This window comes from Micromonospora sp. S-DT3-3-22 (assembly GCF_015354745.1).
Lineage (GTDB): Bacteria > Actinomycetota > Actinomycetes > Mycobacteriales > Micromonosporaceae > Micromonospora > Micromonospora wenchangensis.
On sequence record NZ_JACGMO010000018.1, the window covers coordinates 1 to 55,433 of the forward strand.

At 73.5% G+C, this 55,433-nt stretch carries 61 protein-coding genes (1 of these 61 running past the window's edge); 36 read left to right on the forward strand and 25 right to left on the reverse strand.

Annotated features, from left to right (window positions below; all coding sequences use genetic code 11):
• Positions 1-251: 251 nt before the first annotated feature.
• Positions 252-722 (reverse strand): DUF4291 family protein, encoded by a 471-nt coding sequence (locus tag H1A17_RS07575; protein ID WP_145920596.1) that lies wholly within the window; start codon positions 720-722, stop codon positions 252-254.
• Between the two features lie 134 nt (positions 723-856).
• Here H1A17_RS07575 and H1A17_RS07580 point away from each other — a divergent pair, with 134 nt between their 5' ends.
• On the forward strand, positions 857-1,531 hold the full coding sequence (locus H1A17_RS07580) for a hypothetical protein (protein ID WP_194821485.1): 675 nt from the start codon (positions 857-859) through the stop codon (positions 1,529-1,531).
• A gap of 51 nt (positions 1,532-1,582) precedes the next feature.
• Here the strand turns inward: H1A17_RS07580 and H1A17_RS07585 are convergent, their stop codons facing one another.
• From H1A17_RS07585 to H1A17_RS07610, 6 genes are all read right to left on the reverse strand, one after another.
• Positions 1,583-1,945 carry a hypothetical protein gene (locus H1A17_RS07585; protein WP_145920594.1) on the reverse strand — a complete coding sequence of 121 codons (363 nt, stop codon included), beginning with the start codon at positions 1,943-1,945 and terminating at the stop codon, positions 1,583-1,585.
• Positions 1,946-2,025: 80 nt separating this feature from the next.
• Positions 2,026-2,793, reverse strand: a complete 768-nt coding sequence (locus H1A17_RS07590; protein ID WP_194821486.1) for a hypothetical protein — start codon at positions 2,791-2,793, stop codon at positions 2,026-2,028.
• Between the two features lie 51 nt (positions 2,794-2,844).
• A complete protein-coding gene (locus tag H1A17_RS07595; protein WP_194821487.1) occupies positions 2,845-3,423 on the reverse strand; it encodes a transcriptional regulator in 579 nt (192 codons plus the stop codon).
• Positions 3,420-4,565 carry a PEP/pyruvate-binding domain-containing protein gene (locus tag H1A17_RS07600; protein WP_194821488.1) on the reverse strand — a complete coding sequence of 382 codons (1,146 nt, stop codon included), beginning with the start codon at positions 4,563-4,565 and terminating at the stop codon, positions 3,420-3,422. The genes H1A17_RS07595 and H1A17_RS07600 overlap by 4 nt, the downstream gene beginning before the upstream one ends.
• Entirely contained in the window at positions 4,562-4,957 is a 396-nt protein-coding gene (locus tag H1A17_RS07605; protein WP_145920590.1) for a hypothetical protein, read from the reverse strand. The genes H1A17_RS07600 and H1A17_RS07605 overlap by 4 nt, the downstream gene beginning before the upstream one ends.
• 196 nt (positions 4,958-5,153) lie before the next feature.
• The gene (locus tag H1A17_RS07610; protein ID WP_194821489.1) at positions 5,154-5,456 is read right to left on the reverse strand and encodes an antibiotic biosynthesis monooxygenase; all 303 of its coding nucleotides are present in this window, start codon (positions 5,454-5,456) and stop codon (positions 5,154-5,156) included.
• Positions 5,457-5,673: 217 nt separating this feature from the next.
• On the opposite strand from H1A17_RS07610, the gene sigJ reads away from it, so the two are divergent.
• The gene (gene sigJ, locus H1A17_RS07615; protein ID WP_309236726.1) at positions 5,674-6,618 is read left to right on the forward strand and encodes an RNA polymerase sigma factor SigJ; all 945 of its coding nucleotides are present in this window, start codon (positions 5,674-5,676) and stop codon (positions 6,616-6,618) included.
• 107 nt (positions 6,619-6,725) lie between these two features.
• On the opposite strand, the gene H1A17_RS07620 is transcribed toward sigJ, so the two are convergent.
• The 3 genes from H1A17_RS07620 to H1A17_RS07630 form a co-directional block, all read right to left on the reverse strand.
• Positions 6,726-6,896 carry a hypothetical protein gene (locus H1A17_RS07620; RefSeq protein ID WP_168222526.1) on the reverse strand — a complete coding sequence of 57 codons (171 nt, stop codon included), beginning with the start codon at positions 6,894-6,896 and terminating at the stop codon, positions 6,726-6,728.
• Between the two features lie 135 nt (positions 6,897-7,031).
• Positions 7,032-7,253: a hypothetical protein gene (locus H1A17_RS07625; protein ID WP_145920588.1), complete on the reverse strand. Its 222-nt coding sequence runs from the start codon at positions 7,251-7,253 to the stop codon at positions 7,032-7,034.
• 105 nt (positions 7,254-7,358) lie between these two features.
• Entirely contained in the window at positions 7,359-8,444 is a 1,086-nt protein-coding gene (locus H1A17_RS07630; RefSeq protein ID WP_194821490.1) for a sporulation protein, read from the reverse strand.
• A gap of 363 nt (positions 8,445-8,807) precedes the next feature.
• On the opposite strand from H1A17_RS07630, the gene H1A17_RS07635 reads away from it, so the two are divergent.
• From H1A17_RS07635 to H1A17_RS07665, 7 genes are all read left to right on the forward strand, one after another.
• On the forward strand, positions 8,808-9,614 hold the full coding sequence (locus tag H1A17_RS07635) for an SAM-dependent methyltransferase (RefSeq protein ID WP_145920586.1): 807 nt from the start codon (positions 8,808-8,810) through the stop codon (positions 9,612-9,614).
• Positions 9,611-11,461 (forward strand): bifunctional diguanylate cyclase/phosphodiesterase, encoded by a 1,851-nt coding sequence (locus H1A17_RS07640; RefSeq protein WP_309236727.1) that lies wholly within the window; start codon positions 9,611-9,613, stop codon positions 11,459-11,461. Before H1A17_RS07635 ends, H1A17_RS07640 begins: the two co-directional genes overlap by 4 nt.
• 163 nt (positions 11,462-11,624) lie before the next feature.
• Entirely contained in the window at positions 11,625-12,182 is a 558-nt protein-coding gene (locus H1A17_RS07645) for an RNA polymerase sigma factor (RefSeq protein ID WP_145920585.1), read from the forward strand.
• Entirely contained in the window at positions 12,179-12,982 is an 804-nt protein-coding gene (locus tag H1A17_RS07650; RefSeq protein WP_145920584.1) for a hypothetical protein, read from the forward strand. The genes H1A17_RS07645 and H1A17_RS07650 overlap by 4 nt, the downstream gene beginning before the upstream one ends.
• Positions 12,983-13,062: 80 nt before the next feature.
• Positions 13,063-13,863 (forward strand): ABC transporter ATP-binding protein, encoded by an 801-nt coding sequence (locus H1A17_RS07655; RefSeq protein WP_145920583.1) that lies wholly within the window; start codon positions 13,063-13,065, stop codon positions 13,861-13,863.
• The gene (locus H1A17_RS07660; RefSeq protein WP_228543097.1) at positions 13,860-15,266 is read left to right on the forward strand and encodes a hypothetical protein; all 1,407 of its coding nucleotides are present in this window, start codon (positions 13,860-13,862) and stop codon (positions 15,264-15,266) included. Before H1A17_RS07655 ends, H1A17_RS07660 begins: the two co-directional genes overlap by 4 nt.
• Positions 15,263-15,853 carry a hypothetical protein gene (locus H1A17_RS07665; protein ID WP_145920582.1) on the forward strand — a complete coding sequence of 197 codons (591 nt, stop codon included), beginning with the start codon at positions 15,263-15,265 and terminating at the stop codon, positions 15,851-15,853. Before H1A17_RS07660 ends, H1A17_RS07665 begins: the two co-directional genes overlap by 4 nt.
• Positions 15,854-15,937: 84 nt before the next feature.
• On the opposite strand, the gene H1A17_RS07670 is transcribed toward H1A17_RS07665, so the two are convergent.
• A complete protein-coding gene (locus H1A17_RS07670; protein WP_145920581.1) occupies positions 15,938-17,638 on the reverse strand; it encodes an aminotransferase class V-fold PLP-dependent enzyme in 1,701 nt (566 codons plus the stop codon).
• Positions 17,639-17,828: 190 nt separating this feature from the next.
• Here H1A17_RS07670 and H1A17_RS07675 point away from each other — a divergent pair, with 190 nt between their 5' ends.
• The gene (locus H1A17_RS07675; RefSeq protein ID WP_168222525.1) at positions 17,829-18,611 is read left to right on the forward strand and encodes an inositol monophosphatase family protein; all 783 of its coding nucleotides are present in this window, start codon (positions 17,829-17,831) and stop codon (positions 18,609-18,611) included.
• An 18-nt stretch (positions 18,612-18,629) separates the two neighbouring features.
• Here H1A17_RS07675 and H1A17_RS07680 read toward each other — a convergent pair whose 3' ends face one another.
• On the reverse strand, positions 18,630-21,242 hold the full coding sequence (locus H1A17_RS07680) for a CHAT domain-containing protein (RefSeq protein ID WP_194821491.1): 2,613 nt from the start codon (positions 21,240-21,242) through the stop codon (positions 18,630-18,632).
• A 188-nt stretch (positions 21,243-21,430) separates the two neighbouring features.
• Between H1A17_RS07680 and H1A17_RS07685 the strand changes: the two genes are divergently transcribed.
• The 3 genes from H1A17_RS07685 to H1A17_RS07695 are packed head-to-tail and all read left to right on the forward strand — an operon-like array spanning position 21,431 to position 23,854.
• Positions 21,431-22,744, forward strand: a complete 1,314-nt coding sequence (locus H1A17_RS07685; protein WP_240762213.1) for a S8/S53 family peptidase — start codon at positions 21,431-21,433, stop codon at positions 22,742-22,744.
• Between the two features lie 28 nt (positions 22,745-22,772).
• Positions 22,773-23,384 (forward strand): RNA polymerase sigma factor, encoded by a 612-nt coding sequence (locus H1A17_RS07690; protein WP_194821492.1) that lies wholly within the window; start codon positions 22,773-22,775, stop codon positions 23,382-23,384.
• A gap of 5 nt (positions 23,385-23,389) precedes the next feature.
• Positions 23,390-23,854: a hypothetical protein gene (locus H1A17_RS07695; protein WP_145920578.1), complete on the forward strand. Its 465-nt coding sequence runs from the start codon at positions 23,390-23,392 to the stop codon at positions 23,852-23,854.
• A gap of 98 nt (positions 23,855-23,952) precedes the next feature.
• On the opposite strand, the gene H1A17_RS07700 is transcribed toward H1A17_RS07695, so the two are convergent.
• The gene (locus H1A17_RS07700) at positions 23,953-24,981 is read right to left on the reverse strand and encodes a hypothetical protein (protein ID WP_145920577.1); all 1,029 of its coding nucleotides are present in this window, start codon (positions 24,979-24,981) and stop codon (positions 23,953-23,955) included.
• 306 nt (positions 24,982-25,287) lie between these two features.
• On the opposite strand from H1A17_RS07700, the gene H1A17_RS07705 reads away from it, so the two are divergent.
• Complete coding sequence (locus H1A17_RS07705; RefSeq protein WP_145920576.1) at positions 25,288-25,755, forward strand: cellulose binding domain-containing protein; 468 nt, start codon at positions 25,288-25,290, stop codon at positions 25,753-25,755.
• Positions 25,756-25,766: 11 nt separating this feature from the next.
• On the opposite strand, the gene H1A17_RS07710 is transcribed toward H1A17_RS07705, so the two are convergent.
• From H1A17_RS07710 to H1A17_RS07725, 4 genes are all read right to left on the reverse strand, one after another.
• Positions 25,767-26,303: an ATP-binding protein gene (locus H1A17_RS07710; protein WP_145920575.1), complete on the reverse strand. Its 537-nt coding sequence runs from the start codon at positions 26,301-26,303 to the stop codon at positions 25,767-25,769.
• 82 nt (positions 26,304-26,385) lie between these two features.
• Positions 26,386-26,781: an Imm7 family immunity protein gene (locus H1A17_RS07715; RefSeq protein WP_145920574.1), complete on the reverse strand. Its 396-nt coding sequence runs from the start codon at positions 26,779-26,781 to the stop codon at positions 26,386-26,388.
• Between the two features lie 23 nt (positions 26,782-26,804).
• Positions 26,805-27,353, reverse strand: a complete 549-nt coding sequence (locus H1A17_RS07720; RefSeq protein ID WP_194821493.1) for a hypothetical protein — start codon at positions 27,351-27,353, stop codon at positions 26,805-26,807.
• Between the two features lie 129 nt (positions 27,354-27,482).
• Positions 27,483-28,217 (reverse strand): DUF2470 domain-containing protein, encoded by a 735-nt coding sequence (locus H1A17_RS07725; protein WP_145920572.1) that lies wholly within the window; start codon positions 28,215-28,217, stop codon positions 27,483-27,485.
• Positions 28,218-28,290: 73 nt separating this feature from the next.
• On the opposite strand from H1A17_RS07725, the gene rpsD reads away from it, so the two are divergent.
• Positions 28,291-28,899 (forward strand): 30S ribosomal protein S4, encoded by a 609-nt coding sequence (gene rpsD / locus H1A17_RS07730; RefSeq protein WP_194821516.1) that lies wholly within the window; start codon positions 28,291-28,293, stop codon positions 28,897-28,899.
• Here rpsD and H1A17_RS07735 read toward each other — a convergent pair.
• Positions 28,887-30,722: an ABC transporter ATP-binding protein gene (locus H1A17_RS07735; protein WP_194821494.1), complete on the reverse strand. Its 1,836-nt coding sequence runs from the start codon at positions 30,720-30,722 to the stop codon at positions 28,887-28,889. The genes rpsD and H1A17_RS07735 overlap by 13 nt on opposite strands.
• Positions 30,719-32,407, reverse strand: coding sequence for an ABC transporter ATP-binding protein (locus H1A17_RS07740; RefSeq protein ID WP_194821495.1), 1,689 nt, complete (start codon positions 32,405-32,407; stop codon positions 30,719-30,721). Before H1A17_RS07740 ends, H1A17_RS07735 begins: the two co-directional genes overlap by 4 nt.
• 99 nt (positions 32,408-32,506) lie before the next feature.
• Here H1A17_RS07740 and H1A17_RS07745 point away from each other — a divergent pair, with 99 nt between their 5' ends.
• The 4 genes from H1A17_RS07745 to H1A17_RS07760 are packed head-to-tail and all read left to right on the forward strand — an operon-like array spanning position 32,507 to position 36,424.
• Positions 32,507-33,544, forward strand: a complete 1,038-nt coding sequence (locus tag H1A17_RS07745) for an iron-siderophore ABC transporter substrate-binding protein (RefSeq protein WP_145920569.1) — start codon at positions 32,507-32,509, stop codon at positions 33,542-33,544.
• Positions 33,544-34,584, forward strand: a complete 1,041-nt coding sequence (locus H1A17_RS07750) for an iron ABC transporter permease (protein WP_145920568.1) — start codon at positions 33,544-33,546, stop codon at positions 34,582-34,584. Before H1A17_RS07745 ends, H1A17_RS07750 begins: the two co-directional genes overlap by 1 nt.
• Positions 34,581-35,615, forward strand: a complete 1,035-nt coding sequence (locus H1A17_RS07755; RefSeq protein ID WP_145920567.1) for an iron chelate uptake ABC transporter family permease subunit — start codon at positions 34,581-34,583, stop codon at positions 35,613-35,615. The genes H1A17_RS07750 and H1A17_RS07755 overlap by 4 nt, the downstream gene beginning before the upstream one ends.
• Positions 35,612-36,424, forward strand: a complete 813-nt coding sequence (locus tag H1A17_RS07760; RefSeq protein WP_145920566.1) for an ABC transporter ATP-binding protein — start codon at positions 35,612-35,614, stop codon at positions 36,422-36,424. The genes H1A17_RS07755 and H1A17_RS07760 overlap by 4 nt, the downstream gene beginning before the upstream one ends.
• A gap of 36 nt (positions 36,425-36,460) precedes the next feature.
• Here the strand turns inward: H1A17_RS07760 and H1A17_RS07765 are convergent, their stop codons facing one another.
• Positions 36,461-37,261 carry an ABC transporter ATP-binding protein gene (locus H1A17_RS07765; protein WP_194821496.1) on the reverse strand — a complete coding sequence of 267 codons (801 nt, stop codon included), beginning with the start codon at positions 37,259-37,261 and terminating at the stop codon, positions 36,461-36,463.
• A 164-nt stretch (positions 37,262-37,425) separates the two neighbouring features.
• On the opposite strand from H1A17_RS07765, the gene H1A17_RS07770 reads away from it, so the two are divergent.
• Both H1A17_RS07770 and H1A17_RS07775 read left to right on the forward strand, forming a co-directional pair.
• On the forward strand, positions 37,426-37,749 hold the full coding sequence (locus H1A17_RS07770) for a PadR family transcriptional regulator (RefSeq protein ID WP_205789095.1): 324 nt from the start codon (positions 37,426-37,428) through the stop codon (positions 37,747-37,749).
• Positions 37,746-38,279, forward strand: a complete 534-nt coding sequence (locus H1A17_RS07775; RefSeq protein ID WP_194821497.1) for a PspC domain-containing protein — start codon at positions 37,746-37,748, stop codon at positions 38,277-38,279. Before H1A17_RS07770 ends, H1A17_RS07775 begins: the two co-directional genes overlap by 4 nt.
• Before the next feature lie 101 nt (positions 38,280-38,380).
• Here H1A17_RS07775 and H1A17_RS07780 read toward each other — a convergent pair whose 3' ends face one another.
• Positions 38,381-39,064, reverse strand: coding sequence for a lytic polysaccharide monooxygenase (locus H1A17_RS07780; protein ID WP_205789086.1), 684 nt, complete (start codon positions 39,062-39,064; stop codon positions 38,381-38,383).
• Positions 39,065-39,309: 245 nt separating this feature from the next.
• The gene (locus tag H1A17_RS07785; protein WP_194821498.1) at positions 39,310-39,885 is read right to left on the reverse strand and encodes a hypothetical protein; all 576 of its coding nucleotides are present in this window, start codon (positions 39,883-39,885) and stop codon (positions 39,310-39,312) included.
• Positions 39,886-40,512: 627 nt separating this feature from the next.
• Here H1A17_RS07785 and H1A17_RS07790 point away from each other — a divergent pair.
• The 6 genes from H1A17_RS07790 (at position 40,513) to H1A17_RS07815 (ending at position 46,747) form a co-directional block, all read left to right on the forward strand.
• A complete protein-coding gene (locus H1A17_RS07790) occupies positions 40,513-41,847 on the forward strand; it encodes a peptide ligase PGM1-related protein (RefSeq protein WP_194821517.1) in 1,335 nt (444 codons plus the stop codon).
• A gap of 100 nt (positions 41,848-41,947) precedes the next feature.
• The gene (locus H1A17_RS07795; protein WP_194821518.1) at positions 41,948-42,952 is read left to right on the forward strand and encodes a zinc-binding dehydrogenase; all 1,005 of its coding nucleotides are present in this window, start codon (positions 41,948-41,950) and stop codon (positions 42,950-42,952) included.
• Positions 42,952-43,794 (forward strand): CoA ester lyase, encoded by an 843-nt coding sequence (locus H1A17_RS07800; protein ID WP_145922906.1) that lies wholly within the window; start codon positions 42,952-42,954, stop codon positions 43,792-43,794. Before H1A17_RS07795 ends, H1A17_RS07800 begins: the two co-directional genes overlap by 1 nt.
• Before the next feature lie 46 nt (positions 43,795-43,840).
• Positions 43,841-45,082 carry an aminotransferase class I/II-fold pyridoxal phosphate-dependent enzyme gene (locus H1A17_RS07805; RefSeq protein WP_145920561.1) on the forward strand — a complete coding sequence of 414 codons (1,242 nt, stop codon included), beginning with the start codon at positions 43,841-43,843 and terminating at the stop codon, positions 45,080-45,082.
• Positions 45,072-45,632, forward strand: a complete 561-nt coding sequence (locus H1A17_RS07810; RefSeq protein ID WP_145920560.1) for a MaoC family dehydratase — start codon at positions 45,072-45,074, stop codon at positions 45,630-45,632. Before H1A17_RS07805 ends, H1A17_RS07810 begins: the two co-directional genes overlap by 11 nt.
• A 2-nt stretch (positions 45,633-45,634) precedes the next feature.
• Entirely contained in the window at positions 45,635-46,747 is a 1,113-nt protein-coding gene (locus H1A17_RS07815) for a scyllo-inosamine-4-phosphate amidinotransferase (RefSeq protein WP_145920559.1), read from the forward strand.
• Positions 46,748-46,856: 109 nt separating this feature from the next.
• On the opposite strand, the gene H1A17_RS07820 is transcribed toward H1A17_RS07815, so the two are convergent.
• Complete coding sequence (locus tag H1A17_RS07820) at positions 46,857-47,153, reverse strand: YkvA family protein (protein WP_255541982.1); 297 nt, start codon at positions 47,151-47,153, stop codon at positions 46,857-46,859.
• 30 nt (positions 47,154-47,183) lie between these two features.
• Here H1A17_RS07820 and H1A17_RS07825 point away from each other — a divergent pair, with 30 nt between their 5' ends.
• From H1A17_RS07825 to H1A17_RS07840, 4 genes are all read left to right on the forward strand, one after another.
• Positions 47,184-47,771 (forward strand): nucleotidyltransferase family protein, encoded by a 588-nt coding sequence (locus tag H1A17_RS07825; protein ID WP_194821499.1) that lies wholly within the window; start codon positions 47,184-47,186, stop codon positions 47,769-47,771.
• An 87-nt stretch (positions 47,772-47,858) separates the two neighbouring features.
• Positions 47,859-49,097 carry a hypothetical protein gene (locus H1A17_RS07830; RefSeq protein ID WP_194821500.1) on the forward strand — a complete coding sequence of 413 codons (1,239 nt, stop codon included), beginning with the start codon at positions 47,859-47,861 and terminating at the stop codon, positions 49,095-49,097.
• Positions 49,098-49,252: 155 nt separating this feature from the next.
• Positions 49,253-49,897, forward strand: coding sequence for a hypothetical protein (locus tag H1A17_RS07835; protein WP_194821501.1), 645 nt, complete (start codon positions 49,253-49,255; stop codon positions 49,895-49,897).
• A complete protein-coding gene (locus H1A17_RS07840; protein WP_194821502.1) occupies positions 49,894-50,778 on the forward strand; it encodes a fructosamine kinase family protein in 885 nt (294 codons plus the stop codon). Before H1A17_RS07835 ends, H1A17_RS07840 begins: the two co-directional genes overlap by 4 nt.
• A 25-nt stretch (positions 50,779-50,803) precedes the next feature.
• On the opposite strand, the gene H1A17_RS07845 is transcribed toward H1A17_RS07840, so the two are convergent.
• The gene (locus H1A17_RS07845; protein WP_145920554.1) at positions 50,804-51,193 is read right to left on the reverse strand and encodes a nuclear transport factor 2 family protein; all 390 of its coding nucleotides are present in this window, start codon (positions 51,191-51,193) and stop codon (positions 50,804-50,806) included.
• 117 nt (positions 51,194-51,310) lie between these two features.
• Between H1A17_RS07845 and H1A17_RS07850 the strand changes: the two genes are divergently transcribed.
• The 5 genes from H1A17_RS07850 to H1A17_RS07870 all read left to right on the forward strand — a co-directional run bounded on the left by H1A17_RS07850 (position 51,311) and on the right by H1A17_RS07870 (position 55,186).
• A complete protein-coding gene (locus H1A17_RS07850) occupies positions 51,311-52,819 on the forward strand; it encodes an MFS transporter (protein ID WP_194821503.1) in 1,509 nt (502 codons plus the stop codon).
• A gap of 13 nt (positions 52,820-52,832) precedes the next feature.
• Entirely contained in the window at positions 52,833-53,414 is a 582-nt protein-coding gene (locus H1A17_RS07855) for a TetR/AcrR family transcriptional regulator (RefSeq protein ID WP_145920552.1), read from the forward strand.
• A 136-nt stretch (positions 53,415-53,550) separates the two neighbouring features.
• Entirely contained in the window at positions 53,551-54,225 is a 675-nt protein-coding gene (locus H1A17_RS07860; RefSeq protein ID WP_194821504.1) for a hypothetical protein, read from the forward strand.
• Between the two features lie 159 nt (positions 54,226-54,384).
• Positions 54,385-54,795, forward strand: a complete 411-nt coding sequence (locus tag H1A17_RS07865) for a hypothetical protein (protein ID WP_145920551.1) — start codon at positions 54,385-54,387, stop codon at positions 54,793-54,795.
• Between the two features lie 130 nt (positions 54,796-54,925).
• A complete protein-coding gene (locus tag H1A17_RS07870) occupies positions 54,926-55,186 on the forward strand; it encodes a hypothetical protein (RefSeq protein ID WP_194821505.1) in 261 nt (86 codons plus the stop codon).
• Here H1A17_RS07870 and H1A17_RS35295 read toward each other — a convergent pair.
• Positions 55,123-55,433, reverse strand: partial view of a hypothetical protein gene (locus tag H1A17_RS35295; protein ID WP_194821506.1) — the end only. It continues 574 nt past the right edge of the window; only the last 311 of its 885 coding nucleotides appear in the window; its start codon lies beyond the right edge, outside the window — the gene reads right to left on this strand; the stop codon is at positions 55,123-55,125. The two genes, H1A17_RS07870 and H1A17_RS35295, sit on opposite strands and share 64 nt — an antisense overlap.

A 55,433-nucleotide genomic window follows, 5' to 3' on the forward strand; every position in this document is an offset into this window, starting at 1 on the left:
GTCCGGGCGCGCCCGCAGCGCCACCGGCCCCGGAGCGCCCGCCCACCGGGCAACCCCCACCGGGCTACCGGCCCGACCCGGAGGCGGAACAGTGGCCCCGGCCGCCGGGCTTCCCGCCCTGAGCCGGGCGCGGCCCCTGGCGTCTACCGTGCGCCCCGGGCCCGGGGCGCACGGTGCGGCGGTGGCCGAACACGCCGGAGCGCCGGTGGGCGGGGTGACCTGGCACTGTCAGGGGCGCAGCGGGTGAGCTGTCACTGCCGGTGCCGCCGGTCGGGATCACCGACGGGGCCGGCCCCGAGGCCGGCCGCGATCCGGTCGGCAAGTGGATAGACGTGTTCGACGGGCAGCCGTGCCGCCGCCGCCTGTTCGTCACCCCGGCGCAGCAGGTCCCGGATCTGCCCGACGGTGGCGGTGACGTCCTCGACCGCGACGATCCAGTCGTCGACGTACCGGTCGACCGCCCGGCCCAGCGCCCACTCGAACCCCGCCCGCGTGATCTCGATGGACAGCACGCGCTCCTGCCCGGGCTTCGTGGCCCAGCCGCAGCGGTACATCATCCACAGGAACGACGGCTTGATCCACGTCATCCGCTCCCGTTTGAACGGGGCCACGAAACGGCCGGCGGCCACCGCCGGCACCGCGATGTCCGGCGGGTACGCCTGGTACACGGTGACGGTCGTGGCCGAGTGGCGGGCACGGATCTGGCGTTCGGGAACGGACACCCGCCGATCCTCGACGGTCAGGACCCGGCCGGTCCACCCGGATTCCGTGCACTCCGGCCCCATCTGGACGAGGGCCCGTGTTGCCCGCACGGTGTTCACTGCAAGCAGGTGTCCGTCGACCCAGGAGGGTGTGTATGCGGCGATGGTGGCGGACGCTGAAACCCGCCGAGCAGGTGGTGGCGCTCGGCGCTCTGGTCACACTGGTCGTGGGTGTCATCGCGGCGGTGCCGGCGTACCTCACCGCCACCAGGGAGACACCGGCGGGGGCCGATTCTGCGGCCAGCTCCACCCCACCTCCGGAACCGACGACAGGTCCACGCGGGACGCCGGAGCCGACCGACCCGCCGACCACACCGCCCACCACCACGGCACCGGCGACACCGAGCAGCCCACCTCCCACCCGGACACCGCCCCCCACGGTCGCTCCGACCGTGACCAGGACGCCGCCGGTACGGTTCGCGATCACGAGTGCGACGGTGGTGCCGAACTGCTCGGACGTGTTCGGCACGGGGGACGAGCCGCCGGCCGGCCGAACCGCCGTGCTCTTCGTCCGCCCGGCCGGCGGGAGCTACTTCTACGAGCAACCGCTGCGCTTTCCCACCCCGCACACCTGGCGGGCGAACCGGGTCGTCGTCGGCGACGACAGGTCGCCGGGACAGCGCTTCGAACTGCACGTCTTCGTCGTCAGCGACGCGTACGCCAAGGAACTCACGACGCACGACGGGACGCCCTACTCGGTCCCCGACGAGCCGGGCGAGCGGCTCACCTCGGCGGCGGTGACGCGTACCGACGAGATCGGCAACTGCTGACCCGGCCCGGGTGCCAAGGGTGTCGACGCGGCCTCGCCGTCCGGGACGGCGTCACCGTCCCCGACTGCCGTCGTCCGGTCGGCGGCTGCGCGTCAGCAGGTAGCCGGCGTAGGCGGCCAGCGCCACGGCCGCCACCGTCGCCGACGGACCGGCCAGCGCGCGGGCGCTCGCGCGGGAACCCATCGCGACCCCCGAGGAACGGTCGGCGAGCAACGACCAGCGCGACCGCCACGCCAGGGCCGAGCCGACCGAGAGCGCCGACCCGATGGACAGCACCGATCCGGCGGAGCCGACGCTGCCGATGGAGGCGATCGACCCGACGCTGCCGATGGACAGCACCGAGCCCCGCGACCCGATCGACAGCACCGAGTCGGTGGACCACAACGACAGCCGTGACGATCCGGTGGAGGTCATGGGCGCATTGTGCCGCACTCCGGTCGCTTCCGAGGGCCGATCGGACCCGCACCGGCCGGTACGCGGGGGACCGGGCGCCGCTAGGCGTCAGGTCGCGGCACCCACCAGTCGCCCAGGACGTCATGGAGGATCAGCAGGGCGGCACCGAGCAGAACCGCCGCGAGTATGCCGATGCCGAAGCCGAGAACGCCCCGGTCCCGCGGATACGTCGGGTTCCGCGCGGCCACCGCCGCCGCCGACCGTGACCACGGCCGCTCCCGGGCCGTCCAGAGCAGCAGTCCGAGACCGTACGGGCTGAAGCAGATCAACCAGAACCAGTACCACCGGGTGCCCCGGACCGGCGTCGGGCCGGCGACCACGACGACGAGAGCGACGACGGCGAGGAGGAGGCCGGCCCCGCCGACGACGGACATCGGTGACTGGACGTCACCGGCCCGGTGTTCGAGCCCGGCGGCCCGCAGTTCCTGCGCGATGCCGACGGCACCGGGTCCGGAGTAGCTCTCCTGCTCGACGGCGCCGGTGGTGGTCACCTGTCCGAACCGGTCGGTGTCCGTCCAGTGCAGCCGGCCGTCGGGCGTTTTCCACGCGAACAGCGGCCCGTAGCTGCCGGAGGCCCACAGGGTGGCAGAACCGAACCACAGGGGTGAACGGTCCACCTCCCACCGGTCACCCCACTGGTAGGCGGTCACCCGGCCCGCGACCACGTCCGCCCTGGCCCGGTCGTAGTCCTGCTGGCGCGGGGCAGTCCACCACGTCATCGTGGCCCCGAGCAGCCACAGCAGGACCAGGGCGATCCGCAACGCGCCCCACCACCGGCCGGACGGCACGCCGGAAACACCCTGACTCATGAGCGCAGTGTCCCAGCAGCGCGCCAGCCGCCGGCGTCGGTCGTGGTGCGGTCAGCGGGTGAGGCCGAGGGTGGCGATCAGGTCCTCGTGCAGCTCGAACCAGATGCGGTGGCAGGAGTCGACGTCCACGCCGGTGATCCATTCCCGGTCGTCGCCGGCCCGGGCGAGCGCCCGGGTGAACCGGTCGTGGTAGCCGGCGAAGCGGGCCAGGCACGCGGTCAGGGACCGGTCGAGATCGTGGAGCCCCTCGGCGAGCTCCGTGAGGTCGTGCAGGGTCGTGGTGGCCTCGTCGGGTCGTAGCTGCCAGGCGGTGAAGACCTGGGCCGCCCGGGCGTTGAGCGTCACGAAGTGTTCGTGGGCGCGGGCGACGGCGTCGTGCGCGTTGACGCGGTCGAGTTCGTCGCGCAGGTGCGCCTCGTTGCGCCGGCGGCCCGCCGTGGTGAGCGACCACCCGGCCAGGTCGGCGAAGGACGACCGGCTGACCCAGCCGTACGCCTGGGCGTCGAGGAGGTCCTCGTGGGTCCGGTCGGGGTCGAGGCGGAACCGGGCGGCGACGGCGGGACTGTCGGCGAAGCCGGTGAGTCGTACCGCATGCAGCGCGAGCAGGTCGGTCGGTGAGGGGTGGGTCATCGGTGATGCCCTCCGCTGATAGTGCCGTGGGTGCCGTCGACGGTGACCGGATCGCCGTCGGTCAGGGCGGTCATCGCCCGGTCGACGCCGACGACGGCGGGGATGCCGAACTCCCGGGCGACGATGGCCGCGTGGCTGAGGATGCCGCCGGTCTCGGTGACGACGGCAGCGGCGAGCCCGAACAGCGGGGTCCAGGCCGGGTCGGTGGTCCGGCACACCAGGACGTCGCCGGGCCGGACGCGGCGGAAGTCCTCCACCGACCGGACGAGGCGGGCCGGTCCCCGGGCCCGACCGGGGCTGCTGGGCACACCGGTGACCAGCGGGACGGCCACGGCCGGGTCGGTCGCGGGTGCCGGACCGCCCCGGGTGGTGACCGGGCGGGCCTGCACCAGCCAGACCCGGCCGTCGGCGACCGCCCACTCGACGTCCTGGGCGGTGCCGAAGAGGCCCTCGGCGCGCCGGCCGAGGGCGACGAGCCGGGCCACCCCGTCGGGCGGCACGCAGCTACGGGCCCGGTCCGCCTCGGCCACGGGGGACCGCACCAGACCGTGCCCGCGCAGGTCGAGGCGGGTCTGTTTAGTCCCCACGGTGAGCCGGACGACGTCCCCCGGCGGGGCCACGACCACCTCGTCGGGGGTCACCGCGCCGGAGACCACGGATTCACCGAGCCCCCAGGAGGCGTTGATCAGGACGACGTCGGCACCGGTGCGGGGGTCACGGGTGAACAGCACACCCGCGTGGTCGGCCGCCACGAGGGTCTGCACCAGCACCGGTGCGGCGGCCGGCCCGTCGCCACCGGGGTCGAGACGTGCCCGGTAGCTGCGCGCCCGTTCCGTACCCGGTGAGGCGGCGCACCGGCGCACCGCGACCAGGATCTCGTCGAGGCTGCGGGCACCCAGGACGGTCTCCAACTGCCCGGCGAACGACACCGTCGACGTGTCCTCGGCCAACCCCGACGACCTGACCGCGACCGACCCGCCGCCCAGCCGGTCCAGCTGCTCGGCGATCCGTTGCGGTTCGACCGCCGGACCGGTGACGACGAACCCGTCCGGTACGGGCAGTCCGGCGCGCAGCGCGACGCCGAGCCGGTACGCCTTCCGGCCGCACGACGGGTCGGCGTCGGCGAGCGCGACGATGCTCACGAACCGGCGTCGGCACCGCGGCGCGACAGCACCCGCTCGTGCCGCTGCTGTGCCGCCTGGGCGGTCCGCAGACCCAGCGGACGGGCGATCTGCGCCCAGGTCAGCCCCTCCGCGCGGGCGACGAACAGCAGGCCGGCTTCGAGTTGGTCCACCTCGGCCCGTGCGGCGGCCAGCAGCGCGATCGCCGCCAGCAGGTCCTCGGGCAGCTCCAGCGCGGCCCGGTCGGTGTTGGCCCGCCACAGCGCCTGGCGGATCAACGTGGTCGCGTCGTGGGGCTGCCCGTCGGCCAGCCAGGGCAACCGTGGCAGGTCCCGGCCGCCGCGGTCGGTCAACCGTCTGCGCGCCCACCGCTCGGCGTCGGCCGCGCTGTGCCGCCCGTCGTCCTCGTGCACGTCGCCAGCCTGTGCTTTCAACACCCTGTTTGTCAACAGATTGTTGAAAGATCCGGTGGTGCCCGGCCGGGTGGGCCGGGCACCACCAACTATCCGACCTGGCGGACGTCGGCGCTGGCCGGGGGTACGCCGGAGCGGCCGGGCGGGCCACTCCGGCCCCGGGGTCAGCCGGTCGCCGGCCGACCCGCCGTCGGGGTCACGCGGTGAACTCGCCGACGACGGTGTAGAGGCCGGGGCCGGCCTGGGCCAGCGCGGCGGTCCGCCGGGCGTACTCGGCCGCCTCGGGGTCGGCCTGGGTGGCCCTGACGTCGTCGGCGCTGCGCCACCGGGCGACGTTGACGACGCGGGTCCGGTCGAGGCTGGCGAGCAGGGTGACCGAGACGAAGCCGGGCCGCTGGGACACCACCTTCTCGGTGCCCTCGACCAGCAGGTCGATCACCTCCTGCTGCCGGGACGGCTCGACGTCGATGACATTGATGAACGTGACGGGGCCGGGCATCGCCTTCTCCTTCGTACGCGCTCCCCACGGGTGGTGCCGCCACGGCGGGCCGCACCCGACGCCGCGCGGAGCTGCCGGGTGAGCGGGCGGGACCGCCCGCTCTGTGAGGTAGACGACGCGGGTCGGCGAACTGTCAGGCGGTGCCCGCCGCGCCGGACGTGATCCGATAGCGGTGGGCGGCGCGCGGCGGTCGTTGCGCCGGGGGAGGGAGGAGACGGTGCCGCAGGACGCCGTGCCGGGCCACCCGGCGTCGCCGGACCCGGTGACCCGCGAGCGTGGGGTGCTCCTGGGGCTCAGCTACCGCCTGCTCGGTTCACTCGCCGACGCCGAGGACGCCGTGCAGGAGACCTACATCCGCTGGCACCGGCTCAGCGACGGGGAACGCGACGCCGTCGCCAACCCCCGCGCCTGGCTGATCAGGACCGCCGGCCGCATCGGGCTCGACATGCTCACGACGGCGCGGGCCCGCAGGGAGCAGTACGTCGGCGAGTGGCTCCCCGAACCCCTCCCGGCTACCGGCTGGAGCAGCCAGGTGGCCTCGACGGTGGCCGACCCCGCCGACCGGGTGAGCCTGGACGACTCCGTGTCGATGGCCCTGCTGGTGGTGCTGGAGGCGATGACCCCGGCCGAGCGGGTCGCGTTCGTGCTGCACGACGTGTTCCGGTTCACCTACCCCGAGATCGCCGAGATCGTCGGCCGCACCCCGGCCGCGTGCCGGCAGCTCGCCTCGTCGGCACGGCGTCGGGTCCGTGAACAACGCCGTACGCGGGTGCGTCCGGCCGAGCACGCGGCGGCGGTGCGGGCGTTCCGGTCCGCCTGGCAGACCGGCGACCTCGCCGCTCTGGTCGACGTGCTCGATCCGGACGCCACCGCGATCACCGACGGCGGCGGCCTCGTCTCGGCCTCCGCCGTGCCGCTGCACGGGCCGCAGGCCGTCGCCGGTTTCCTGCTGGGTGTGTGGGACCGGCAACCCGACCTGGTCGTCGACGAGACGTCCGTCAACGGCGAGCCGGGTCTGGTCGCCACCGACCGGCACGGCCGTGTCCTCGCCGTGCTCGCGCTCGCCGCGACCGGCACCGGCCGGGTCGGGCACCTGTGGGTGGTCCGCAACCCCCGCAAGCTGGCACGGTGGGGGCGCGTTCCCGTCGGTCGGGGCCGCTGACCGACGCCCCGGTCGGCGGCATCGACATCCCCTCCGCTGCCGCGACCGTCACCCGCGCCGACCGGGGCCTGACCGGACGACGGCCGGTCGTGCGGCCGGGCCCGCCGTCAGGCCGGCTCGGGCACGCCGCCCGGATCGCCGTCGTCGGGCATCGGCTCGACCGGCGCCTCCGGCAGCTCGCCGGGCGTATCGGGAAGAAGCTCGCCGACGTCGTCCGGCACCGGCTCACGAGGGTCGAGGGGCGGGTACACGTCCGGGTCGAGGTCAGGATTTGTCATCGGGCAATTATCCGGCACGACGGTCGTGCGCGCCCGTCGGCATCCGCCGTGCCGGCGTCGTCGCGGTCCGCCCGGCAGTGGTCGGCACGGGCGGATGCCCGGTGGCCCGGGGGAGCCCCGGACCACCGGGTGGGCTCACTTCGCGCCGGTGAGGGCGACCAGGGCGTTGGCGGTGTGGAAGTACGGGTTGCGGCCGAGGTCGCCGACGGTGGTGATGCCGAAGGCCTCCTTGAGCAGCTTGGCGTCGCCGTCGCTGACCCCGGCGAGGGCGGACACCGGGGCGTCGACGATCTCGGTGAGGGTCTTGTCCTGGTATGCCTTGTCAACCAGCGTGGTGAGGTCGGCGCTTGCGGGCATGCACACTCCTTGACTCCTGGTCGAAAATTACGACCATATCCGGACGAACTAGTTGAATTAGATCATGATTTCCCTGTCCGATCCACACTGGACCGGAGCGGAGGATCAGGCGTCCTCGTCGCCGCCCTCGTCCTCGTCGTCGAAGATCTCGTCGGCGATCATGCCCCCGGCGAAGCCGAGCGCCGCGCCACCGACCACACCGGCGGCGACCGCACCCATGCCGGGCCCGTCGTGGTCGTGGCGCTCCTCCTTGTGGTGGCCGCCGGAGTGCCCGTACCCCGCGTGCCCGTAGCCGGGCTGGCCGTAGCCCGGCTGCCCGTAGGCGGGTGCGCCGTAGCCGGGCGGCGGGGGCGGCGGGTAGCCGGGCGTCCCGTAGGCCGGGGCGGGCGGGGCATAGCCGTAGCCGACGTGCGGACCCTGCCGGCCGTCGACGGCCTGCCGGAGCCAGCCGTCGACCTGCGCGGTCCAGTCCCCGTGCGCGTCACCGTGGGCGACGTGGTGACGGCCGTACGAGTCGTGTCCACCGGTAAACAGCCCACCGTGCTTGTCCAACTCCAGCACGACGTCCACCCCGTGCTCGTTGGCGACGAAGGTCAGCTCGACCTCGTTGACGGCGTGGGCGTACTGCGGCGCCGCGTAGTACTCGATCTCCTGATAGAACGGCAGCGTCTGGTGCAGCCCCGAGATGTGGCCCCGTTCCAGGTCAGCCGCCTTCAACGCGAAACCGAGCCGGCCGAACGCCTCCAGGACGCGCTCCTGGGCGGGCAGCGGGTGCACGTAGACCGGATCGAGGTCGCCCTTGTCGACCGCGCCCCGGACGGCCACCTCGGTACGCAGACCCATCGTCATGCCGGGCAGGTGCTGACCGTTCAGCTCGGTCACCGGCGTCTCCCACGGCACCGCAACCTGGAACGGCAGGCTGAGCTGCTGCCCCTCACGCAGGAACAGGCCACCGGCGACCGGCACCCGGTGGAACTCCACGAGCGCGTCGTACTCCTCCTCCGCGCCCTCCACCTCCACCCGGGTGACCAGACCGACGGTGATCTGGTCGATCTCCACGTCGTGGCTGCCGCCGGTCAGGTTCACCTGCCCGGTGAGCGTCAGCCCCGGGCGGGTGCTCGGATTGGACAGGACCGTATCGACGCTGGGGCCGCCCACCCCGAACGCACCCAGCATCTTCTTGAACACCACGAACCTCTCCCTCGACGGCCGCCGGGCCCGCGCTGACCACGGACCCGAAGGAACTACACGAAACCGTTGCCCGGCAACGACTTCAGCGGCATCCACTGTGGAAGCCGCTGGGCCGGCAAGCTACCAACGCAACCTGAACGGCGGCTGAGTGAACCGTGGCGGACGGCCCCGCCGCAGGCCGGTGTCCGGACCGGTTCCCGGGGCCGCGCGGCGCGCGCGACGGTCAATGTCTGTACCGTGTGGACAGACGGTCGGCGGTCGACGCCGTGGTCTCCGCACCGTGATCGCGGTGCGGTGCGGGAGTGGAATATATCCGACTATAGTGGCGGCGGTCACGTCTCTGTGGTGGTGGGAAGGGCGACGATGGAACGGCCGGAGTGGGCGCCAGCGGATGTCGATCTGAGCCGGCCGAGCGTGGCGCGAGCCTACGACTACTGGCTCGGCGGCTCGCACAACTTCGAGGTCGACCGGGAGTTCGCCCGCCAGGCACTGGCCGCGGTGCCCGACCTCCGCCTGGTCGCGCGGGCGAACCGCGAGTTCCTGCACCGCGCGGTGCGGTTCATGCTCGACCAGGGCGTCCGGCAGTTCCTCGACATCGGCTCCGGCATCCCGACCGTCGGCAACGTGCACGAGATCGCCCAGCAGGTCGACCCGGACGCCCGGGTGGTCTACGTGGACATCGACCCGGTGGCGGTGACGCACAGCACGCACATCCTCGCCGGCCAGCCCAACGCGGTCGCCCTGCTCGAAGACCTCCGCCACCCGGAGGCCATCCTGGAACACCCGGAGACCCGCCGGCTGCTCGATCTCGACCGGCCCGTCGGCCTGCTGCTCGTCTCGGTGGTGCACGCGGTCCCCGACCACGACGACCCGTACGGCCTGATCAAGCGACTGTGGACGGCCCTGGCCCCCGGCAGCTGCGTGGCCATCAGCCACGTCACCACCGACAGCCGACCGGACGAGATGGGTGAGGGCACCCGGCTCAGCGGCCGGACCAACACGCCGGTCACCGCCCGTACCCGCGCCCAGGTGGAGGACTTCTTCGCCGGTCTCGACCTGGTGGAGCCCGGCGTGGTGTGGTCACCGCTGTGGCGTCCCGAGTCACCGGCCGAGGTCGGCGAGCACCCGGAGCGGATGAGCTTCTACGTCGGAGTCGGACGCCGCAGGTGAGCGATCGGCCCGACGCCGACGGAATCGACGACCGGCACCGGCCGGGCGTCGAGGAGTTCGTCACGGCGTGGGCCACCGCCCTGCACCGGGCCCACTACGTGCCGATCAGCGCCGGGCAGCGGCACCGGATCGTCAGCGCACTGGCCGACCGGCTCGTCGCCGCCGTCCTCGCCGACCCGGTACGGCCCGGCGACGGCCAGCGGATCGGCGCCGATCTGGTGGCGGCCGGCTTCGGCTCGCCGGAGGCGCTCGGCGGGACGATCGCGGTCATCGGCGCACGGCTGCTCGCCGCGCTGGGAGTCGCCGACGACCCCACCCGCGCCACCCGGCTCAACGGCCTGCTGGCGGACCTCGCGGCGGGCTTCGCGTCCGCCGCGCACGACCGCAGCCTGCGGGAACAGGACACGGTCCGGCTTGCCGCGCTGGCCGCCCGCACCCAGGCCGAGGAGGCGTTGCGGGTCAGCGAGGCCCGGTTCCGCCGCTTCGCCACCCACGACCAGCTGACCGGCCTGCCCAACCTGACCCGGTTCACCGAGGAACTGGGACGACTCTGCTCCGCCGCCGTGCCGGTCGACCGGGTCGGGGTCTGCTGCCTCGACGTCGACGACTTCGCGGCGGTCAACGACGTCCTCGGACACCAGGTGGGTGACCTTCTGCTCCGTGAGATCGCCAACCGCCTCGCCGCCCTCACCGACCCGCGGATCGACCTGGTGGCACGACTGGACAGCGACCGGTTCGCGATCCTGGTCCGCGACACCACCTGCGCCGAGGACGCCATCAAGATCGCCGACCGGGCCCTGGCCACGCTCGCCGCCCCGTTCCGCGTCAACGGCACCGAGGTGCCCCTGACGGCGAGCGCGGGAGTGGCCGAGGGCACCGTCGCCGACGACGGCGCCACCCTGATGCGGGACAGTGAGATCGCGCTGCACTGGGCCAAGGCCGACGGAAAAGCCACTCTGCGCCGGTTCGACCAGGACCGCAGCGCCGCCGACGCGGCACGCTACCGGCTGTCGGCGGCCATGCCGGCGGCGTTGCACCGTGGCGAGTTCACCGCCGCCTACCAACCCATCGCCGCGCTGCGCTCCGGGCGGCTGGCCGGCGTGGAGGCGCTGGCCCGTTGGCGGCACCCCCAGCTCGGTCTGCTGACCGCCGCCCGGTTCATCGACCTCGCCGAACACACCGGCCTCGTGGTGGCGCTCGGCCGCCACCTGCTGGAGCAGGCGTGCCGGCAGGCCAGCGATTGGCAGCGGATCCAACCCGGGCTGTACGTCAGCGTGAACGTGTCGGTACGCCAGCTCCGCCAGAACGGACTGGCCGGGGAGGTGGCGCAGATCCTCGACCGGACGGGCCTGCCGCCCCACCTGCTCCAGCTGGAGGTCACCGAACAGGCCGTGATCGACCTGACCGGCGTGGTGACGGAATCCCTCGCGGCGCTGATGGCCCTCGGCGTCCGGATCGTCATCGACGACTTCGGCATCGGCTACGCGAACCTGGCCAACCTCCGCTCCCTGCCGCTGCACGGCCTCAAGCTCGACGCCAGCCTGACCCGCCCGTCGGCGCAGCCGGTCCGGCGGCCGGGGGCCCGCCGTCCCGGCACGGACGACGACTTCCTGCGCACCGTCGTGTCCCTCGGGCACCGGCTCGGCCTGGTCGTGACCGCCGAGGGCATCGAAACCGCCCAGCAGGCCCTCCGGCTGACCGCGACCGGCTGCGACAACGGGCAGGGCTGGCACTTCGGCCGTCCGGTGCCGCCCGACGAGATCACCGCCAGCATCGTCGCGCAGCGCGACCGCGACGCGGTGTCCCACGACACCGCCCGGCCGGCGTTCCCCGCCCAGCAGCGCTGACCTGCACCGGCGCGGCAGGCCGGCCGCGCGGCGGCCCACCGACCCACCCCCGGCGGGTACGTCAGGATGGGGGAGCCCGACCCCGGCGGTGATGTGACGCCGGTCACGCCGATTGGGGACCCGATCCGGTACGGCCGTCGTCTTACCAGGTGTGAGGACAGACGTGGAAGCAGACGACGAGGGTGAACTCGTACGACGCGTCGCCCGTGGCGACCGCCAGGCGTTCGACGAGCTCTACCGGCGTACTGCCCCGTGGCTCGAGGTACGGCTGCGTCGCCGCTGCGCCGACCCCGACGTGGTGGCCGAGGTGCTCCAGGACACCTACCTGGCGGTCTGGCGGGCAGCGGGCAGCTTCGCCGGCACCCGGACGCGCACCGGCGGCGAGGCACAGGGCAGCGCGGTGGGCTGGCTGTGGACCATCGCCGCCCACCGGCTGGTCGACGCGTTCCGCCGCCGCGCCCGCCGGGGCCAGGTGCCCCAGGTGGAACTGACGCCGAGCACCGCCCCCGCCGCGGAAGACGAGGTGATGGCCGCCCGGATCGGCCAGGAACTGGAGCAGGCCCTGCTCACCCTGCCGCCCGCCGTCCGGGCCGCCCTCCGGGCCACGGTCCTCGACGGGCTCTCGGCACGCGAGGCGTCGGTGCTGCTCGGCGTACCGGAAAACACGGTGAAGTCCCGCGTCCGCCGGGCCCGGGTCGCCCTACGGGAGGCGCTGTCATGACCACCCACCCCAGCCTGACCCAGATCGACCGCTATGCCACCGGCGATCCCGGTCTCGACGAGTCCAGCGTCTGGGCGATCGAGGTGCACCTCGAAGACTGCGCCGACTGCCGTGCCCGCCTGGCGGGCAGCACCACGGCGGAGAGCCGGGCCGTGATCGACCTGGTCGCGACGGCCCTCGACCGGGAGATCGCGGCCACCCCGGTTCCCGCCGGCCGCAGACGGTCCTGGTCGGTGACCCGGCACCGCTGGTTCGTCGGCACCCTGTTGCCCTGGCTGGTCATGACGGTGACGGTGCTCGGCTGTGCCGCGCTGCTCGGCGCGCTGTGGGTCGGCCTGCCCTCGGTGGTGCTGCTGATCGCCCCCCTGGCGCCGCTGCCCGGCGTGGCGGTCGCCTGGCACCGTCGGGCCGACCCGGCCTGGGAACTGGTCGCGGCCACGCCCGCCGCCGGCCTGACGATGCTGCTGCGGCGCACGGCCGCGGTGCTGGCGTTCGTCATCCCCGCGCTCGCCGTGGTCGGCGCCGGGACCGGGGCGTCGTTGGCACTGCTGCTGCTGCCCTGCCTGGCGTTCACCGCCGCCACCCTGCTGCTGGGCACTCTCGTCGGCGTGCGCCGCGCCGCGCTCGGCCTCATCGTGGCCTGGACGCTCGCGGTGATCGCCCCCAGCCTCATCGCCGCCCGGATGCCGGTGGTGCTGTCGGCCGACAGTGCCCGCACCTGGGCCCTGGTCACGGCCGTCCTGACCGTCGTCGCCCTGCTCCGGATCGACGGTTTCCGGCGGCTCTCCCACCGCGACTGACCCCACCTGTGACCTCGCGGAACGGCCACCCGGCCGGACCGCCACCCTGCCCTTGGCAATTACCGAAGGAGACAGCGACGATGCGTGCGGTGAGCGCGGTCGAAACGACCACCACCACCCATCCCTGGGCGATCCACGCCGAAGGCCTCCAGGTCCGGGCCGGCCGGCACCTCGCCGTCAACGGCCTCGACCTGGCCCTGCCCACCGGCGTGCACGGGCTGCTCGGGCCCAACGGTGCGGGCAAGACCACCCTGATGCGCGCCCTGGCGACCGTCGTGTCCCCGGCCGGCGGCCGGTTGACACTGCTCGGACACCCCGTCGACGGCCGCTCCGAGCTGCGGGCGGTCCGCCGCGCCCTGGGCTACCTGCCGCAGCACTTCGGCTACTACCCACGGTTCACCGTGCGGGAGTTCGTCGGCTACATGGCCTGGCTCAAGGAGATGCCCAAGGCGGGGGTCGCCGCAGCGGTGCAGCGGGCCATCGACCGGGTCGGGCTCACCGCCAAGGCCGACGCCCGGATGAAGACCCTCTCCGGCGGCATGCTGCGCCGCGCCGGCATCGCCCAGGCCATCGTCAACGACCCACGGCTCCTGCTGCTCGACGAGCCGACCGTCGGCCTCGACCCGGAACAGCGGCTCGACTTCCGGGAGCTGCTCCGCGACCTCGGCACCGACACCTGCGTGCTGGTCTCCACCCACCTGGTCGAGGACGTGGTGGCGGCCTGCACCGACGTCGTCCTGGTCAACGAGGGCCGCCTGGTGTGGCGGGGCACGCCCGAGGTGCTCGCCGCGCAGGGCGACGCGGGCCACGCCGGTGACAGCCCGGCCGAGCGGGGCTACTCCGCGCTGCTGCGTCAGCACCGCGCGGAGGCCACCCGATGAGCGGGCGAACCGTCGACGTGCACGCTGCCGCCGCCCGGCGGCCCGAAGGGAAGCGGGGTGCCCGCGTGGGCGTCATGGGGATCGAACTGCGCCGCTCCGCCGCGCTCGGCGCCGGGTTGATCACGGTGGTGGTCGGGGTGGGGGCGTTGTACGCGGCGACCGGCCGCTGGTCGACCGGCTGGATGGCCCTGGCCCTGGCCATCCGGGAGTACCTGCTCCTGCTGTGGCCGCTCGCCCTCGCGGCCGGAGCCTGGCAGGGCCGCCGGGAACACCGGGCGAAGGTCGGCGAACTGTTCGCCACCACCGCCCGGCCCCGCACCGCCCGGATGCTGCCGGTGCTCGGCACGATGGCCCTCACCCTCGCGGTCGCCTACCTGCTGGTGACGGCGGCAGGCATCGTCTGGATCGTCACCACCGCCTCGTACCTGCCGCTGCTGAACTTCGTCGTCGTCACCGCCGTCGGCGCGCTGTCCCTGGTCGCCGCGGCGTGGCTCGGACTGGGCATCGGGCGGCTGCTGCCCGCCCTGGTCACCGCCCCGGCGCTGGCGGTGGGCGGCGTGCTGCTGGTCTTCTTCGCCACCATCTCGCCCCCGGAGCGGTTGGCCGCGGCGATCTCCCCGGCGCACGGCTCCGGCGGGTTCCACGACTACCAGACGATCGACAACCGGGTCAGCGGCGCGCTGGCGATCTCGATGATCACGCTCGCCGTCACCGGCCTGTTGTTGTTCGTCGCCGACGGCTGGCGACTCCGGGCGATGGCGGTGCTGCCGGTGCTGCTCGGCGTCGGGGTGGCGACGGCGATCCTCCCCAACGACCGGGACGTGCTCACCTGGCCGGTCGACCCGGTCGCCCGGGAGCTGGTCTGCACCGACGACACCCCGACGGTGTGCGTCAGCCGGGTCCACGCCACCGTGCTCGACACGATCACCCCGCCGGCCCGGGAGGGCCTCACGGCGCTGGCGAAACTACCGAACGCGCCGACCGCCGTGCACGAGGACACCCACACGATTTCGTACCGCCAGGACCCGCCGGCCACCCCCGCCGGGGTCGTCACGGTCGAGGTCCGGATCGACAAGCGGGGCCGGCTCGCCCACCCCGACGTCGTGGCCCTGGAGGTCGTCAGAGGGCTGGGCGTCCCGTACGACAGCGACTGCCAGAACCGCAACGAGACGGTAGAACGGGCGGCGGCCTACTGGCTCATGGGCCGCGAGCCGCGCTCGGACGTCGGGCTGGTCCCCGGCATGATCGAGGAGGACCCGGCGATCACCACCGACGCCAGGACCCTGTGGCAGGGCCTGCGGGCACTGCCCGAGGCGGAGGCGGTGGCCCGGGTGACGGCCGTCCGCGACGCCCTCCTGGCCTGCCGGGACACCGAGGGGCTGCTGTCCAGGAGCATCCGGTGACGGGGACGCTGCTCTACCTGCGTTCACGCCGGGTACCCCTGGCCCTGGCCGCGGCGGTCGGCGGCGCGGCGGTGATCTGGACGCTCTACCTGGCCTTCGCCAAGGACCGGGACGCCACCCCGCTGGTGGTCGTGCTGACCGTCCTGCTGATGGTCGCGGCCCTCACACCCACCCTCGCCGGCCCGGACGCGAACCTGGACCGGACGGCGTCACTGCGCTGGCCCTGGCGACGCGGCGTGCACCTGACCGCCGGCCTGGTGATCGTCCTCGCGGCGCTGCTCGCCACGCTGCACACCGGCGCCCGGTTCGGGCCGGCGGCGCTGGTGGTCCGCGACGCCGCCGGGCTGCTCGGCCTGACCGCGCTGTGCGCGAGCGTGGTCGGCACCGCCCGCTCCTGGTTCCTGCCGGTCGGCTGGACCACCATCGCGGCCATCTACCCGCAGGGCGGCACCTGGGGAGCGGTCGCCACCTGGCAGGGCCAGCCGACCGACAGCCGGACCGCCACGGTGACGGCGGCGGCGTTCGCCCTCGGAGGGCTGGTCGCCTACGCGCTCGCCGGTCCCGCCCGCACGGACCCGTCGGAGTAGCGACCCCGGCGGCGGGCAGGAACCGCGCCCCCCGGGCCCGGCCGGGGGACGGCCAGCCGGGTGGTCGAGCGCCGCGTCCAGCGGTCAGCGCGACGACGCGGCGGCGGTGCAGGCCGGCGGGAGGTGGAACCAGCGCAGCGCCTCCACGCCGGCCGGCAGGCCGGTGGGCCCCTCGTCGACCTGGTCCCGGCGGCCGGCCAGGATCTCCCGCGCCTCGTACAGGTAGTCGGCCAGCGCGTCCTCCCCGGCCCGGCGCCGCCGGGACACCGGCTGCTCCCCGCCGGCCACCAACCGGGCCAGGTCGGCCAGGCGCAGCGACCGCCCCGGGCCCCGGTGGTGCCGCCACAGGCCGGTACGGGCGTCGAAGCGGTAGTCGGCCAGCAGCCGGTGCCCCTGCCGGGCGACCAGGTCCACGGCGTCGATCAGATAGTCGGCGACCCGGTCGGACAGGAAGTAGCCGAAGGTGATCCGGGTCCACCCGGGCTTGATCCCCTCGCACCCCCGGGCGATCTCCACCCGGAACGCCTGGGAGCGTTCCTCGTCGATGCCGAGCAGGCGGTGCCCGTACGGGCCCGCGCAGGAGCACCCGCCGCGGGCCTGGATGCCGAACAGGTCGTTGAGCAGCGCCACCACGAAGTTGTGGTGCAGGTGGCGGGTGCCGTGGCGGATCTGCACCGACACGATGGGCAGCCGCCGCGCCCGGGGGTTGCCCAGGACCACGATCCCCGGGTTCGTCGACCAGCGGCGCAGCGCCCGCGACCACAGCCGCTCCTCGCGGTCGGCGATGACGTCGGTGCCGACGGACTGCTTGAGGGCGAACACCAGGCCCGCCCGGATCGACTCGACGATCGCCGGCGTGCCACCCTCCTCGCGGGCCACCGGATCGTCGAGGTACCGGTGCCCGACCGGGTCGACGAACGCCACGGTGCCGCCACCGGGGACCACCGGAACCCGGTTGCGCAGCACGTCGCGCCGCACCACCAGCACACCGGGGGTCTGCGGGCCGCCGACGAACTTGTGCGGGGACAGGAAGACCGCGTCCTTGCCGTCCGCGGCGCCCGGCGTCGACTCGCCCATCCGGATCGGCACGTACGGGCCGGCGGCGGCGTAGTCCCAACACGACAGCGCACCGTGGGCGTGCAGCAACGCCGCGATCGCGTCGGTGTCGGACAGGATGCCGGTGACGTTGGAGGCGGCGGAGAAACTGCCGACCCGCAGCGGGCGGTCCGCGTACCGGACCAGCCGCTCGGCCAGCTCGGCCCGGTCGATGTGCCCGTCGGCGTCCGCGCCGATGACGACCACGTCGGCGTACGTCTCCCGCCACGGCAGCTCGTTGGAGTGGTGCTCGTAGGGGCCGACGAAGACCACCGGACGCTGCTGCGGGGCGATGCCGTCCAGCAGGCCGTGGCGGCGCGTCGGCCCGTCGGGCAGCCGCAGTTCGAGGACGCCCACCAGCTTGTCGATCGCCGCCGTGGCCCCCGCACCGCAGAAGATCACCGCATGGTCGTCGCTGCCGCCGACGGCGTCGAGGATCGTCCGCCGGGCGTCCTCCCGCAGCCGCCCCGTCGCCCGGCCGGTGGCGGAACTCTCGGTGTGGGTGTTGGCGTAGCGGGGGAGCACCCAGTCCCGGACGGTGTCCTCCACGAAGTCCAGCGCCCGACCGGAGGCGGTGTAGTCGGCGTAGGTGATCCGGCGTGGCCCGTACGGGCCGTCCAGCACCTCGCCCTCGCCGATGACCCCGTCGCGGATCCGCGCCAGCAGCCGCTCTGTGTCGACCGTACCCATGTCGCGCTGCCTCCCCACGGCGATGGCGACGGGGCGGGTCGACGGGGTGTCGGCGAGCGTCGGTTCCCCGACCGCTGTCCACAGTGTGCCCGACCGGGCGGCCCCACCGCTCGCCGCGTCCGTCTGGTGTCCGCGCCCGTGCAGGTGCGACGATCTCCACCGGCCCTGCCGACGACCCGAGGAGAGCGCGATGGCGACCGGTGCCGAGTTGGACGACTGCCGGCGGGTCGCCGAGGAGGCGGCCCGCCTCGGCGGCCGGGAACTGCTGCGGCGCTTCGGCGACCACGGCCGCGTCGACTACAAGACCGCCCCCACCGACCTGGTCAGCGAGGCGGACCGGGCCAGCGAGACGCGCATCGTCGAGCTGCTGCGCGCCCGCCGCCCCGGCGACGGCATCCTCGCCGAGGAGGGCAGCGACCACGTCGGCGACTCCGGGCTGCGCTGGGTGCTCGACCCGCTCGACGGCACCGTCAACTACGTCTCCGGGATACCGTTCTGGTGCGTCAGCGTCGCCTGTGAACAGCAGACACCGGACGGGTGGCGGCCGGTCGTCGGGGTGGTCCACGACCCGGTCCACGACGAGACGTTCTGCGGCGTCCGGGGCGGCGGTGCGATGCTGAACGGCACGCCGCTGACCCGGCGCGCCGACATCCCGCTCGGCGAGGTCGTCCTCGCCGCCGGCTACGCCTACGACGTCGCCCACCGCCGGGTGCAGGCGGCCGTGGTCACCGACCTGGCCGGTGACGTGCGCGGGGTGCGGATGCTGGGCTCGACGGCGCTGGCGCTGGCCTGGATCGCGGCGGGCCGCTGCGACGCCTACGTCGAGGACCGCACGTTCCGCTGGGACTGGGCGGCCGGTCAGGTGATCGCCGTCGAGGCCGGCGTCGCGGTCGAGGTGAGCGGCAGCCGGGTGCTCGCCGCCCCACCGGAGCTGATCGACGGCCTGCGTCCCCGGGTCGCGGCGCTGGGCTGACCCGCGTCCGGCGGGGCGTCAACCGGCGCCGAGACAGACGAACGCCGCCGCCGTGGCCCCGGCGGTGCCGTCGCCGGAGGCGACGAAGGCCCGCTGGGCGTCGGCGAGCGCCTGCGCCGGGCGCAGCCCCGACCGCATCCGCCGGTGCAGGTCCAGCATCAGCGCGGTGGTGGGGTCGGCCGGCACCGGCAGCACGGTGGCGACCAGGCACCGTGCGCCCAGGCCGAGCAGCACGGCGGTGAAGCCCATGACCTCGTCGCCGGGGCGGACCCCGGTCAGCCCCGAGTCGCACGCGGACAGCACCACGCAGCCGGGCGGCCGGGCGACCCGCTCCCACTCGTAGGCGAACAGCGGCCCGTCGGCCAGCTCCAGGGTGGAGAACTGTGGATTGTCGGCGCGGAAGGTGCCGTGGGCGGCGATGTGGACCAGGCCGGCCCCGTCCAACGCCGCGGTCAACGCGTCGGCGGTGGCGTCCGCGCCGGTGAGCAGGGTCGCCCCCGGCAGCACCTGCGCGAGCCGGCCCACCTCGGCCCGACCCGCCGGCAGGCGCGGCCCGCAGGCCAGCACCGACGGCCCGGTCGGGGGCTGCCCGCCGTCCGCCCGCAGCCAGGCCGTGGCCGACGGGGCGACCGTCACGGCGCGCCCGGCGCAGGTCGGCAGACCCGACCACGCCACCGCGTGCAGGGCCCCGACCGGCACGATCACCAGGGGACGGTCGCCGAGGTGCCGGCGCAGCGGATCGAAGAGCTGACGGTCCAGTGCGGCGGCGGCGTGCCCGGCCCCGTCCCGCGCGGTCGCCGTGTCGCCGGTGGTGACCAGCCGGCGCAGGGCGAACCGGTGCCACCGGGTCAGGTGCACCGCCTCGGCGAGCGGACCGAGATCGTGCAGGCTGGCCCGGCCGTCACGGACCAGCACCGCCCGGAGCCGGTCGCCGTGGGCGACCAGCTCGACCAGCACCCGGGGGCCGAGCCGCCCGGCGAGCACGCCCACGCCGGGCGGGTTCACCACACCGGTCCCACCGGGTACCCGGCGGGCCAGGTCCCGGATGCGCTGCTCCAGCCGCGCCTGCCGACCACGCAGGGCGTGGGCCGGCCGGCCCGCCAGCACCTCGTCCTCCAGCAGGCTGCTGACGAGCCGCAGTTCGGTGAGCGCCGCGAACAGGTCCGGGTCGTCCGGGGGCAGCGCCGGACGCATCCGCAGGGTGTTGGCCCGCCAGCGTTCCGCCCAGGCCAGGGTGCGGGCCGGGGAGCCGGCCCGCACCGCGATGTCGAGCCCCTCGGCGGCCAGTTCCCGCCCGTACGTGCCACTGTGGGCCCGCAGCTCCGTGGCGCCGAGCGACGTGCGGTGCCGGTCGAGCACGGCCAACCCCCGCCGCAGCGCCCGGGCCGCTCCGGCGTCGTCACCGGTGAGCCGACGCGAGCGGGCCAGGGCGTACCAGCCCTGGGCGCGGCGGGAGGCGGTGCCCCGACGGCGGGCCTGCGCGGCCACGTCGAGCAGGGGCACGGCCCGGTCGACGCGACCCGCGGCGGCGGCCAGCAGACCGGCTTCGAGACGGGTGGTCAGCGCCGGCCCCGGCCACCCGGTGGCGTCGAGTTCGTCGGCCGTCCGCACCATCGCGGTGAGCAGGGCCGCCGTCCGGGTGCCCCGGCGGAACTCCGCCCGCAGCTCGACGTGCCGGGCGAAGGCGGCCCAGGTGCGGCGGCCCTGACGCCGGAACCTGACCCGGGCCTGCGCGGCGGCCGCGGTCGCGGTGTCCAGGTCGTCGGCGAGCAGCGCGGCCCGGGCCTGGGCGAGCAGCGCCTCGGCGAGATCCGAGGCCATGCCCCGGCGGTGCAGCTCGCGTACCGCGGCGGCGGCCACCTCGACCGCCTCGTCGAGCAGCGGCACCGACAGCAGCAGCTCGAACCGGTCCAGCAGCAGCGCCGGACGCGGAACGTCGAGCCGCCGGTACTCCTCGTCGACGTCGGCGAAGCAGCGCAGCGCCACGGCGATCTCGCCGCGTTGCCCGGCGGCGATGCCGCTGTTCCACCGGGCGTCGGCCGCGGCCAGGTCGAGCCCGAGCCGGTGGAAGACCGCCGCCGCCCGGGAGAGGTCGTCGTCGGTGCCGCCGGAGGAACCCCGGTGCGCGTTGAGCAGTCCACGGTTGTTGCGGGCGCGGGCCTCCAGCAGCGGATCGTTCTCGCGTTGGGCGATGTCGATGGCGATGCCGTAGTCGCGCACCGCCTCGGCGTAGCGCCCGCGGTAGTGCAGCACCACCCCCCGCTGCATCCGGGCCCGGCCGGCGTCGGCGCCGGCGAGCTGGGGCAGCGCGGCGGTCACCGCCCGCAGCGCCGCCGCCGTACGACCGGCGTTCGCCAGCACGTACCCGAGGCTCATCCGGGCCAGCGCCCGGGTACGGGGGGTGCCGGCCACCCGTACCGCCCGGCGCAGGTGGCGCAGCGCGCCGGGCAGGTCGTTGAGTTCGCGCAGGGCCAGCCCGACGGCCCGCTCGGCGGTGGAGCGCTCGTCGTCGTCGGCGGTCTGGCTGGCGAGCACCCGCTGGGCGATGCTGATCGCCTCGGGTGGGTATCGCTGGACGGCGTCGAGCGCCGCCTGGGCCGCCGCGGCACCGCAACCGGTGCTGTCGGGCATGCCCTAGAGAGTCCACGACGAACAGCCGTGAGTCAACGTCGGGAATCCATCGCGGGAATGTCGTCAATGGGTGTCCTGCTCGGTTACCCGTAATTGACAACCGGCGATGGTTCGGAATAATTGGCGGTCGGGGAATTCGCCGCGCCCACCATCGGTGGGCGCGCTTCTCTCACGAGCATGGAGGATCCGTGCCGCCGTCTGACCACCCCACCGTGCCGGGTCCGGGTGGCCGGCTGTCCCGACGGCGGGTCCTGGCGCTGTCCGCGCTGGCCGTGGCGGCGCCGTTCGGTGTCGTGCCGCGTCCGGCCCCGGCCGCCGCCGGCGACACGGACGCCACCGCCTACCAGAAGGCGTTCGAGGCCGCGCTGGCCGCCGACCAGAACGTACGCCGGTACACCGCACCCGGCCGGGAGATCATCTACCGTCCCCGGCAACTGCTCGCCGCCAACGCCGACGCCAAACGGGTCGCCACCTGGCTGCGTGCCCACGATTATCCGGTGACCGTCGGCACCGGATTCGCCGGTGTCACCCGGCTGCTGTTCGACCGGGAGACCGACATTCCCGGCGTGGTGGGAAAACTGCGTGACCCCCAACAGTGGCCCGGCCAACCGGTGCCGGCGGTACAGCCCCACCACGTGCTGATCGGGCTGGGCAACATCATGGGAAACCCGGGCACGCCGCCCCGCTCCGCCGCGGCGCTGCCGCCCCCCGACCCGACCCGGCTCGGTGAGGGTGCCGGCGTCACCGTCGGCATCTGCGACACCGGGATCTGGCAGCAGGCCGGCGCCTGCCACCCGCAGTGGCTCGGCGGCGCGTACGTGCCGCAGGTCGACGACGAGGACCCGCTCTACGTCCACACCGACGTGCTCGCCCCGCAGGGCGGGCACGGCACCTTCGTCGCGGGGGTGGTCCGGCAGGCCGCCCCGGGCGTCCGCGTCGACCCGGAGCAGGCCCTGGACCCGACCGGGGTGGGCGACGAGGCGTCGGTGGTGGCCGCCCTGAGCCGGCTCGCGCCGCAGGTCACCGTGTTCAACCTTTCCCTGGGCGGCTACACCCTGGACGACCAGCCGTCGCTGCCGCTGGCCAACGCGGTGGCGGCGTTGCCGGCGACGAGCGCCGTGGTCGCGGCGGCCGGCAACGCCGGCACCAGCCGACCGGTCTGGCCGGCCGCCCTGGACCGGGTGCTGGCGGTCGCGGCGGTGAGCCAGACCACCGGCGGCCCGGTGCCGGCGGCCGACAGCTGCTACGGGCCCTGGGTGGACGCCTGCGCCGTCGGCGAGCGGCACAGCACCTACGTCGAGGGGCAGCTACCGCTGCCCGGCAGGCCGGTACGGATCTTCCACGGGTTCGCCATCTGGGCCGGCACCTCGTTCGCCACCGCACACGTCTCCGGGCGGCTCGCCGCCCTGATGACCGCCGGCGGCCTCAGCGCGGACGCGGCGCGCACGAGCCTGCTCGCCGCCCCCCGCTGGCACCCCGACTACGGGGTGCTCGTCGGATGAGCCGTGTCGACACCCGGGCGGTGACCCGGTGACCGGTGCCAGCGCGACCAACCTGCTGTCCGCCGCCGCCGGCGGGGACGAGTCGGCCTGGGCCGAGCTGGTCCGCCGGTACACCCCGATCGTGTACGCGGTCATCCGCGCCTACGACCTCAGCCGCTCCGACGCGGCCGACGTCAACCAGACCGTCTGGCTGCGCCTGGTGGAGCAGTTGGGCCGGGTACGCGAACCCGAGGCGCTACCGGGCTGGCTGGCCACCACGACCCGCCGCGAGTGCTACCGGCTGTCCCGGCTGAGCCGCCGGTCCCATCCCGTCGACCCGTACGACCAGAGCCTGGAGAGCCACCACGGGTTCTCCCGGGAGTTGGCCGCGATGACGCCCGCCCCGGACGACGAGTTGCTGCGGGCGGAGCGTCGACAGGCGTTGCGGGCGGGTTTCGTGCAGCTCCCGTCGCGCTGTCAGGCGTTGCTGGCGCTGCTGACGGCCGACCCGCCGATGAGCTACCGGGAGGTCGCCGAGCGGCTGGGCGTGCCGGTCGGCAGCATCGGGCCCACCCAGGCACGATGCCTGCGTAGGCTGCGGGAGTGCCCGGCGATCGTCGAGTTTCTCGGAGCTTCCACCATCGGTACGAAACGGGGGTGAACCGGATGGACCCGTGGCCGCCGGCGGATGACGAGGCACTCACGACGGAGCTGGGCGCGGCCCTGTGGGACACCGGGCCGGTCTCGGAGGCGTACCTCAGCGCGGCCCTGGCCGCGTTCACCTGGCGTACCGCCGACGCGGAACTGGCCGTCGCCGAGCTGACGTTCGACTCGGCGGTCGACGCCGAGCTGGCCGGCATGACCCGTTCCGCGGCGTCCGCGCGGACGCTGTCCTTCCGCGCCGGGTCGGTGCTGGTGGAGATCGAGGTGACCGACGCCGGGATCGTCGGGCAGCTCTCCCCGTCCGGTGGCGGACGGGTCAGTGCCCGGACGGCCTCCGGCACCTACGACGAGGCGTCGGTGGATGCCGTGGGTTTCTTCTCGCTGGGCGTCCCACCGCCGGGCCCGGTGCAGCTGTGTGCCCGCACCGTCGGCTACGCGGTGTCCACCGCCTGGGTCTGCCTGCGCTGACCGTCGGCCCGGTGCGGCCGGTGTCCGGCCCCGACCCGACCGACGACGGTGGGGCGCGGGCCGGACGGCCCGCGCCCCACCTGGAGGTGGCGGCGGCGTTACCCCCGCTGCTCGCCCGCCAGCAGGTACTGCACCCCGCCGAGGTCAGCCCGCTCGGTGCCGTCGGCGTCCGGCCCGAACTGGGTCACGTTGAGCGCGGTCTCCTTGGCCAGGGTGGTGTCGGCCGAGAAGGCCAGCGAGAACTCGATGCGCTCACCGGGCTTCAACACCAGCCCGCTGATGCTGGCCTTCGTCGGTTCCACGATCTCCAGTTCGGTCTTGCCGACCTGCCGGATGCCCGTGCCGACCTTGCCGGTGGCCTGCCAGCGCTCGAACAGGGTCGGGCCGAGGTCGACGAAGACCCGGGCGCCCCGGGCCTGCTCGGCCGGCTGGGTGAAGACCAGGTCGTTCTTGGTCTCCGCGGCGGTCACGTTGCCGATGGCGAACGGGCGGACGACCCGCGGTCCGCCCGAGACGAGCCGGACCGAGTCGACGTTGCGCCAGGCGATGTTGTTGTTGTACTGGGTGTTGACGCTGGTGCTCGGGCCCTCGAAGGTCATCGGGTCGGTGGGTGACACCCAGCGGGCCAGCAGGCAGAAGTGGCCCGGTCCGGGCACGCCGGTCCACGGGATCGTCACCGTGGTGACGCCGGGGTAGACGGGCACGCTGACCGCGCCGATCTGGGTCCAGTGCGTCGGCCAGGTGGCGCCGCCGCCCGGGGTCGTCCGGTAGACCCGCAGCACCCCGTTGTCGATGCCCGAGCCGTACGGGCCGTTGTTGCGCACCTTCAGGAACAGATAGTTGGTGACCCCGACGATCGGGTTCTGACTGACGGCGCACTCCACGGCGGTCGGGCAGACCTTGATGTCGGGGCTGGCCCACAGCGGGCCGTACGAGTGTGGCTGGATGCCGGTGTCGGCGGCGACGTCCTTCATGTAGACGTCGGTACGGGCCGCCGCGGCGGCCTTGCCCTGCGGTGCCTCGCCGGGTGCCGCGGCGGCGGCGGTGACCGCCAGCAGCCCGGCCAGTGCCGCGCCCGTGAGGACGGCCAGCGTCGAGCGGCGGACACGCTTTCCTACCTTGCCCATGACAGGTTTTCTCCCATCGGCGGGGGACGCCGAGTCCGGCGTGTTGCGATGCCGTGTCGACGCGATGACGTCGTTGAAGAGCCGTGAACGTGCCGGGAAATACCGTCGTGGGGTCCGCCGTCAGATGACGCCAGGACCGGCAAAAAAGACAACCATCGATGCGCGCGACGGCTTCCCGGACTGTCACCTGATCGAAGAAAGTCGATTAGCATTGGTGCCCGCGAGGGTCACCGACACCCGGTGCCGTCCGGCATCCCTCGCTCCGCCGCGCAGCCGTGCGCCGTCCCCGGAGAAACCACAGCCGCCATGAGACTGACAAGCAGCCTTCTCGGTGCCGCCGCGGCGGTCGTGACGCTGGCCGCCGCCCTCGACGCCGTCAGCGCACCCACCGCGGCCTCGGCCGGCACGACCCCGCCCTCCGGCACCGCCGTGCCGAGCAGCCCGCCGCCCAGCGGGGCCGCCTGCACCGTCCGGTATTCGGTCTACACCTGGGACACCTACCTGACCAGCAGCATCACCGTCACCAACACCGGCGTCACCACGATCACCTCCTGGCGGTTGACGTTCCCGCTGCCCACCGGGCAACGCATCACCACCGGCTGGAACGCGGTGTACTCGCCGTCCAGCGGCACCGTCACGGCCCGTGGCCTGGACGACCACGTCACCATCGGGCCGGGCGCCTCGATCGCCATCGGGTTCGTGGCCGACCACACCGGCGACACCGGCAGCCCGTCCGCGTTCACCCTCAACGGGACGCCCTGCGCGCTGAGCTGAGCCGGCCGGGGTCAGTGGACCGACGGCGGCCAGCGGTGTCGGCGCCACTGCTCCCACGTCGTGAATCCCGGCGGCGGACCGTCGATGGGCTCGCTGCCGTCGAGCTCGCCCGGCGTGGGAACGTCGAGGCAGGCGGCCCACTCGGCGAGTTCCCCGTCGGACATCGGCCAGGTCGTGTGCGGTGCGTCAGCCTGGCGTTGGTCACGCCGTCTGCGCTGCTCGGACGGGGTGAGCGCGCAGTAGTGCAGCTCCACCCTCGCGCCCAGGTCCACTGCGGCCCGGCGCAGGGCGGAACGCTCGTCGCGGCTCCACAGGCCGTAGTCGAGCACGACGTTGGTGCCGAGTTCGAGAGCGCGCAGCCCGATCTGGATGAGCCGCCCCTCGATCACGGCCCCCGGCAGGGGAGGATTCCCGGGTCCGTAGAGCGCCTTCACCCACTCGTCCTTCGTCAGACGAAGCGCACTGTGCTCGGTCTCGATACGCCGTGCCGTCGTGGTCTTCCCGGTGCAGGGGAGTCCCACGGTCAGGAACAGTGTCGGTTGCCCCATCGTCACCCCCTGGCCGGATGCCCCGGCATCGCCCACCTTCGCGCACGCCGCTCGCGATCGCGGGCGACGGACCCTGCCATGGTCAGATGACGTACTCGTCTTCGAGGGTGGGGATCACCGGCGACAGAAGCTGGTCGGCGTGTTCGGTGACGGCTCCTCGGACCAGCCGGTAGACCCGGAAGGCCAGTTCGTGCCCGGGGTCCTCGTCGTCGTGGACGTGCAGCAGCCCGTAGGACCCCGGGGCGAGGCGACCGATCCTGGTGAACAGCTCGATGACGTCGGCGTCCCGGGCGCCCCGGTGGTTGCGGAACCCACCGAGATGGACGTGGTACGCGCCGTTGACCGGGCGGAGATCCACCAGTCCGAGACCGGTGTACCCGGTGATCAGATCCTGGACTTCGTCGAGGCGCAGGGGTGGTTCGTCGTCGACCGCGTCGGCTGTCGGGCGGAGGGTGATCCACCCGTGGTACTCGAACATGGCAGAAGTGTAGGACCGGCTCGTCAGGCCGCTGCGTCATCGCCCGACGCGGCGGTACGACGCAGTTCGCGTAGGACGCCGTGGCGGCGCAGGGCCCAGGCGAGGCGGGGAACGCTCGGGTGTCGGATGAACAGCACGGCGGCGCGGCGGACCAGGCCGACCCGGTCGGCGTCCACCTGGCTCTCGACCGCCTGCCAGACCAGTGCGCGCACCCGGGCGTCGTCCAGCACGGCGCGTACCTCGCGCCGCACCCCGGGGTCCTCGGCCGCCGAGGTGATGGCGGCGGCCTGACCCGGCCGGTCGGCACGCGGTCGCACCACCGCCGCGAGGAGCGGCCGGCGTACCTCGTCGCGTTCCAGCAGCAGCAACACCGCCTCCCGGATCTCGGTCGTGTCCAGGCTGGACCGCAGCAGCCGCAGCAGGCTGCGTTCCACCTCGCGGTCATGCTCCGGGACGGACAGCGCGGCCAGCAGCAGCGCCACCTCGTCGAGGTCGACGACGTGGCGCACCCCGTCGCGGAACTCCGGCAGGCCCCAGGCCGCCTGCAACGCCGTGGCGAGATCGCGGTTCACGGCCACCCGCTACCCGTAACCGGCAACCGGCGAAACCCGGATCCGTCGATCCACCGCGTCGGCCGTCGTCCGGAACCGGTTGACCCGGACGGTCGGGACCCCGGATCGGGGGAGTGGTCCGCGTCCGGCTCAGGCGGCGGCCTGCCGGGGGCAGAGCATCGGGTGCAGCAGCCGGGACAGCTCGTCGACGTCGGCGACGGGTTGCGCGAAGCCCACCCGGGTCCGGCGGAGGGCGCCGGGCCGGCCGTGGGCGACGAGCAGGCCGTACCGGTCGATCCGGACCACCCGGGGCGACTCGGTCCCGGGCAGCTTCAACTGCCGGCGCAGGTGGGCCGCGACCTGCTCGGCGTGGTGGTCGGCGAGGTCGGCCACCAGGTCCGCCTCGGCCGCGTGCAACGGGTCGGGTTCGGCCTGCGCGTACGCCTGCGGGTCGATCCGTCGCGTCGCGCCGGCACGTTCCCAGCGGACCTCGGTCACCGCGAACCGGTGCAGCAGGAACCGGCTGCCCACGTCGAGCAGGTCGCCTGTCGGTCGGGTGGCGGCGAAGTCCACTGCGGCCTGTCGCGCCCCGTCGCCGTCGAGGGGTTCGGCCCAGCCGGACAGCCAGGCCCGGCCGAGCGACGGTGCGCCGGCGGTGGGCGGCAGGTCGAGCACGTCGAGGACCGTGGCGACGTCGGTGTCCCCGGTGGGCGGGGTGAGCGCCGTGGCGAGGTCGCCGGGCGCGGGCACCAGCAGCAGCACCCGGCCCTGCGGGTCGGTGGCGTGCCGGACCTGCTGCGGGCCGGGAACGCGGGCCAGGTGGGCGAGGGCGGGCAGTCGGCCCGCGACGAGGGTGCGCACGATCTCCGCCGGGCTGGGTCGCATGATCCCGATCTCCTCAATGTAGGTTAGCCTTACCTAACTAGCAGGCTAGACCATGCGATCGGAGACGTCGAACGTGAACCACCCCCGCCCCAAGGCCCGGCTCTCCCGTGCTCTCGGCATCCCGCTGACCCGCAAGTGCGTGCGGTACTTCGAGCGGCGCCCCTACCCGCCGGGCGTGCACGGCCGCAACCGGCGCAAGACCTCCGACTACCAGGTGCGGCTGCTGGAGAAGCAGCGGCTGCGCCACCAGTACAACGTCAGCGAGGCCCAACTGCGCCGGACGTTCGACGAGGCCGCCCGGGGCGTCGGGAAGACCGGCGAGTCGCTGGTCGCGCTCCTGGAACGGCGACTCGACGCGGTGGTGTTGCGGGCCGGGCTGGCCCGCAGCATCTACCAGGCACGTCAGCTCGTCGGGCACGGCCACTTCAGCGTCGACGGACACAAGGTCGACCGGCCCTCGTACCGGCTGCGGCCCGGCCAGGTGGTCGCGGTGCGCGAACGCAGCCGGGCCCTGCCGCCGTTCCAGCTCGCCGCCGCCGGCGCGCACGCCGACGACCGCCCCCGGCCGTACCTGTCGGTGGAGCTGAGCGGGCTGCGCGTCACCCTGCTGCGCGAGCCCGCCCGGGACGAGGTTCCGGTGATCTGCGACGAGCAGCTCGTGGTGGAGTTCTACTCCCGCTGAGCGGTCAGCGGCGGCCCGGTCCACCGCGCGTGCCGCCGCTGCGGCACCGACGGGTCGCCGCCGACCACCGGGGACCCCGGGGCGTCGTCGTCGGCCCGGGCGGTCCACGCCGCCCACAGCCGGGCGTAGCTGCCGCCCGCCCCGATCAGCTCGGCGTGCGGGCCACTCTCGACGATCTCGCCGTGTTCCATGACGATGATCTGGTCCGCGGTCACGGCCTGGGTGAGGCGGTGGGCGACGACCAGCGCGGTGCGTCCCGCCAACGCCGCGGCGGCGGCCTGTTCGAGATCGCGCGCACCCGCGCTGCCGGCTTCCGCGGTCGCCTCGTCCAGCACCACGACCGCCGGGTCGAGCAGCACCACCCGGGCGAGCGCCAACTGCTGCGCCTGCGCCGCGGTCAGCGGGTGGCCGCCCTCGCCGACCACGGTGTCCAACCCGTCGGGGAGGGTGAGCGCCCAGGACAGGGCACCGACGCGGTCCAGGGCGGCGGTGAGTTCGTCCGGCGACGCCTGCGGCCGGGCCAGCAGCAGGTCCTCACCGAGCCGGCCGGCGAACACGTGGGTCTCCTGACTGACCAGGGCGATCGTCCGGGCGGGCAGCTCGGAGACGGGAACGCCGCCCAGGGTGGCCGTCCCGTGCCCGGGTCGCAGGATCCCGGCGGCGATCGACGCGACGGTGGTCTTCCCGGCGCCGGTGGAACCGACCAGCGCGACCACCCGGCCCGATCCGACCCGCAGGGAGACGTCGCGCAGCACCGGCGTGGCCCCGTCGTAGCTGAAACCGACGTCGGTCAGGACGAGGTCGTGCGTCGACGGCGCGGTGCCGCCCGCGCGACGGTCCGGGTCCGTGCCGAGCACCCCGACGAGGCGGGCCAGGCTCGCCCCCGCGTCCTGGGCCTTGTCGAAGGTGACCATCAGTTGCAGGACCGGGCCGAACAGCCGGTGCAGCAGCAACGCGGCCGCCGACACCTCACCGAGGGTGACGGCTTCCCGGCGTACGAGCAGGAACCCCACCACCAGCACCGCGCCGAGCCCGGCCAGCTCCGCCCCGTTGATCCGTCCCACGAACCGGGTGTAGAGGGCGAACACGCTCGTCGAGAGGTCCCGGGCGTGGGCGGAGGCCGCCGCGATGCCGCCGAGGTGGCGGTCCTCCAGCCGGTAGGCGTGCACCGTGGGGATGCCCTGCACGCTCTCGACGAACTGCTGGGACCGCTGCGCGATGGCGACCCGCTCGGCCGCGTAGGCCGGCGCGGCCCGGGGGAGGTACCACCGCGAAGCGAGCACGTAGAGCGGGACGGCGACCGCGCCGGCAAGCCCGAGCCGCCAGTCGATGCCGACGATCGTGCCGAGGCTGATCGCGGCCAGCAGCAGGGCCGAGACCAGGGTGGGCAGGACCTCGGTGACGGCCCGGTCGATGGCGCTGACGTCCGCGCCGACCCGCGAGACCAGGTCGCCCCGGCCCGTCCGGTCGAGCACCGCCACGGGCAGCCGCAGCGCGACGTCCAGGGTGCGTTCGCGCAGGTCGGCGAGGAGGTGTCCGCCCAACCGGCGGATCAGGTGGGCGCTGACGCCGGTGGCCAGGCCACCGACGACCGCGGCGGTCACGATGAGCACGGCGACCGGAACGGGCACCTCGGTGCCGCCCCCGGCGCGGACCCGGTCGACCAGCAGGCCGAAGGCGTAGGCGGGAACGATCGCGGTGGCGGCGGCGAGCAGCCCGACGACCAGTGTGCCGAAGGCGACGCCCCGGCGAGCCCGTAGTTGCGCGCCGAGCCACGCCCTGCTCTCGCGCGGGCTGGCCACGGGCAGGATCGGGGACGTCACCGCAGCACCGCCCGGCGGTAGTTGTCGTCGTGGGTGACGAGTTCGGCGTGCGTGCCCTCGGCGGCGACGACGCCGTCGGCGATGAACACGACCCGGTCGGTGGCGGCGAGCAACGTCGGACTGCTGGTGATGACGACGGTGCCGTAACCGCCGCCCGACCCGTGCCGCAGCGTACGGATGCCGTCGGCGACGGCCTGTTCGGTGACCGCGTCGACGGCGGTGGTCGGGTCGTGCAGGACCAGCAGCGGCGGTCCGGCGAGCAGCGCGCGGGCGAGCGCGACGCGTTGCCGCTGGCCGCCGGAGAGGTTCGCGCCGCGTTCGGTGACCTGCATCCGCAGGCCCTCCGGATGCAGGTGCGCCACCTCGTCGGCGGCCGCGGCGCGCAGGGCCTCGTCCAGCCGTCCGCCGTCGTCGTCGTGCAGGGCGACGTTCGTGGCGAGGGTGCCGGTGAACAGGTCGGTGCGGTGCGGTTCGCTGTGCAGCAGGTGGCGCGCCCGGCTCCGGTCCACGGTCTCCAGCCGTTCGCCGCCGAGCAGAATGTCACCCACGTGGCCGTCGGGCACCGCCAGCAGCCGCGCCAGCGCCTCGGCGTCCGCCGGCCGGCGGGCCACCACGCCGACGAACTCCCCGGTGCGGACGTGCAGGTGCAGACCGGCCAGCGGGCCGTACGTCACGTCGGTCAGGCGCAGCTCGCAGCCGTCGGGCGCGGCGGCGCCGGGCGGCAGGACCACGTCGGCCCGCAGGACGGCGGCGACCCGGTCCGCCGCCGCGCGGGCGGCAGCCGTCCAGCCGGGTACGACCGCGAGCACGCCGAACGGTTCGACGAGGAACTGCGCGGAGCCGATCACCGTGATGAACTGGCCGACGGTGATGCGGCCGGTCAGCGCGAACCAGCCCGCCATGAGCGCGATGCCTCCGGCCAGCAGGCTGCTCAGCATGGTGGACGCGCCCAGGTAGGCGTTCTGGGTCCGGGAGGCGCGCAGCATGGCCGCCAGGCTGTGCCGGCTCACCCGGCGGTACCGCTGCACCCCGGCGTCCTGCGCGCCGATGCCGCGCAGCGGGCGCAACCCGGTGACCAGGTCCGTGGCGAGCGCGGTGGCCCGACCGGCCTGGTCCTGCTGGTCCTTGACGCGCCTGGCGATCAGTGGGGCGGTGAGGGTGAGGACCGCCAGCACGGCCGGGATGGCGATCAGCACGGTCAGCCCGAGTGGCGTGGAGATCAGCAGCAGCGCGACCGCGCTGACCGTGACCGCCACCAGCGCGCTGGTGATCCGTGGAATGTGGTCGAGCAGGTAGGAGGTGTACTCGGCATCGGTGGTGGTGACCGCGAGCAGGTCGCCGGTGTGCCGCCCGGTGCGGAGCACGCGCGGGTGGAGGATCTTCGCCGCCAGTTCGACCCGCAGTTGGTGGCCCTCCTCGGCGATGGCCCGTTGCAGGTGCCGCGCGCCGAAGCGGTACGTCACGACCAGGACGAGATAGACCACGGCCAGGGTCGTGGTCCAGCCGAGCAGCGCGGTCAGCTCGCCGGTGGCGACGGCCCGGTCGACGATGACGCCGATGAGGATCGGCACCAGGGCTGCGCAGAGCTGGTAGACGCCGGCCAACGCCGTTCCGGTCCAGAGGCGTCGCCCGTTGCGGGCGACCGCCCGGCGCAGGACGGCGACGCCGGTACTGACCTTGCTCACTACGTAGAACCCCCTGGTCAACGGCTCAGGAACGTGGAGTACTTTACCGATCAAGTTTTAGGTAAGCCTGTCCTTACTATGTGAGTTGGAGTACTCCGTATGCGCCCCTCCCGGTTGCTCGCCGGAATCGTCGCGGCCACCACCACGCTCGCCCTCGCCGCCTGCGGCGGGTCCGCCGGCACCGACGAGGAGCCCGCCGCGTCCGGGTCGGCGGCGGCGACCTTCCCGCTGACCGTCACCCACGCGCTGGGCACCACCACGATCGCGAAGAAGCCCGAGCGGGTCGCCACCGTCAACTGGGCCAACCACGAGGTGCCCCTCGCCCTGGGCGTCGTCCCGGTCGGCTACGCCAAGGCCAACTTCGGTGACGAGGACGGCGACGGCCTGCTGCCCTGGGACGCCGCACGGCTCAAGGAACTCGACGCGTCGACCCCGGTGCTGTTCGACGAGACCGACGGCATCGACTTCGAGGCGGTGGCGAACACCAGGCCGGACGTCATCCTGGCCGCCTACTCCGGCCTGACCAAGCAGGACTACGACACCCTGACCAAGATCGCGCCGGTCGTCGCGTACCCGCAGGCGCCCTGGGCCACCTCCTGGCGCGACAGCATCAAGCTGGAGAGCAAGGCCCTCGGCCTGGCCGCCGAGGGCGACGCGTTGATCGCGAAGATCGAGCAGCAGATGAAGGACGAGGCGGCGCGCTACCCGAAGCTGGCCGGCCGTTCGGCGATGTTCCTGACCCACCTCGACCCGACCGACCTCAGCAAGATCAGCTTCTACACCACGAACGACACCCGGGCCCAGTTCTTCACCGACCTCGGCATGACCCACCCGGAGAGCATCGCGAAGGCCTCCGCGACGACCAAGGAGTTCAGCCTCACCCAGAGCGCCGAGCAGGTGCAGAACCTCAGCGACGTGGACATCATCGTGACCTACGGCGACGCCGACGGCACCACCCTGGCCACCCTCCAGAAGGACCCGCTGCTGTCCAAGATCCCCGCGATCAAGCGCGGCTCCTTCGTCTCCCTGCCCGGCAGCACCCCCGTCGCCACCGCCGCCAACCCGACGCCGCTCGGCGTCTCGTACGTCCTCAAGGACTACGTCGACCTGCTCGGCAAAGCCGCCGACAAGCTCTGATGACCGGTCTGACGACATCCGGGCCGGACGTCGCCCTGCGGCGACGCCCGGCCCCGACGCGGCTGACCTGGCTCCTGGTCGTCCTCGGCGCACTGGCCCTCACCCTGGTCGCGTCGGTGGCCTTCGGCTCCCGGATCGTCGGCTGGGCCGACATCACCGCCGCGCTCGGCGGCACCCAGGACACCCTCGACCAGGCGGCCGTGGTCAAACGCCTGCCCCGTACGGTGCTCGCGGCCCTCGTCGGCGCGGCCCTTGCCCTGTCCGGCGCCGTGATGCAGGGCGTCACCCGCAACCCGCTCGCCGACCCGGGCATCCTCGGGGTGAACATGGGCGCGATGCTGGCCATCGCGGTCGGCATGGCCACCGTCGGCCTGTACACCGCCACCGCGTACATCTGGGTCGCCATCGCCGGCGCGGCGGTGTCCTCGCTGTTCGTCTACGCGGTCGGCTCGCTCGGTCGCGGCGGCGCGACCCCGCTCAAGATCGCCCTGGCCGGGGCGGCCACCTCCGCCGCCCTCGCGTCGCTGGTGGCCGCGGTCGTGCTGCCCCGCGGCGACATCGCCGAGAACTTCCAGTCCTGGCAGGTCGGCGGCGTCGGCGGGGCCAGCTGGGACAGCATCGGCCAGGTCCTGCCGTTCCTGCTCGCCGGGCTGGCCGTCTGCCTGCTGTGCGCCCGGGCACTGAACTCCCTCGCGCTCGGCGACGAACTCGCCGCCGGCCTCGGCGAACGCGTCGCCCTCGTGCGGGGGATCGCCGCCGCCGGTGCGGTGGTGCTCTGCGGCGCGGCCACCGCGGTCGCCGGACCGATCGCCTTCGTCGGCCTGATCGTGCCGCACCTGTGCCGGCTGCTCGTCGGACTCGACCACCGCTGGCTGCTGCCGTTCGTGACCCTGGTCGGCGCGGCACTGCTGACCGTCGCGGACGTCGCCGGACGGGTGGTCAACCGCCCCGACGAGATCGAGGCCGGCATCATCACCGCCCTGATCGGCGCGCCCTTCTTCATCTACATCGTCCGCCGGCAGAAGGTACGCGAACTGTGAGCACCACGACCCTGGCGGCCGTCACCCGCGGCCGGGTCCGGCGCAACCGACGACGCCGCGCCGTGCTCGCCGCCCTCACCCTGGCGGTGGCCGCCATGGTCGTCGTCTCGCTGATGGTCGGACGGACCTTCTACCCGGCCGGCGACGTGCTGCGGGTGATCCTCGGCGAGACCGTGCCCGGCGCCTCGTTCACCGTGGGTGAACTCCGGCTGCCCCGCACGGTCCTCGCCCTGGCGACCGGGCTCTGCTTCGGCATGGGCGGGGTCACCTTCCAGACCATGATGCGCAACCCGCTCGCCAGCCCCGACATCATCGGCATCAGCTCGGCGGCGAGCGCCGCCGCGGCCTTCGCCATCATCGTGCTCGGCCTCGGCGAGACCGGCGTCGCGGTCTTCGCCATCGTCGCCGCGCTCGGCGTCGCCGTGCTCATCTACCTGCTGTCATTCAAGGACGGGGTGGCCGGCACCCGGCTGGTGCTGATCGGCATCGGCATCGCCGCCATGCTCAACAGCGCCACCTCGTACATCCTCAACCAGGCCGGCCAGTGGGACCTGCAGGCGGCGACCCGCTGGCTCAACGGCAGCCTCAACGGCTCCACCTGGGACGAGACGGTGCCGGTGCTGGCCGCGCTGGCCCTGTTCGGCCCGGTGCTGCTGAGCCGGGCCCGCAGCCTGACCATGCTGCAACTCGGCGACGACACCGCCGCGGCGCTCGGCACCCGGCTGGAACGTACCCGGCTGGTCTCGATCGTCGCGGCCGTCGGCCTGATCGCGTTCGCCACCTCGGCCACCGGGCCGATCGCGTTCGTGGCCTTCCTGGCCGGGCCGATCGCCGCCCGGCTCGTCGGGGCCGGCGGCTCACCGCTGGTGCCGTCCGCCCTCGTCGGCGCGCTGCTGGTGCTGGTCGCCGACTTTCTCGGCCAGTTCGCCTTCGACATCCGCTTCCCGGTGGGCGTGATCACCGGGGTGCTCGGCGCCCCGTACCTCATCTACCTGCTCGTCCGCACGAACCGCGCCGGAGGCTCGCTGTGACCACCGACCACGCACTGACGACCCGGAAACTGACCGTCGGCTACGGCGACCGCGTCGTCATCGAATCGCTCGACCTGCTCGTCCCGCCCGGCCGGATCACCGCGATCGTCGGCGCCAACGCGTGCGGGAAGTCGACCCTGCTGCGGTCCATGTCGCGGCTGCTCGCCCCGCGCACCGGTCACGTCATGCTCGACGGCCGGGAGGTGCACCGGATGCCGGCCAAGGAACTGGCCCGCACCCTCGGCCTGCTGCCCCAGTCGCCGATCGCCCCGGAGGGCATCACCGTGGCCGACCTGGTCGGCCGGGGCCGCAACCCGCACCAGCGGCTGCTGTCCCGCTGGAGCAGGGACGACGACCGCGCGGTCGCCGCCGCCCTCGACGCCACCCACACCGCCGACCTGGCCGACCGGTCGGTCGACGAGCTTTCCGGCGGCCAGCGCCAACGGGTGTGGATCGCGATGGCGCTGGCTCAGCAGACCGAGCTGCTGCTGCTCGACGAGCCGACCACCTTCCTCGACGTCAGCCACCAGGTCGAGGTGCTGGACCTGCTCACCGACCTGAACGCCACGCGCGGCACCACCATCGTGATGGTGCTGCACGACCTGAACCTGGCGGCCCGCTACGCGGGCCACCTCATCGCGCTCGCCGACGGTGGCCTGCACGCCGCCGGACCGCCGGCCGAGGTGCTGACCGAGGACTGCGTACGGGCCGTCTTCGGCCTGGACAGCCGGGTCATCGTCGATCCGGTCTCCGGCCGGCCGCTGATGCTGCCGATCGGCCGCCACCACGTCTCGGCCGGCCGCGCCTAGCCCGGTCGGTGGCCGGCGAACGCCCACCGGCTCAGCTCACCGTCGGGCCGGCCGGCCCGCCCGAACGCTCCACCGCCCGTCCGTGCGGGTGAGGCGGACGGGATGGTCGAAGCACTTGCTGACCTGGTCGCTGGTGAGGACCTCGTCGGCGGGTCCCGACGCCAGCGGGCGGCCGTCCCGCAGCAGCATGACGTGGGTCGTCCCGGGAGGAAGCTCCTCCAGGTGGTGGGTGACCAGGACGGACGCGAGCTGCGGGTAGGTGTGGTGCAGCGCGTCGAGCCGTTCGATGAGCTGTTCCCGGCCGGCCACGTCGAGGCCGGTCGCGGGCTCGTCGAGCAGCAGCAGCCGGGGCCTGGGCATCAACGCGCGGGCGATGAGCGTGCGGCCCCGTTCCCCCTGCGACAGGGTGGGCCACCGCGCCCCGTGCCGCTCGCCGAGGCCGAGCAGGCCGATCAGCCGGTCGGCCTCGGCGGTCTGCTCCGGTGTCGGCGCCCACCGGGGAATCCGGTCGTTGGTGTTGGTCAGCCCGGTCAGCACGACGTCGCGCACGGTGAGCGGCGCACCCGGGTCGTGCCGGGGATTGACGTGGCCGACGGAGGACCGCAGTTCCCGCAGGTCGACCCGGCCCAGCCGGTGACCCAGCACCTCGACGGTGCCCCGGGTGGGATGGGTGACCGCCCCGAGGAGGCTGAGCAGCGTGCTCTTGCCCGCCCCGTTGGCACCGAGCAGCGCCCAGTGCTCGCCGGCCCGTACCGTCAGGGAGACCTCGGACAGGATCGGTCTGCCGTCGCGGACGACGGCCGCGTCCGTCACGCGCAGCACCGGCGGCGCGGTCACGGGGACACCCTGCGGCAGCGGTCGGGCAGCATGCGGGACACCGTAACAACAGCTCCGGCGTCACCCCGGTCGAATCTCCCGGGGTGGGACGGCCCCTCCGCGCACCCGGCCCGGCCCGTGCATTCCATGTTGCGACAGGTACCTTGCTGTGGCAAGGTAGTGGCATGCAGGCCGACCCGATGCTCGTCGCGTTACGGCGCGGCCTGCTCGAACCGCTCGTGCTCGCCGCCGTCGAGTCCCGCCAGCGGTACGCGGCGGAGATCCTCGCCGCGTTGCGGGAGGTGAACTTCCCCGCCCAGGAGGGCACGCTGTACCCGCTGCTGAGCAAACTCCGGCGGGACGGGCTGGTGCACCACGAGTGGCGGGAGTCGCCGTCCGGGCCGCCCCGCAAGTACGTCCTGCTCACCGACGCCGGCAGGCGGCAGCTCGCCGCGTTCCGGGAGCACTGGGACGACCTGACCCGCATGATCGATTCGGTTGGACGATGACCATGGACGATTCCACCGCCATCCGCCTCACCGGGCACACCGCGGCCTATCCCGCCACCCGCGAGGCGTACGACGCCCTGCGCCGGTACCTCGACGACGCCCGACGTGCGCTGCGCGGCGACCCGGACGCCGACGAGATCGTGCGCGATCTGGAGGCCGCGGTCGGCGACCGGCTGAGCACGCTCCCGGGCCCGGGGGCTGCCCCGGTGACCGGTGCCCGGATGACCGCCATCCTGGCCGAACTCGGTCCGGTGGGGCCGGCCCACCCCGCGCCGCCCGGCGTCGGGGCGGGGGTGCGCGGCCGGTTCTGGTGCCGGATCCCCGAGGGCGGGTGGTCCGGCGGCGTCTGCCTCGGCCTCGCGGCGTACGGCGGGTTCCGCGTCGACTGGGTGCGTACCGTCGTGCTGCTGCTGACCCTGTTCACCGGTGGGCTGCTCGCGGCGGCGTACCTCGTCCTGCTGTTCGTGCTGCCCGTCGTCCCGACGGTCGCCGACTACGAACGCCGACGGGACGCGCCCCGACCCGCCTGAACCGGCGGCCCCGGGGGAGGGGACTGCGGCCGGGGCCCGACCCGGGAACGGACCCGGCCCAGGGCGGGCAGCCCTGGGCCGGATGGGTGTTCCGTCGTCGATCAGGCGATCTTGATGTCGCTGCACCACATGTAGGTCTGGTCCGCGTGCGACGCCTTCCAGATGAAGAACAGGACGTGGCTTCCGGTACGCGACGACGGGATCGAGACGTTGAACGAGATGTTCTGTGCCGGTGCGTACCGCCCGGTCGTGGTGATCAGGTCGAGGTTGCCCCACCCGACCGTCTGGGTGGCCGGGTTGAACCCCTGCTTGGTGACGTAGACCCGGAAGAAGTCCGCACCGTGGCTGGCCTGGTCGTACATCTGGACCGTGAGGTTGCGGCTGACGGTGGTCGCCTTCCACGCCCCGGCCCTGTTCAGCGAGTTGTTCCGGGACAGGGCGTTGCTGCACAGCTGCCCGTCCGGGGTGCTGGGCTGGTACTGGCCGGCCAGGCCGTCGCGCAACGCGCTCATCCAGTTCCACATGGTGTCCGGGTTGGCCTGGAACGCCTGCCAGCACATCGGGTCCTGCTGCTGCATGGCCGGGTTGGTGTGCTGGCTGCCCCAGGTCTGCCAACACTGGTACGCCCGGGTCGCCGGGTTGATGATCGTCCCGTGCGCCTGGGCGGGGCTGGTCATGGGCAGCGTACCGACCACCATGGCGAACATCAGGACGAGCGCCTGGAGGGACCGGCGGACGGTTGACCGGGGACGTCCGCCGGATTGGTCGGACTGGTGTGAACGCACTGTTCATCCTCCATTCGTCGGTACGAGACATCGGGAGGCGAATGCTCCCGAATCCACTGTGGCACCTATGGCGACAAATATCAACGTTGATCGATGTTTAGTCGGATTGGATCGAGGTGTCGGATCTGGTCGAGCTGTCCGAGATCACCGGATCGGCGACGGGCACGACGGACCGGGGACACGGCACCACCGCGGATCGGGTGCCGGGTCCGGTGGCCGGGGCGACCGCTACGCCGCCCGGCGCGTCACAGCTTGGCGGCGGCGTCGTAGCGGCGACGCAGGTCGGCCATCTCCGTCGCGCCGAGCGCCTCCTGCTGCGCCATCGTCGCGTACGCGGGCGGGAACATCTCCCGGAGCCGGTCGACGAACCTCACCTCCGCGGTCGCCTCGACGACCTTGATGCCCGGGGGGTCGGTGGACATGTCCATGATCAGCGGGCCGGCCAGCTTGACCGCCACGTCCCAGGGGCGCTTCTGCTCGGCGATCCCGCACAGGTGGAAGCCGTAGACCGTCCGGACGTCGGCGAACGTGGTGGCCCCGGCCGGCTCGTAGCCGTAGACGCGGACCCCGCAGATCACCGGCGGCTTCTCCGCGCCGGCACCCTGCTGGGCGTCGTGTCCGGCATGCTGGTGCTGGGCCGGGTCCGCCCGTTCGAGCGTGGTACGCATCCGGGCCACGATCTGCGCCGGCAGATCCGCCGGCTCCGCACCCGTGCTGCCCCGGTTGGCCAGCACGACCGTGCCGACCGACACCACCAGCAGGATCACCGCCACCCACACCAGGCGGTGCCGGTACCACGCGGAACTCTCTGGGGAACTCATCGCTTCTCACCTCGTCGCCGGTTCTGGTGCTGGCGGACCGACCGCGGCTCGGGGCGTCGAACGCGTCGGTCGTCGGGGGCACGTGCCAGGGGTGCGCACGGCAGGTGCAGGTGCCTGCCCGGCAGGATGCCCGTCGTCAGGCGATGGCCCGGCGCGGTGACGTGAAGGCGTCCGCCAGGGTGGCGTGCTACCCGTACCGCGGTGCTCCCGTGCTGGCCGTGCTCAGCACGGTTGCCCCCGTGCTGCGGCGATATGAGCCATTCCAACACGTCTGGAGTCGCTCTGGCAACATTGACGGGCGTCAGTGGGGATTCGGCCCGATCGTCTCCGCAGGTGAGGACCCCGGAACCGGTTTCCCCCGCCCCGGCGTCCGGTGGGTGGTCGCCCCTGGTGGCCGCGGTTGAATGCCGGGCGGGGTCCGGAACGTCTCGTGGCTGTTGCAGCACTCGTTGCGATCATTGGTGACGATCGGTAGCGTGTTGACGGCGGCATCGAAATCAAACGATGCGTCGGTGTCCAGGTCACGGCGGTGCCCGGCCTGTCTTCTGTTGCCCACTCGACTGTCGGGTCGATTCCCGACTGGACGCAACCATGTCCGAGAACACCGCCGACGGTGATGGGACGGTCATGACCACGTTGATCATCGGCAACAGCCGGACCCGGGAGATGGTCGGCGAGCTGGCGGCCCTGACCCGCGACCAGCTCCGGGTCGGCGGATGTGCCGCACAGCGCCTGCTCTGGTTCGCCCGCGACGGCGACGTGCTGGTACTGCCGTTCGCCCCACCGGCGGACTACCTGACCTACGTCACCCAGCTGACCGGAACCGACGCGTCCTCGCTGAGCGTGGTGATCCCTCCTCCCGGCAGCCTCGGCGCGGACCTCCTCACCCCCGACCGGCTTGCCGATCCACGGCTCCTGCACGACCTACGCTGCGCCCTGCGCTACCGGCCGCCGACGGAGATCGTCGCCGTCTACAAGGATCTCGCCGTCGCCCGACTCGCCCGGTCGCTGGTCGCCGAGACGGCCCTGCCCGGCTATCCGTTCAGCGCCCAGGGGGGCGACGCGCTGGTGAACAGCAAGGCCGTGTTCCGGGCACTGGCCGCCGGTGCCGGAGTGCCGATCGCCCCCGGTGCGGTGGTCGCCCGCCAGGAGGAGGCACTGGAGGCGATCACCGACCTCTTCGACCAGGGTCACAGTGTGATGGTCAAGCTGGAGTTCAACGGGGGCGGAATCGGCAACGAGATCCTCAGCCGCACCGACGGCATCGAGCCGGTCGGTGCGCCCCGGGTGGTGGTGTTGCCGGACCGTCCCGCACTGCTGTCGTACGTGCGGCAGCGGTGGGAGTGGCTCACCGCCGCGGGCGCGCACCGGTTGGTGGTGGAGCAGTTCCTCCAGGGCTGTGCCACCGTCTACGCCGAGTTCCTCGTCACCGACAAGCCGGCCGAACTGATCGGGGTGGGTGAACTGCTGATGGAGCCGGTGGCGGTCGGCACCGTGTCCCCCGCGCAGACGATCGACGCGCAGCGCATGACGGAGTTGCTCGACGGTGCCGAACGGCTGGTCGAGTCCCTCCGCGTGCTCGGCTACCGGGGAGTGGTCAGCGCCGACGCCATCCTCACCCCGCAGGGGCGGGTGCTGTTCACCGAGACCAACTGCCGCCTGACCGGCACCACCCATCTGCACCTGGTGCTCGACGGCCGCGTCGTTGACCCCGGCCCCCGGGAGAAGCGGGTCTTCCTGGAACGTGACGGGTGGGCGGTACCGTCGTTCACGGCTGCCGTCGGACGGCTCGCGGCGGCAGGCCTGGCCTACGACCCGGTCAACCGCACCGGAATCGTGCTCACCTCCGACGACGTCGAGGGGGACGGCACCGTCGTCTGCTGCGCCGTCGCCCCCGACCTCCCCGCAGCCCAGGAACTGCACCTAAGGCTCGGGGAACTCGTCTCGGACCGGCCGTCATGACCCGCTCCACCCCGCCGCGACGGACCGGCCGCGATGGCCGGGGAGCGGTGCCCGCTGGGCCGCCGCGCCTCGACCGACGGTGGTCGCGATGAGCCGGCGGATGCGGGCGGTGGTCCTGCGCCGACCCGGGGCCTTCGACGCGCTGCGCGTCGAGCGGATACCCGAACCCTCACCCGGTCCCGGGGAAAGCCTCATCGACATCACGCTGACCGGGGTCAACTTCGACGACCTGGAGCGGGCCGCCGGCGTACCCCCGCAGCCGCCGCTGCCCACGGTGCTCGGGGTGGAGGCGGTCGGGCGTCGACGGGCCGACGGCCGGCGGGTGGTCGCCCTGCTCCGTCAGGGTGGCGGCTACGCCGAGGTGGCAGCGGCCCGGGACGCGTACACCGTGGAGGTTCCGGCGGGCATCGACGACGCCCAGGCGCTCGGCCTGTTCGAGCAGGGCGTCACCGCCTACGGGGCACTGTCCCTGGCCGGTCGGCTGCGCGCCGGCGAGAGCGTGGCGGTCTCCGCCGCGGCCGGGGGCGTCGGGCATCTCGCGGTACAACTCGCCATCGCAGCCGGGGCCGCGCCGGTGATCGGACTGGCGTCGACCGAGGCAAAGCGGCAGTTCGTCACCCGGCTCGGCGTCGACGTGGCGCTGGACCCGGCCGATCCGGAACTGGCCGACCGGCTACGGGCGGCGTCCGGCGGAACCGGCGTGGACCTGTTCGTCGACTCGGTCGGCGGGACGGTGGCCCGGGCCGCTCTGGCTGGCTTGGCCCCGTTCGGACGGCTGGTCTGTCTGGGCTGGCGTGCCCCCGGGCCACCCGACGGCGACGGTGCCACGGACCCGCGGACCCCCGCCGGAGTCGTCGCGGTGACCACCGCCCAGTTGGCCCAGGGGTCCATCGGGTGCGCCGGCTTCTGGATGCGGCACGTGGTCGACAACCGCGCGCTGTTGTGCGCAATCGCCGAGCGGCTGTTCGACCTGGCGGCCCGGGAGCGAGTCGCGGTGCACGTGGACCGGACCGTCGCCCTGCATGAGGTCGGCCTCGCACACGCGGCGGTCGCCACCCGCGCGACCAAGGGCAAGGTCCTCATCGACGTACGCCGGGAGGCGTGATGTTCACCCGGTACTGCCGTTCCATGCTCTGCACCCCGGCGACCGCGACCGAGAGGTACGCCAACTGCCACCGGTCGGCGGCCGACATCTGTCTGGTCGACCTGGAGGACTCGGTGCCAGCCCAGGACAAGGCCGAAGCCCGCTCCCTGGCCAGCGCGTTCTTCACGGACCACAGCGCGGTCGGCCGCCGGTGCGCCGTCCGGATCAACGTGATAAGCGATCCCGACGGGGTGCGCGACCTGCTCGCCCTACGCGACTACCCGGTACCGCCGCCCATCGTGCTGGTGCCCAAGGTCGAATCGCCGCGCGACGTCGAGATCGTGGCGCGCCTGCTCCGCCCGGTCCGCCCGGACCTCGACCTCTGCGTAGTCATCGAGACGCCGCGCGGGGTGGAGAACGCCGTGGCCATCGCGGGGGCGTCCCCCCGCCCCCGGGCCTTGATCTTCGGGTCGGCGGACTACGCGTCCGCCCTCGGCATCCCGCTGCGCTGGGGACCGCTGGTGCAGGCCCGTAGCCGGCTGGTGAACGCCGCCCGGGCCGCCGGGGTCGAGGCGATCGACTCGCCGACCTTCCACCTCCAGGATCTATCCGCGCTGCGGCAGGAGGCTGTCCTGGCCCAGGAACTCGGGTTCAGCGGCAAGATCGCCCTGCATCCGGGCCAGGTGGGCGTCATCAACGAGGTCTTCTCCCCGGACGCGGAGTCGCTGGAGGCGGCGCGCCGGGTGGTGGCCGCTGGGCAGCGCAGCGGCCAGGGCATCACCACCGTCGACGGGGTGATGGTCGGGCGGCCCTTCTTCGAGGCGTCCCAGCGCCTGCTCGACGAGTTCGATCCGTCCGGCTGACCGTCGTTCCGACAGCAGCCGTCAGCCCATCGGCAGGGAGAGGCAAGTGACGAGCACCGAAGAGCATCAGAGCGTCGTCGGACCGCACCGCTACCGCAACGCCGAGAAGATGATCCGCACCGCCGACCCGGTCTGGCAGGCGGCGGCCGACCACGGCCTGACCGGGATCAGCGTCGACACACCCTCAGGCGACGCGAACAACCGGCTCGTCGACGGGGCGACCGGCCACGAATTCGTCAACATGTGTTCCTGCGCGTACCTGGGGCTCAACCACCACCCAGCGGTGATCGAGGGCGCGATATCGGCGCTGCGTGAGGCGGGTGCCACCTGGCTGGTCACCTCCACCACCCGTATCCGGCACCAGTTGCTGACCCGGCTGGAGGAGGAACTGGGCGATCTCTTCGGCGCCCGGGTGATCCCGGGCACCACCTGTAGCGCGCTCACCGCCGGCATCCTGCCCCTGGTCGCCTCCGGGCACCTCGCGTCCGGCGGTCCCCGGGTGATGGTCTTCGACCGCTTCTGCCACTTCTGCATGTCGTACGTCAAGCCGATCTGCGCCGAGGAGAGCCTGGTCCTCACCTGTGACCACAACGACCTCGACTATCTGGAGGACGTCTGCCGACGCTACCCCCGGGTGGCCTACGTCGCCGACGGCGCCTACTCGATGGGGGGCGCCGCCGCCCTGGACGGCCTGCTGGAACTCCAGGACCGGTACGGACTGTTCCTGTTCATCGACGACTCGCACTCGTTGTCGCTCATGGGTGAGCGTGGGGAGGGATTCGTGCGGTCCCGTCTGACCATGAACCCGCTCACCGTTATCGTCACCAGCCTGGGCAAGGGCTTTGGCACCGGCGGCGGTGTGGCGATGCTCGGCGATCCGGCGATGCACGACTTCCTGGCCCGGCACGCCGGACCGGTGGGCTGGTCGCAGAACGTGGCCCTGCCCCTGGTAGGAGCCTCGCTGGCGAGCGCCGCCATCCACCGTTCACCGGAGCTGGGCCGGTTGCAGCGTCGGCTGCACGAGAACGTCGCCTACTTCGACGAACTGCTGCCCACCCCGTTCGCCGGCAACGGCCTACCCGTACGCCGCATCACCGTCGGCGACGCCGACCGCGCGGTTCAGCTCTCCGCCGAGCTGTACCGGCGCGGCTTCTACAGCTCTGCGGTGTTCTTTCCGATCGTGCCGCAGGGACAGGCCGGGCTGCGGATCATGATCCGTGCGGATATCGACCGGGAGGTCCTGGCCACCTTCGCCGGCCATGTGCGGGAGCTGACCGATGCGGCCTGACCCGCAGGGGCGGCCGGAGACGGACCGCACCGGCCCGACCGGCTTCCGGATGGTGGGGGAGAACCGTTACCGCGAGCAGGTCGGCTTCTACTACGACGAGATCGTCGTCGGCACGGTGATCGAGCACCGTCCCGGCCGCACCGTGACCGAGATGGACAACGTGCTGATGAGCATGTTGAGCATGAACGCCGCACCACTGCACATCGACGCGGCGTACGCCGCGGCGGGGCGGTGGGGCCGGCCACTGGTCTCCAGCCTGGTGACCCTGAGCATCGTCGGCGGGATGACCGCCCGCAGCACCAGCGGCCGGACCACCGCGAACCTCGGCTGGGAACGGATCCACCTGCCCCACCCGGTCTTCGTCGGCGACACCCTCTACGCCGAGAGCGAGGTGACCGGCAAACGGCTCTCCGCGAGCCGGCCGGGCGAGGGCATCGTGAGCTGCCGAACCACCGGGCGCAAGGCCACCGGCGAGGTGGTCCTCACCTTCGAGCGCAGCTTCCTGGTACCGACGGAGGAATCCCGCACCGACGACAGGACAGGATACTGACCGTGACCGCAGAACGGACCGTCACCACGCCGGCCCCGTCCCTCCCCACGGCGTTCGGTGCGCCCGCGGTCAACTCGTGGGACGAGTTCACCGCGCTGCGCGAGATCATCGTCGGGAACGCCACCCACGCCCGACTCCCGCAGCAGGACGACCCGTCTGCATGGCTGAGCTGCTTTCCCCAATTGACCCGGGCCGAACTGGGCAGAATCGCGGTGGGCGAGATGCCGGCGCAGGTCATCGAGGAGACCAACGAGGACCTGGCCGTGCTGTGCACCAGCCTGCGCGGGCTGGGCGTCACCGTCCACCGACCCGACGTCATCGACCACCGCGTCGAATTCGCCTCGCCGCACTGGCGCAGCGCCGGCTTCACCTCCTACTGCCCACGTGACCTCACCCTGGTGGTGGGCTCCACCATCATCGAGACCGCCAGCCCGATGCGGTCCCGGTACTTCGAACTGTTCGGGCTGCGTCCGCTCTTCCAGGACTACCTGCGGCGTGGCGCCACCTGGCTGGCCGCGCCCCGCCCACGACTGACCGACGAGCTGTATCTGGTCGACCCGGACGGCCTGCCGGACCTGGGGGACAGCGAGCCGGTCTTCGACGCCGCCAACGTGCTCCGCCTCGGTCGCGACCTGTTCTACCAGGTGTCGCGCAGCGGCAACGAACTCGGTCTGCGTTGGCTGGAATCAGTCGTCCGGCTGCTGGGCGACATCCGGGTCCATCCGCTACGCGGGATCTACGGCTATACCCATATCGACAGCACGATCGCCCTGCTGCGTCCCGGGCTGGTGCTGCTCAACCCGGGCCGGATCACACCGGACGGGATACCGGACCCGCTACGGGGCTGGGACGTGCTGTGGTGCCCTCCGCTGCGTCGACCCGCAGCGGGACCGCCCACCCTCAGCGAACACTGGATCAGCATGAACCTGCTGATGGTCGACGAGGAACACGCGATCGTCGACGCCGACCAACCGGAACTGATCGCCGCGCTCGAACGGCGCGGAATCACCGTACTGCCACACCGGCTGCGCCACGCGCAACTGCTCGGCGGCGGCTTCCACTGCGTCACCCTGGACACCATCCGCGCCGGCGGTCCCGAGAACTACCTGGACTGACCACCACCCCTCCTGCCCCATGCAAGCCCGGGACACGGGCCGACATGGGCAGGCCGTCGGGGCGGCGGTGGCAGCGCCACCGGGGGACGGCCGGCACATCGGTCCGGCGTCACCGCCCCGCCGTGCGGTCGCTGCCGGCGTACCGGACGCCGGTCAGCCGGCACAGGGCGCCGAAACCGTCCTCCGTGCCCGGCCAGTGCCGACGCACCGCCCCGACACCCGCCCTGCGGACCACCGAACGCAGCACCGCGACCACGATGACCGCGTCGTCGGCGTACCCGAGCACCGGGACGAAATCCGGGATCAGGTCGACCGGGATCACCAGGTAGGCCAGCAGCAGGCCCGGCCGCACCCGGACACCGCGCGGCAGGGTGGCGTCACCGGCCAGCCGCCGCAGCCGCCGCACCAGGTCGGCGCCTGCCCCTAGGCTGGCCCGGTGCGGGAGGACGAGCTGCGGGACCTGGTCCGGGCCAACGGGTGGCTGATGCGGGCGCTGGCGGTGGTCCGGGACACCGGCCTGCCGGACGCGTGGATCGGGGCGGGGGTCGTGCGGGACCTCGTCTGGGGCGAACGGTACGGCGACGGCTTCGACCCGTCGTCGGTACGGGACGTCGACGTGGTCTTCCTCGACCCGACGGACCTGACCCGCGCCAACGACGACCGGGCCACCGCGCGACTGGTGACGGCCTGGCCGCAGCCGCCGTGGGAGGCGAAGAACCAGGCCGCCGTGCACACCTGGTACCCGGCGAAGTTCGGCGGTGACGCGGTGGCCCCGCTGCGGACGATCGCCGAGGCGGTCGCCACCTGGCCCGAGTACGCCACCGCCGTCGCGGTACGCCGGCACGCCGACGACCGGATCGCGGTCTGCGCGCCGTACGGCCTGGACGACCTGCTCGACGGGGTGTGGCGGCACAACCCGACCCGGGCCGGCCCGCAGGTGTCCCGACGTCGGCTCGCCCGTCACCGCCCGGCGGCACGCTGGCCCGGCGTACGGGTGGTCGACCCGGCCGCCGGTGACCGGTGACCGGGTGTGGAGGTCCCCTGTCCCGCCCTCGCCGTCGTGGACCCTGCACCCGGTGGTGTGCCGGGGCGACTGGGTACGATGCCCGGCGTGCCTCTCGTCGCGGACCTGCGTGACCTGCTGAAAGACCCCTCGTTCTGGTCGGCCTACGACCGCCCCGACGGCGACGACGGTGATGACGACGACGAGCGCTGGGCGGACCATCCCGGGTGGACGGTGACGGCCGACGTCGGCGGCGGCCACACGCTCGTCCTGGAGATCGACATCGATCTCGGCATGGTGAACCTCGGTGTGTGCCCGCCCGGCGTGACCGAGCCGCTGCCGCTGGGCTGGGACGACGACGCGCACCCCTTCCCGCACGCCCTGCGCTGGGACGAACTGGACCTGATCGCGCGGGCCGTCGCGTTGCGGGACCCGGACCTGCCGCATCCCGGCCCGTTGCTGGCGCTGGCCGGCCGGTTCGTGCTGCTCGGCGAGCACGACGACATCGACGCGGTCACCCCGTTGCTGGCCGCCGCCTTCGGGACCGGCCCCGCCGACGCCGGCTACCGGCCGACGGTCCGCTCCTGGCTGTACCGGTGCGACGGGCGTGGCAGGGGCGTCACCTGGCGGCGCGACGACGCCGGGAACTGGACCGTCGAGCAGGACGAGGACCAGGCCGGCGACTTCATGCTCTACAGCCTGCGCGGCCCGCGGTCGGAGTTCCCGTTCGACGCGTGGCGGGAGCTGCTCGCCGCCGCCGGGCGTACCGTCGCCGACGCCGTACCCGGGCCGGCGCGGGAGACTCTCGGTGACCTGCCGGCTCGTGCCGTCGCCGACCGCGACCTGGGCCTGGCCGCGCTGGCCGGCCGGACGCTCGCCGCCGCCGGTGGCGGGCATCCGGTGGTCCTGCGTGGACTCGCCGAACCCGTGCACCCCGCCGTGGTCTGCTGGATCCTCGAAACGGTCACCGGCGCGGCGCAGGGTGCCCTCGTCGCACGGTGGTTCGGTCCGAGCGCCCTGCGCGGGGCCCGCCGCTACCGGCTGAGCCTGCACCTGGAGATCGGCGGACGGCCGGATCCGCGTGGGTACGCCACCACCGTGACCCGCGACCTCGACCGGGCACTGCGCGACCGGGGCCTGGGCCACGCCCGGCAGAGCGGCAGCAGCATGCGCAGGGACGCCTCCGGCGGCTACGTCACCCACGCGGTCAGCCTGGACATCGCGGTCTTCGACGATCTCGCCGCCGGCACCGAACTCGTCCGGCACACGCTGCTGCGCCACGACCCGGCACCGGGGACCGTGCTGCGCCGCCACGGGCACACCGACGCCGTGGTGGCGCTGCGGTGACCGCAGCGCCTCGGCGGCGGCAGATCGGTTGACGCGCCGGGGACCCGGGCGGGGCCGACCGGCACGAACGGTCGACGCCCGCGACATTCGCCCTACCCGTCGGCTGCCGGGGCGGCACTATGCTGCGACCAGGCTCCGTCGAGCAGGGAGATGACGTGTCGCGTCGTACCGGTAGGCCCTCGTATCTGCTGTCCGCGTCGCCACCCCGCCGTCGCCGTCTGTCCCGGCTCGCCGTCGTCGCCGCGATCGGGCTCGTCGTCGCCCTCGTCGGCGGCGGCATCGGGTACGCGGTCGGTCGACCGGACGCCACCGAGTCGACCGTCGCCGACCTGCGTCGGGCCGAGGCGAAGCGGGACACCCAGCAGATCACCGAGCTGACGGCCACCGCCCGACGCCTCCGCGAGGAGATCGCCCCCGTGCTCGACGCCCTGCGGGCCGAGCCGGCGGCCGACGCGCGCCAGGCACGCGAGTGGCAGCAGACCCTGCGGCGGGCGGCGGAGCCGTTCGCCAACCCGCCGTCGGGCACCACGGCGACCAATGTGGCGCGCGGCGGCCTGCGCGGCGCCGTGGAGCAGACGTCGCTGGCCGTCGAGTCGTACCTCCTCGCGGTCACCGGGCCGCCCGCGCAACGGGCCGCGCTGACGGCACTGGCGAAACGGCAGGCGGACCAGGCCGCCGCCGCCTGGTCCGTCGCCGCCACCCAACTCGACCAGGTCAACGTCGATGCCGGCCACGGCCACCAGCACGTCTACCTGGAGGGCGACCAGCACGACGGCGCGGAGGAGGGCACCGGCGGGTGACCGGGGCGACGCAACTGCTCACCGAACGGTTGGTGCGGGCCGGGATCGGTGACGTCGTCGCCGTCGAGCCGGTGAGCGGTGGTCTCGCCGCGCTCGCCGGGATCGCCCACCGCCGGGACGCGCCGCCGGTCTTCGTCAAGACCTTCGCCGAAGCGCCCGACGGTGACGCCTTCGGCGCGGAGGCCGAGGGGCTGACGGCCCTGCGGGAACTCGGCGGACAGGCCACCCCCGACGTGATCGTGGCCAACCGGGAACTGCTCGTGCTGTCGCTGCTCAGGCCGAGGCCACGCGACGGGGCGTTCTGGGAGGGGTTCGCGCACGCGCTCGCCCACCTGCACACCGGCACCGTCCATCCCCGCTTCGGCTGGCACCGGGACAACTGGTTGGGACGTCGCCGGCAGGTCAACACCTGGGCCGACGACGGCTTCGCCTTCTTCGCCGAGCACCGCCTGCTGCGGTGGCTGCCCGAGCCGAGGGTCCGGGCCGCGCTCGACGCCGCCGACCGGACCGCGGTGGAACGGCTGTGTGCCCGGCTGCCCGAGCTGCTGCCGGTCCGGCCGGCCTGCCTGACCCACGGTGACCTGTGGTCGCAGAACGTGCTGTCCGACGGGGCGGGGCGGGCGGCGCTTATCGATCCGGCGGTGTCGTACCTGTGGCCCGAGGTGGACCTGGCGCACCTGTGGACCACGGCGGCCCCACCGGAGTCGAGCCGGTTCTTCGCCGTCTATGCCGAGCTGACCGGCCTCGACGGCGACTGGCGGGCCCGCATGCCGATCATCCAGCTGCGGCAGCACCTGGCGGTGCTGGCCCAGTTCGACGACGACTGGGGCGCCGCCGGGACGATCCGCGCCACCCTGGCCCCGTTCCGGTCGCGGGCCTGACCGGCCCGGGGCGTGGCGGTCCCGGTCACGGTTGCGGCACCCCGGGTGGCTGCCGGTCCGGCCAGAACGGCCATTCCTCGAACGACCGGCACCGCCCGTCGTCGGCGAAGCGCATCACCCACAGGTCGCGGTACTCCTGCGTGACCGGGTCGCCGTAGTGGACCTCGTGGCGGGACACGGCGGTGTCGCCGTCGACCGCGACGACCGAGCTGGTCATCCGGAAGACCTCGTCGGGGCCGTCGCGCTGTTCCTCCCACATCCGGGCGATGGCCGGCAGGCCCACCACGGGGGTCAGGTAGGGCCCCTGCTGGTAGCTGGCGTCCTCGGTGAAGAGCGTGACCAGGGTGTCCGTACCCGGTGTCCGCCAGGCCCGCTCGTAGGCGACGAGCCAGTCGTCGACGTGTCCGCTGTCCATGTGCCCACCCTGCCATCCGACCGGTCCCCGCACCCCCGGGACGCTCCTGCGGCGGGCGGCAAGGGGTGCGGCACGTCACCCTGACGAACTGTACCGGCTGGTCGGTACAGTTTCGGCGTGCTCACGTCCGCGACCCCGGTCGCCGCTCCGGTGCTGTCCACCCGCCGCCGCTGGGCGGCGCTGGCCGTCCTGGCCGCGGCGGTGCTGCTGCTCGCCGTCGACGGGACGGTGCTCTCGCTGGCGGTGCCGGCGCTGACCGCGAGCCTGGCCCCGACCGCCGAGCAGGTCCTCTGGATCGGTGACGTCTACTCGCTGACCCTGGCGGGGCTGCTGGTGCTGATGGGCAACCTGGCCGACCGGTTCGGGCGTAAGCGGGTCCTGCTGATCGGTTCGGTGGCGTTCGGCGCGGCCTCGCTGCTGGCCGCGTTCGCCCCCAGCGCGCCGGCGCTGATCGGGGCCCGCCTGCTGCTCGGGGTGGCCGGCGCGACGCTGATGCCGTCCACCCTGTCGCTGATCCGCAACATCTTCACCGACAGCGGCGAACGGACCCGGGCGATCGCCATCTGGTCCACGGCCTTCGGCGCCGGGTCGGCGGTCGGTCCACTCGTCGGCGGGTTCCTGCTGGAGCACTTCTGGTGGGGCTCGGTGTTCCTCATCAACGTCCCGGTGATGGTCCTGGTGGTGACCTCCGGACTGCTGCTGCTCCCGGAGTCCCGGGACCCCCGACCGGGCCGCTTCGACGTGCTCTCCGCGGTGCTGTCCATGGCGGCGGTCGTGCCGCTGGTGTACGCGGTCAAGCACGTGGTCGGGGCCGGCGTCGACGGCGTGACGGTGTCCTGCCTACTGGTCGGCCTGACCGCGGGCGTGCTGTTCGTGCGGCGGCAGCGGCGGCTGGAACAGCCCATGCTCGACGTCGAACTGTTCGGCAACCCGGCGTTCCTCGGGGCGGTCGTCGCCAACGTCATCGCGATCTTCGCGCTGGTCGGCATGCTGTTCTTCTTCTCCCAGTACCTCCAGTTCGCCCGGGGGTTCGGCCCGTTGCAGGCGGGCCTGGCCGAGTTGCCCGCGACCCTGGCGTCGATCGTCGTCGTGGTGATCATCGCGTCGGTCGTGGCCCGGCTCGGCCGGGGCCGGGCCATCGCGCTCGGCCTGGGCCTGGCCGCCGCCGGGCTGGCCGCGGTGGCGGCGGCCGCGCACGCGCCGTACCTGTGGCTCGGTCTGGCGCTCGTGCCCATCGGTCTCGGCATCGGGCTGGCGATGACGCTGACCGGCGACGCCATCATCTCGGCCGCGCCGCCGCGCAAGGCCGGTTCCGTCTCGGCGATCACCGAGACCGCCAACGAACTCGGCGTGGTGCTGGGCATCGCGGTGCTCGGCTCCCTGTTGTCGCTGGTCTACCGGCACGTGGTGAACGTGCCGGCCGGGCTGCCGGCCGCCGACGCGGCCCGGGTCCGTGACTCGCTGGGCTCGGCGTTGCAGGTGCTGCCGCCGCAGGCCGTGGCCGGTGCCCGGGACGCGTTCATCACCGGCGTCCAGGTCACCTCGTCGCTCGCCGCGGCGCTGACCCTCGGCGCGGCGGTGCTGGCCTGGGTGCTCATCCCCTCACCGCGCCCACCACGGCCGTAGGTACGGTGTCGCCGTGGGACGCACAGCCGGCCGGTCGCCGCAGGACACCCGACGTGCCCTGCTGGACGCCGCCGCTGACGCCGTCCGCGCCCGGGGGATCCACGCCTCGCTGGACGACATCGCCCGCTTCGCCGGCGTGTCCAAGGGCGGGCTGATCTACCACTTCGCCAGCAAGGACGAACTGATCCTGGAACTGGCCCGCGACCAGCTCGCCGCCTTCCACGCCGGCATCGACGCCGCGCTGGACCCCGCCGACACCGCACCGGGACGGCTGACCCGGGCCTACCTGCGCGCGTCGGTCGCGCCCGCCGACGACGACGCCGCCGTACGCGCCTCGCTGGCGCTGGTCACCCAGCTCATGACGGTGCCCGCGGTCGCCGAACTCGCCCGCGCCGACGCGGAACGGCTGGAGGCGGCCCTCGCCGCCGACGGGCTGCCCGCCGACGTGCTGGCGCTCGTGGTGGCGGCGGCGGACGGCATGAGCACCGCGCCCCTGTGGGGTGCCCCGACGCACACCCCCGCCCACCGACGACTGGCGGAACGGCTGCTGCACCTGACCCGGCACCCGCACCTGTGGGAGACCCTCACCCCCTGAGCCGGGCGACCCGTGCCGACCCACCACGGACCCGGTGCCGGCACCTGCCGGCGTCCCGCCACAGACGGTATCCTCATCCACTCTCGTCGATCGGCGAGGTGGTTTCGTTCCACTCCGCACACCCTTCGGAGGCACGATGAGGTTCCGCATCGCCCGTACGCTCGGCGCACTCACGCTCGTACTGGGAGCCGTCGCCGTGCCGGCGACCCCGGCCGCCGCGCACGAGACCGCCGACCCGATCGCGGTCTACCCGCCGATCCAGGACTCGTCCACCTGGAACAGGTTCGGCGAGTCCGGGCCGGCCAGCCACCACATCGTGTTCGGCAACTGGGGCTACACCAACGACTGGGCGGTCGACATCTACCGCAACCCGGGGGCCACCGTCGTCTCCCCCTTCGGCACCAAGACCGCAGCCGGGCACCCGGTCGCGGTCACCGTCGTCACCGTCCGACCGGGCTGCGCGACCGGCAACCTCGCCGACGGCGGCTACCGGATCGGGCTGGAGGCCCGGGACACCACGACCGGCGGGGTCGTCGGCCGGGCGGACGTGATGCACGTGAACAACAAGCCCGGCGGTGTGGTCGTCGGTGCCTCGGTCGGCCCGTGGACCAAGCTCGGCGAGACCGGCCGGTTCCGGTACTCCAGCTGCTACCAGGTCAACGGGGACAGCGGCGCGCACATCCACCTTGAGGTGATCAACCAGCACCGCTACTCCTGCTACGTCAGCCGGGCCGCCGGCACCGCCCTGACCGACCTGACCGTGGTCGGCCGGATCGGCGTCCACTACTCCGGCCAGCGCGCCGCCTGCTGACGGCGGCCGGCGGGTCCGCGCCGGGCGCTGTCGGTTGGTCGGCAGTGTCCGGGCACGGACAGTGCCCGCCGTGTGACGCCGGGTCCGACCCATGATGGTTCACGTCGACGTGCCGTCGCGACAGGCCGGCGGACGGGACACCCGGTCAGGAGGATGGGCATGCCGTTCGAGGTCGATTTCAACTGGGCATCACAGGCCGTCATCGAGACGGTGGCAGTGCCGTTCCCGTCCCTGGAAACGCCCCCCGACGTGGTCGTCGCCGACCCCGCGGTCCCGCAGTTGGAGTTCCACCACTCCGGCCCGGTGACGGTCACGATGCTCGGCAGCGGCCGGTGGAACCGCGACTCCAGCTACCGGTTCAACGCCGGCTGCAACCCGGAGCCGCACCACGCGGCGGCGATCGGGCAGGTCGGGGTGCTCTCCGCCGCGGAGGCGCAGCGGTTGGAGGACTGGTTCCTCCAGCGGTATCCGACCTCCAACCCGGTGGTGCTGAAGAACGGCGGGAAGTGGAACCTCGCCCTCACCCGCAACGGCGCGGTCTTCAACTTCCACGTCGGCGTCCACGACTAGCACCTCCGGCGCGGGGCGGCCCGGCCGCCCCGCGCCGGCCTCCCGGGGCCTGCCCGAACGGTGGATCAACGATCGGCCACTGTGGATTTACGATCGGTCACAGCCCCGTCACCCCTGCGGAAGGACCCCCATGCCCCTGTCGATGCGCCGCCGGCTCACCCGGCTCGCGGTGGTCGCCACCGCGGCGGCCGCCGTCAGCTTCACCGTCCAGCCGGCCCCGGCCGCCGCCGTGCCGTTCGACTGGAACGGCGCCTTCGCCACGTACGACATCTGCGAGCAGTACCGCATCGACGCCAGCTACTGGGGCGAGGTGAGCGGCAACTGCGTCTACCGCACCCTGCCCGACAGCCAGTACAACGGCTGGTACTTCCGGGCCTGGATTCCGGGCTGAGGCGCATCCGGCGACCGGCCGGCCCGCCGCTGGCCGGTGGGCCGACGCGAGGTCACCGCACCCGTCCGGTACGCCGGGCGGGCGGCCACCCCCGCCCGGCACCGGCGGGGGTGGCCGCCCCGGGGGATCAGTCGAGCACCTGGGCGAGCGGGGAGACCCGGACCCAGCACCTGGCCGGGCGCCGGGCTCAGCTCCTTGAACCGCTTCCGGACGGCACCGTAGCTCGGCCAGCTCTGCGCGGTCAGCG

Excerpts from the sequence above, each read along its gene's own strand:
- H1A17_RS07585 (WP_145920594.1), bottom strand. The coding sequence starts at position 1,945 with ATGACCTCCACCGGATCGTCACGGCTGTCGTTGTGGTCCACCGACTCG.
- H1A17_RS07700 (WP_145920577.1), bottom strand. The coding sequence starts at position 24,981 with ATGGGCAAGGTAGGAAAGCGTGTCCGCCGCTCGACGCTGGCCGTCCTC.
- H1A17_RS07620 (WP_168222526.1), bottom strand. The coding sequence starts at position 6,896 with ATGACAAATCCTGACCTCGACCCGGACGTGTACCCGCCCCTCGACCCT.
- H1A17_RS07710 (WP_145920575.1), bottom strand. The coding sequence starts at position 26,303 with ATGGGGCAACCGACACTGTTCCTGACCGTGGGACTCCCCTGCACCGGG.
- H1A17_RS07750 (WP_145920568.1), top strand. The coding sequence starts at position 33,544 with ATGACCGGTCTGACGACATCCGGGCCGGACGTCGCCCTGCGGCGACGC.
- H1A17_RS07680 (WP_194821491.1), bottom strand. The coding sequence starts at position 21,242 with ATGCCCGACAGCACCGGTTGCGGTGCCGCGGCGGCCCAGGCGGCGCTC.
- H1A17_RS07865 (WP_145920551.1), top strand. The coding sequence starts at position 54,385 with ATGCCGTTCGAGGTCGATTTCAACTGGGCATCACAGGCCGTCATCGAG.
- H1A17_RS07610 (WP_194821489.1), bottom strand. The coding sequence starts at position 5,456 with ATGCCCGGCCCCGTCACGTTCATCAATGTCATCGACGTCGAGCCGTCC.
- H1A17_RS07595 (WP_194821487.1), bottom strand. The coding sequence starts at position 3,423 with ATGACCCACCCCTCACCGACCGACCTGCTCGCGCTGCATGCGGTACGA.
- H1A17_RS07675 (WP_168222525.1), top strand. The coding sequence starts at position 17,829 with ATGGCGACCGGTGCCGAGTTGGACGACTGCCGGCGGGTCGCCGAGGAG.
- H1A17_RS07705 (WP_145920576.1), top strand. The coding sequence starts at position 25,288 with ATGAGACTGACAAGCAGCCTTCTCGGTGCCGCCGCGGCGGTCGTGACG.
- H1A17_RS07590 (WP_194821486.1), bottom strand. The coding sequence starts at position 2,793 with ATGAGTCAGGGTGTTTCCGGCGTGCCGTCCGGCCGGTGGTGGGGCGCG.
- H1A17_RS07695 (WP_145920578.1), top strand. The coding sequence starts at position 23,390 with ATGGACCCGTGGCCGCCGGCGGATGACGAGGCACTCACGACGGAGCTG.
- H1A17_RS07625 (WP_145920588.1), bottom strand. The coding sequence starts at position 7,253 with ATGCCCGCAAGCGCCGACCTCACCACGCTGGTTGACAAGGCATACCAG.
- H1A17_RS07790 (WP_194821517.1), top strand. The coding sequence starts at position 40,513 with ATGACCACGTTGATCATCGGCAACAGCCGGACCCGGGAGATGGTCGGC.
- H1A17_RS07800 (WP_145922906.1), top strand. The coding sequence starts at position 42,952 with ATGTTCACCCGGTACTGCCGTTCCATGCTCTGCACCCCGGCGACCGCG.
- H1A17_RS07715 (WP_145920574.1), bottom strand. The coding sequence starts at position 26,781 with ATGTTCGAGTACCACGGGTGGATCACCCTCCGCCCGACAGCCGACGCG.
- H1A17_RS07745 (WP_145920569.1), top strand. The coding sequence starts at position 32,507 with ATGCGCCCCTCCCGGTTGCTCGCCGGAATCGTCGCGGCCACCACCACG.
- H1A17_RS07785 (WP_194821498.1), bottom strand. The coding sequence starts at position 39,885 with ATGAGTTCCCCAGAGAGTTCCGCGTGGTACCGGCACCGCCTGGTGTGG.
- H1A17_RS07655 (WP_145920583.1), top strand. The coding sequence starts at position 13,063 with ATGCGTGCGGTGAGCGCGGTCGAAACGACCACCACCACCCATCCCTGG.
- H1A17_RS07845 (WP_145920554.1), bottom strand. The coding sequence starts at position 51,193 with ATGGACAGCGGACACGTCGACGACTGGCTCGTCGCCTACGAGCGGGCC.
- H1A17_RS07810 (WP_145920560.1), top strand. The coding sequence starts at position 45,072 with ATGCGGCCTGACCCGCAGGGGCGGCCGGAGACGGACCGCACCGGCCCG.
- H1A17_RS07580 (WP_194821485.1), top strand. The coding sequence starts at position 857 with ATGCGGCGATGGTGGCGGACGCTGAAACCCGCCGAGCAGGTGGTGGCG.
- H1A17_RS07775 (WP_194821497.1), top strand. The coding sequence starts at position 37,746 with ATGACCATGGACGATTCCACCGCCATCCGCCTCACCGGGCACACCGCG.
- H1A17_RS07635 (WP_145920586.1), top strand. The coding sequence starts at position 8,808 with ATGGAACGGCCGGAGTGGGCGCCAGCGGATGTCGATCTGAGCCGGCCG.
- H1A17_RS07860 (WP_194821504.1), top strand. The coding sequence starts at position 53,551 with ATGAGGTTCCGCATCGCCCGTACGCTCGGCGCACTCACGCTCGTACTG.
- H1A17_RS07770 (WP_205789095.1), top strand. The coding sequence starts at position 37,426 with ATGCAGGCCGACCCGATGCTCGTCGCGTTACGGCGCGGCCTGCTCGAA.
- H1A17_RS07725 (WP_145920572.1), bottom strand. The coding sequence starts at position 28,217 with ATGCGACCCAGCCCGGCGGAGATCGTGCGCACCCTCGTCGCGGGCCGA.
- H1A17_RS07660 (WP_228543097.1), top strand. The coding sequence starts at position 13,860 with ATGAGCGGGCGAACCGTCGACGTGCACGCTGCCGCCGCCCGGCGGCCC.
- H1A17_RS07795 (WP_194821518.1), top strand. The coding sequence starts at position 41,948 with ATGCGGGCGGTGGTCCTGCGCCGACCCGGGGCCTTCGACGCGCTGCGC.
- H1A17_RS07870 (WP_194821505.1), top strand. The coding sequence starts at position 54,926 with ATGCCCCTGTCGATGCGCCGCCGGCTCACCCGGCTCGCGGTGGTCGCC.
- H1A17_RS07650 (WP_145920584.1), top strand. The coding sequence starts at position 12,179 with ATGACCACCCACCCCAGCCTGACCCAGATCGACCGCTATGCCACCGGC.
- H1A17_RS07670 (WP_145920581.1), bottom strand. The coding sequence starts at position 17,638 with ATGGGTACGGTCGACACAGAGCGGCTGCTGGCGCGGATCCGCGACGGG.